Here is a 57,671-nt window from a genome sequence, read left to right on the forward strand (position 1 = left end):
GAATTTTGGCTGCTACCCATCAGTTGAATACTGAATTCATTGAGAGACTTCTTAAAACCACAGTACCTTTTTAAGGGTTGTCAGTACAAACACTGATTGATTGCCACACATGAGGTTGGATTCACAAAACAATTTTCTATCTTATATTTGAACTAGAAAAAGCATCAATCCCAAATGGGGGTTATTCTGTTTCTTTATCGAGCTGCATACCTCTTATTTCGAATCTAGCTCCACCCTTGCTTCCCTCAGTGACTTTGATATCCCAACCATGGGCCTCCACGATTTGCTGTGCAATGGAGAGGCCGAGACCGGTTCCGTTTTCCATCGTGTACCCACTTTCGAACACGGAGTCATAGTGTTCTGGCGAAATCCCTGGGCCATCGTCTTCGACGTAAACCCCATCTGAGAGGCGTCCGACCCTGACGGACACATCTTCACCTACGTGGTCCACAGCATTTCGAAATAGGTTGTCGAATACCTGACTCAATCGGTCCACGTCTGCTGAAATTTCGACATCGACATTCTCTAACATCAGGGTCGCCTTGGGTGGAGCAATACGCGACCATGCGCTTTCGATGATATCGTAGAACTCTGTTCGCTCTGTATCATTAATTGCCTCCGGTCTTCTTGCAAGATCGAGCATCTCGTTTATCATCTGTTCCATACGCTCGAGTGCCTCGTGGACTTCTTCGAAGGCGTCTTCTGACCCCTCCGACTCTGCAACCCGAAGGTATCCCTGTGCTATTCCTAGTGGATTCCGAAGCTCGTGTGCGAGCATACTAGCAAATTCGTCTAACCGTTCGTTCTGATGCTGGAGTTCTTGCTTTCTGTGTTTGTGCTCGGTTACGTCGCGGAAAATTCCGATAATCTCTGGACGTTCAGTGTCAAACTGCATTCTGGCGGTATTGATTTCTGCATATCGCGTCTCACCATCCGGCGCTGTATATGTTATAGAGTAAGGCGGGAGTTTGTCGTCTTCGTGTTGATAAATGTCTTCAGTGAGCTGCTCCAGCGACTCGTTCGGGAACGCAGGAATGCTCTCAATTGGCTCCCCCAAAATACTTGCTCGATCGAGTCCAGATACTTCACAAAATGCGCTATTCACTGATTGGATTTGCCCGTCTATATCGAGAACGAACACAGGATCAGGCGCTGTTTGAAAGAGAGTTTTGAATCGCTTTTCACTTTGTTTTTTATCTTGCTCAATTTCAACAGAGAGCCTTCGGCGTTCCAGTAATCCATTTATACGTGCTTGCAATACTGCTTTCTCAATCGGGGTTGTGATAACTTCATCAACCTCTTCCCACATCTCCGGCGTTTGTGCAGGCGAGGTCGTTGAAGTAATGAATAAATATGGTAGAAAACTTGGTGACGTAGTTTCTTTTTGTGTTATTAAATCGTCACGATATTGAGAAAATGATGATTCATCCACAATACAGAGATCGAACGAACTTTCGATACTGGATTCTGGTGTGATAACATCATATTCTGGCTTGAGCCAATCAGCGAGTAGCCGACGATTTTTGCGGTGGTTAATGAGCAATAGGATTCTTCCTTTTGAAACAGGCGATTGCTTATGTTTTGGATTATATTTGCTCATTTTCTCACCTCATCGCTTTATGTGGATTAGCAATTGCATGCCCGGATTTTCAAAGTGCCGTTACCACTTCTGGAAATTCACAGAACAGTGCAAGTTTCATACAAACTGAAATACTATTTTTCGCTATGCAACGAAAGATCAATTTCACACATGGTATCTAGCTTGGATATATTCGATATACGGGCTCGTTCCATGGTTGGTATTACTCATACAAATGTCAACAAATTATTATTCACGACGGTAGGGAAATCATTTTACTCTGAGCTATCGAACTGCCCCGATGACTGCCTTAATTTTGAACTAGAGGTATTCTGATCGTGAAACTCTGCACGGAGGTCGTTATCATCTAAATTAGCTACTGTGCTGGATAGATCACCTTGGAGCGATTCTAATTCAGACGTAAGGTTGGAATATTCTTCATTTTCTGAAAGCTCTCCTGAACCTTTCCGTCCTTCCAGGGCCGCCTTTTTTGATGCTAAGGCTAACATTTCTTGTAATTGCGAATCATATGTGGACCGCGTTTCGAGCGATGAAACAACCTCACGAAGCTGCTCTGGATCTGAAACTGGTTTGCAAATATAGGCATCAAAACCAAGCTCAAGAATATCGAAATCGGGTTCGATCGCTGTTACCATCGCCACACGGCAGTCAAACTCTTTGCTACGTATTTCATCAAGTACCTCTTGACCAGAACAATCAGGCATGCGTCGGTCGAGAAGGACTACGTCTACGGAGTCATCAATCTGGTCTAGCGCCTCTGTTCCATTATACGCTTTCTTGATATCGTAGGATTCCTCAAGCCATCGGGCATGTAGATCTGTAATCGCACGCTCATCGTCAACAATGAGGACCGAAGTATTGCTAGACATCTGCTATGGGTGCATTGATCGTTTTTATCTTCTTATGTGTGCCAAACTTATCTAAATCCAAATGAATTTTGCGAATGTCCGTCATTGCCAAAGTGACCTCGATTTCAACTAATCTAAGCGTCGTTTGGCTCTTTATATAGGCCTTTTGGTACTCTACCACCAATATTAGTGGGCGCAACCAAGCCAAGTCATAACAAGTCACAACAAATATAACATGTGTATTGACCAAAAAGACCATGAATAATTACTACAAACGATCTTGGTGACAAAAGCTCCCTTGCATTTGCAAGGGAATGGTTTTTTATATGTGAGTGATTAGTGGGGATTGACAAAGGTTGGACATTGCGTGCATGAGCATTAGTAGATGTACACGTATGCGTAAGTTCCTAACCACACTTGGGGTAGACATGAATAATCAAAACGGAACAGACATCAGGATTAGAGATTTGAGTCTGAACTTCATGGATTTTAAAGGAGCCTTAAACATGGCTTATCTCCAATGTTGAATAAACAACAATACATTAATGCAATGATTTCTGGTCATAAAATGACAAAATATAAATGTATATAAGACCTGAAGTGGGAAAACAACAGATTAATGTTCAGTGACACCTCACAGAAAACAATCGCATGTCCAGGAATACAGCCATATTGTGACAAACATAATATATGAATATTCGAAACTTAATAAATGACTTCCAGGGTGTGTCCAGCATTCTTGTACTCGCTCCTTTGACGCCAAAGGGGAATCAAGATCACATCGAACTGGTAGCTTCTGCGTTACCAGAAATTGAGAACCTTGCGGCAGTCACGTATACTCAACCACCAGAACAATGGTTTGCAGATTGGAAACAAACTGTCGGACCCATACCTCCAAAATCTAGATTTATTCATGCAAGTGGCATGGCTCAGTCTCAATCTTTCGGTGAACACACGCCGGCAAATGTAGATACAACAGTTGTCGATCCAGCAGATCCAATGGAGATTATCGTACCTCTAAGCAACCATTTAAAGGACCGGACTGAATCTAAGAGTAGAGCTGTTATATCGATACAAACACTTACAGTTCTGCTTGAATATGTTGATTTTGATACTGCATTTCGGTATCTACACATACTCACACATCGAATACAAGCCGCAGGGGCAGTCGGCTTTTTCCAAATGGACCCCGATATCCATGACCCTGAAACGATAAATACACTAAAAACACTATTTGATGTTGTTATTGAGGTTACGGAAGAGGGAGCTGAGTCAAGGTCGTCAGAAGCGTATACATCCACCAATCAGGTAGCCGAAGATAATCAATCAGTTGAAACAGATTCCGAAAAACAGCCTGAAAAGACTAACCCATTTTTGGGATTATGGAAATCACTTTCGAAGCTTTTCACTTGGAACAATAACGATGATGTAGTAGTTCATCAAGAAATTGATTCGGAAGTAGATGCCTCGGATGACCCGGTAGAAAACACGCCACAATCGACAGTTGATAATCTTGTGGACGAAGACATGCTCACTGACGAAGAACGAATACGTTCTTTACTTATTCATTATGGTGGGAGAATGAAACAAGCAGATATTACTGCAGAAACTTCGTGGTCAAAGTCAACAGTAAGTCGAAAGCTCTCAAAAATGGAAGAGAATGAGGAAATAACACGAGTTCAAATGGGTCGTGGTAATCTTGTCTTCCTCAATGGGTCTGAGCCGGAAGCATCTAAATCACCCTTTGAGGCATGATCTACATTTGTTTTCTTACTCAAAACGCGAGGGAAGTCAGTGTCATGAGCGCTAGTTACCCTCGCGGCCGGATATTTGGAACGCCTCCGCACTAGGCAACAGTCTATAGTTGGTTGTACGTAATAAGTATAGGGCTGTTAAACCTCTAATAGGACGAAAGACATAATTACTGAATTCGTTAATGAATATACAATCTTTCTTAGATTCTGTTGTAGAACGTTTAATGTTTAGTTCAAGTGGTGAACAACCGGGACCTGACTCAAACCATTACTGATTAGTTGGATATTGTACTATTTGGGGGAGACACCAAGCAAATAACGACATTGTACATTGCTTACGCATGGTGTTCTATTCAATGAACTTTATTTTTACGAAATCTGCCATCTGTGCCCTTAATAGTCTATTAAGAAACTCAAAAGCATATCAAAAACAGTCTGCAACAGAATGGGAAAGATTTATTGGTTTATTATTCATTGTATCACTAATTAAAACGTCATGAGTGCAGCAGAAGCCCAAATTGATACCAGTGAAAGCCACGATGCTGATGGAAAGAAAGCTAATCCTGAGCTCTCAAAGGATAAAATATTCCATCTCCTTCAAACACCACGACGACGGTATGTTCTTCGCTATCTTCAAGAGTATGATGGAACTGTTCAAATGCGGGATATCGCAGAGCAAGTAGCAGCGTGGGAAAATAATACGACGCTGCAGGAGCTAACCTCTGACCAACGGCAAAGAGTGTATATCCCATTGTATCAATCGCACTTACCGAAATTGGATGAAGAGGGGATTATTCAATATGACCAGAGCCGTGGCACAGTGAAGCGGACTGAGGTGGCAGATCAATTTGACCAATTCTTGCTCATCGATGAATCGGCCAAAATAGAAACACAAGTAGAAAATCAAATTCGGTGGGAGACATACTATCTTGGTGTGTCAGTAGTTAGTACCATTCTTCTCGTTGCCTCAGCCTTTGGCCCATCTATTGTTGAAACCATACCTTCTGGAATCGTTGGGGGAATCATTGTTGCCATGTTTGCGATTATAACGCTTGCGCAATTTGTCACTGAATATGATGAAAATTGAATTTTCAATTACTGCATCGTTCACCCGATAGCCTAATTTTAGCGTCTATTTGTCAGTGAACCTGTGGTATCTGTTCCGTTTCTTGTGCAGTCATTTCTCTGGTTAGGCCATTAGCGAGTTTGAATACTGCCTTTTTGTGATCCGATTTTGAGTGATGGATTGACGTTGGGTGTACACCAGCTGAATCATAATCTTGAAAATCCAATGTTTCTTCGTTTCGCACTTTGTAGTTATTCCGAATTTCAACGAGCAGCCCGTGAAGGTGGATTAGTTCTTGCTTCTTCATATCAACGGTAGGTTTATGGTTCGAACCTAATATCCTCTTGGGCCGCTAGCCGTAGTTGGTTGGGAAAATCCTGCTAATGGGCCGACCATATGATGTCATAATTTAGTATTTATCATAGGATGGCTATAGTTCAAATCCGTTTATGATCTAATTAGTGGGACTTATTATGCTCTTAACTAATACCTTGTAGTCATTATGTAGAAAATGGATATGTACGATCTGACCGGCTTCCAAAGGGATCTGTTGTACGTAATTAACGGTCTGGACGAGCCACATGGTCTTGCAATTAAAGAGGAATTGGAAGATTATTATGAAAAAGATATTCACCACGGTCGACTCTATCCAAACCTAGATACTCTTGTCGATAAAGGACTAGTCGAAAAGGGTCAAGTTGATCGTCGCACGAACTACTACACTCTAACCCGTCGTGGACAGCGTGAAATTGATGCGCGTAGCGAATGGGAAGCACAGTATATTGATGAGAAAGAATCGATAGAAGCAGCTAATTAATTAAAAAGCACCGCTTAAGGTGCATTTTCCTAATTAAACTCCGTAGTTAAAAATCCAACTTTATCTATTATTGTGGTTGATGCCATGAAGTGATTGAAGTGCAAAGCAGTCACGCAAGCTCATCTACAGCTTGATATTTTTCCGAGGTTTGAAATTGTCTCTTCATTATTACTCCCTATACCATGTTGGAATTTTCAGTCTAGTATGGTATTGGACCGCAAGATCTAATCCGGGGGTTTAAATGTTTGCTGTGAGTATAGAACAATGATGAAACGGTCCACTCGCCAACGGGAGCGCCGCGCGGAGCAAACCGAAACCGAGGAGGAGGGAGTCAAGGGCTGTCCTGAGTGCGGGTCGAAGGAGCTCGTCAACAGCGCTGACCAGTCCGAGATTGTTTGTGACGACTGTGGATTGGTTGTTGAAGAAGATCACGTCGACCGTGGGCCGGAGTGGCGCGCGTTTAATCACAGCGAGCGACAAAGCAAGTCTCGCGTAGGCGCGCCAACCACACAAACGATGCACGATAAGGGGTTGACCACTACCATTGACTGGAAAAACCAAGATGCGTATGGTCGGTCACTTTCATCAGAAAAACGGAGTCAAATGCATCGTTTGAGGAAATGGCAAGAACGTATCCGGACTAAAGACGCTGGCGAGCGCAACCTTCAATTCGCACTTTCTGAAATTGACCGTATGGCGTCTGCACTAGGCGTCCCACGATCGGTACGTGAAGTCGCCTCCGTCATTTATCGTCGAGCACTCGCAGAAGACTTGATACGAGGACGTTCGATTGAAGGCGTTGCAACGAGCACTCTATATGCAGCTTGCCGACAAGAGGGGATTCCACGGAGCCTTGAGGAAGTTGCAGAAGTATCTCGCGTTGATCAAAAGGAAATTGGTCGGACATATCGCTACATTTCGCAAGAGCTCGGATTGGAAATGAAGCCAGTGGATCCTAAGCAATACGTACCACGATTTTGCTCGGATCTTGGTGTTAGTGAAGAAGTGCAGTCGAAGGCGAATGAAATCATCGATACAACTGCAGAACAAGGCCTACTTTCAGGAAAATCTCCCACAGGTTATGCAGCTGCTGCGATTTACGCTGCTTCGCTTCTATGTAACGAAAAGAAAACTCAGCGTGAAGTGGCAGATGTTGCTCAAGTGACTGAGGTTACTATTCGCAACCGATATCAAGAGCAAATCGAAGCACTCGGAATTCACTAACTTTCTCTACTTCAACGCGGTTTGAAAATAACCAACATGTCTCACCTCTTCTAGATAATTCTTTTGCAATTGTATTTGGCCAGTAGTTAAATAGAATACCGATAATGATATGGATAGATTCAAGCTACGAAACTGTGACTATCTCAAGTAGATGGTGCTATTGTAGTATTTTTTGCGAGCAGGTATTATGTGTTAGATAATTTTTGTAACCTCGGTCATAAATATTGCTCAGAGCAGTAAGGTTTATATCCTTTGTCAATCAAGACAACACCATCGGACCATGTCAGAGGCAAAAACTATTACCGATCCGAAGACCACCGCGCGTGATCTTACTGCATTCCAACAGAACGTCCTCATAGTCCTTTCTGAGGAGTCTCGATACGGTCTCGCTATCAAGCGAGAACTGGAAAGCTTCTACGACGAGGAGGTAAACCATGGCCGCTTGTACCCCAATCTGGATACCCTCATCGAGCGTGGATTGGTCGAAAAAAGTGAACTCGACAAGCGGACGAATGAGTACGGCATCACCGAGGATGGTATAGCTGTACTGCTTGACTCGTTTGAATGGCGGTTCGGCAAGTTCATCACGGACAATGATCGTGCAGAACAGCTCCGTGACTTAATCGAAGCAGATCAACAGTAATTCTTTAGCGCATCTTGAGCGCTATTTATTGATAATGCTTTCCTACTAGGCAATGCCATTGTGAGATTAAGTTCACGTTGTTATACCGATCTGTGCTGAAAGTCATCTTTCTCGGCAGGAATACAACGCAAGGATCAATCTTTCCTTGCACATTAAAATTGATATGATAAATTTAATTGAATAGAGTGGTGTATTTCATATTCTATCTATATTTGATTCTTATTTCTCGTTTCATAAAAACATTAAAATAGATAAATGGTCAATATACTAAATATATAGTCGAACGACATTAGTTGCTATAATAATTATTATTGGTGTTCATAAAATCATATCTCATTTTCTTTTCTATGATATAGCTTTCTTTGGAAAGCCAGTACCTGTGTTAATACTACTCAAGGAAGTACTATACGGCTACAGTCGTTAGTTGACTTCGCGATGAAAAAACAAGAGCTCATTCACCTGCATGGCCTTCTTTCAGAAGTACGAACTCGATTTGAAACAAAGACTGATTCCGAATCCGATTTTTCAAGCTATGACGAACAAAAAACACGACCAACTTCTATTCACCACTCGAAAAACGATCACCGAAATGCAGTGCTTACAATAGCTGATGATCTCACAGCTAATATGATGAAGACGGAGTCAAAGACTGTCGCGCCTCACGCTGATTGAATTCCAGACCAAGCATAGTCTCTAATTCAAATGATAGTACATAGTATTGGATGAGACCAATCTTTATTCATAGTCTCAATTAATTTCTCCAGCTTTAAATTCACCACAAAATTTCGTATAAACAGGTGTAATATTTTATTCTTATAGGGTAAAAATGTTATTGATGCTACGATTTAGAAAAATAAAGCGATCCACCAGTTGTGATTCCAATCACGCCAATCCACATTAGGCCAAGTGCCACTCCTACTCTTGACTGAGTAACAATCCCACTTTGATTGACGAGTGATGAACTCAGTACCCCCACCATCACACCAAATAAAACTACACTGAAAAGCGAACCACTGACAAGGAACATTGAAAAAGAGAAACTAGAGGTTCTTTGAAACGAACTTGACCGGTTCATTACTAATTACTTTTCCACCGCTCATTATGTGCGTTACTATTCCTTTGTCTTGGTGGTACAGTTCCATTTCACTTGTCCGGCCAAGATTAGGTGGATAACGACCTCAACAAATTTAGATGGGCGGCGTCAAAACTGCTGAACGTCGGCTACTGAAGGTAAAGATCGTTGGGATATGACTGGCGAGGTATCCGATTACAGAGAGCTCACATTCGATCACGATAGCTATGAGCGCTATACGGACCTTCATTTTCAACCCAGTCAATACTCCCAAAGAGATCGCTGTAGCGTTTACCGGCGAATCAGTAAGCGTTGGAACAACAACGGTTGCAGATCGCCCGGATTCCGTAAACAGAGTGTTTTACGGCTATATTCTACGTTGTGTTCTTATTGGCTGGCTTCAAGCTCGATAACCAATAATAGCCGTTCGGTTCTCAAGGGTTCGTAACAGCAAGGAACATTAATATGGATTTATCCTGGATGAGTATTCTTGTTCTCCAAAATAGGTTATTAACCACAAACTGTGGTATTACAATTTACGGAATTCGGTTGATTTAGCGTGAGAAGATTATCAACGGAGTACTATCCGACAATAATCTCCAATAGAGATAGATTGGAAACCTGTACTATCTGTGTCTGATTCAGACTCATCCCCTGACTGTTTGTCGTCTTCTTTATCTTCCTTACTGGATGAAGTGGTACTGTCAGACGTTGTCTCCTTCGATGGAGAGATATTTTCTGATTGATCCTCGTTACTCTTTTGACTGCCACTCACACTAGTGGATTCGCTTGTATCGCTGCTAGACGAATCATTATCAGTGGTGTTGGATTCGTCAGAGGTTGAACGATCTGGTGATTCTGATGGTTTGTTCTCTTCGTTGCTAGAGCTATCCGTTGAGGTACTTTCGTTTGTGCCTTGCTCACTAGATGGTTCTGAATCATCACCACTTGTACTCTCAGTGTCTGTTGGTTCAGATGCACTCGAGATTCGTTTCCCAATCCAGCTTAGCAGATCGTCGGTATCATGATGAGGTGCGTAAGTTTCGCCATTGAGAACCATTGTTGGCGTGAAACTCACATCATAATCACCAGCCGAATAGCGGCTTTGCTCAACACTTTCGGTGTAATTGTCTGACGAAGCGCGATCTACAATCTCATTTCGGTCCGACACATCTGCAGATTGCATCCGATTTTCCATTTCACTGAATGACACATTCCCTGAGATAAGATCTGAGAACATGAAATCGAAGAAATTCCAATAATCATCAGGTGAAACGTCCCAAACACCCATAGCAGCTTCCGAAATAAGTGGATCACTGTCGGAGATATAGTAGGTCGAACTCCCATGAGAGGTGGTACCTGGCGGCTGATACGCAAGCGCCCGAAATTGTACGTTTAGGTCACCAGTGGTCACATATTCGTTTATTACTGCTTCGAGGTTGCCATCTTGAACAAATTTTTGTGTGTATGGACATTTGAAGTTCCCATAAACGACAGCGGTTGGGTTGTCTTTGGCTGTTCCCATTGTCGCATACGTTAGGTCATCAGTTGTATCTGGAATAGGAGCATCAGTAACATTTGCTGCACTAGCTGGGATTGTACTGCTTAGACCTGCTGCCGTTACGATACCCACTGTTTTCAAAAACTCTCTCCGCGACGAATTTCGCTCTGACATCTCTTTTATCCTAATCTCGTACTGTTATAGAACCAATCAATCGTTTGGAGGATTTCGCGAAATTGAACCTTTGCACAACAGTTCTGGACTCTTTCAACTAAATAGAAAGAAGATTGTTATGGATCTAGTGGAATAGATACTAGAGAACTTCTTGGAATATATTGTTTAATATACTTTGACAAGTGTACGTGGAGTTTGATAATATTGTTTTACTCAACAACTTTGTTAACGACATTTTGTATCTACTCTTGATCCATACTCTGGAAAAACGCCAGAATAGGTCTAAGCAATAGTTCTAAGTAGCAGGGGTATAATTCTAAAAAAGTTACGCATAATGAACCGACGATCTTTCCTCACAAAAACCGTTCCCGTCGGGCTATTGCTCGCTGGCTGTACATCAAATGAATCAAACAATAACCCAACGACATCACCTACTTCAGTATCGAGAACCGTAACAAAAACCAGCAGTACCACTGTGGGTAAGACACAATATTCGAATGCGCCAACTACACACTCTCAGACTACATCTCCCCAAGCGACAACCTCTACCAGTGAGAAAACAAGCGAGTCAGAAACCCAGAAACCTACAAAAGAATCTACGACGTCTAATTCTAACCCTAATCATTCATCTGCAAGGGGTGTTTTTGATGAGCCAACACGTGGTCCTGTCCCATTTAGCAACAAAGGAACTTTGATTGTATTCGAGGACCCATCTTGTCCAAATTGCTTGCATTTTGAAAAAGAAACATACCCCAAATTAAAGCGCAATTATATTGATAAAGGGGATTTGTCATTGGTTTATAGATCGTTTCCAGTAGTGGAAAAATGGGGCGTAGATGCGACTCATGCTCTTGAGGCTGTATATCTCAAAAATGAACAGTCATTTTGGAATCTTAAAAAATATTACTTTGATAACCAAGATCAGTTCGACACTGATAATATATTTGATAAAACGAAACGATATTTGGAGAAAAACACTAGTTTGAATGGTGAAGAGATTATTCGGAATGCAGAATCTAAGGCAGTAAAGGCAAATATTAATGAAGATTTAACTGTGGGAAAGCGGGCGGGTATTCGTGGTACGCCAACATTCTTTGCTTTCCGTTCGGAACGGTATATTACCGAAATTATTGGGAGGCAGAGCTATAGTATATTTAAGAATGTACTTGGTTTATAACCTTACTGACCATCCTTTGTATATTCTAAATTAAACGTAGGCTATTTCACCGACTTACTTTCATCCCATTTTGCTCAAGCAGGTTTGCTACGATTGCTGTTTCCCATTCAACCCGCGTCTCTAATTTTGTTCTATATCGAGTGGCTTCAACCAAAAAGCCAGGAATCTCGAGATCTGCACCAACTTTATGAGTTAACAGAGGACGAGTTCCGTACAGCGTGTTTCCAACTTTGAAATCATATATTGACCGGAATGATTCTAGTTGTTGGTTCATATATTCCACGGTACGTGACGCATTTGATCGTGCACTGTCAATATATGTTGGATAGATAGCTTGTCCAACTCCTGATGGGCCTTCAAATTCATGGAGAATCCCTCGTGATGTATGAAGGCTGAAAAACACATCCGGGTTAGCTTGTTCGATAACTTCCCATAGTACCTGTGCAAGCTCTGTCGTGGGTTCTTGTCCAGGGGGGAATTGGTCGTTTAAATCTCCATTGTCGTTAATATATGTGCCTCGTTCGATAGCAACCGGATTTATCTCTGGGAGCACAACTAATTTCCCAGAATTGATCGACCAGTCTTTTACTTGGTGGGCCGCATTCCAGGTTGCTGGTTCATTACCCTGAACACCACCAACAACGACTGCAGTTGGCCCTGGAATACGTGATTCTGTGGTATATATTTTGACCTCTTCTTCGGTCCCTTCTAATAAAGTGTCTTCCGAGTGTGATTGCCTAATTGGGCAAAATTCGTCATCTTCTCCAACAACAGACCCTGCTTGATTGATCCCAAATGTTGAGGCAGCAATCACTCCTGCAGACTTAGTTATGAATGACCGACGCGATTGATTCGATACTTCACTTTTTTTATCATCATTTCTCGAACAATTCTTCTCTTCCAACTTTGTATTGTTAGATTCCATGTATTAATTCTTAATACGAATATTTCTACTTCGTATCACTTTGTCCAATATCGACCGTATTAATTAACTTTTCGTTTTTACTTAATCATATAAGAAAAAGTGAATAAAATTGGATGTATTGAACTCAAACCTACTACAGAGATTATTATTTTAAAACCCTATTGGACAGTCTCGGCTATTACTTCTATCTATTGCGTCTGCGAGCCGATACATTGAAAGTGTAAAGATAATAAGCGCAATTATTGAAAATGAAAGTCCGTCAAACGGCAAGAGTGTAAGTATACTAGTTGCCCCAAGAAACGATAGAAGTCCAGTCAGCATGACAGAGCCACAAGCAGCACATCCTGCCCCAAGCGTTCCAAATAGCATTCCTATTGCACTACCTGTACCACTTTGCAAGTTCAACTTGTTATTTCTGAAATGATATATAATCATTGAAAAATTCATGCCAAAGAATGCTGAACTGACAAGTAGAAACCACGCTTTAATCGGTGTAAACGCTGACCCAATAATGGGAAACAAGTGTGCTAAGACAGACAATTTCTGCGGGGCTGTCATATATTTTCCAAAAATAACTGTTTGAACAAGTTCAATATTCTGTGATATAACGAATACAGACAAGCCAAATAGAAATGACGCTATAAATAGTGCGGCATATCGAGGAATAGAGAGAATGTGGCGAATTGTACGTCCAGTCATCCATATATCGTCTTTTTGGATCGGAATATTATTCAGTATGTGTGAATATATCATAATAAATAACTTATTAAAAATTTATATTACTCTTCTGGGTTATGGCCATTCTCTTATTGGGAAATGCGATGGCTTTTATAAAAATATTTTGGTTAAAAGTCGTCTTAACTAATGAAACTATTATAAAAGCAGGTTTTACCCTAACTACATCTTTATTCTGTCATATTTGGCGAGAGAAAATACATAAAATATAATTAAGTACCCAATTACTGGTGTTTATTTTGACTAATGGTTATCAAAGCACTGACTGTAAAGATCATCTCATCTGTAATGATTGTATATTTAATATCGAAAAGCAAAATTGTTATTAATGCATTGATAATATCTTTGAATAATACAGTTATAGTGCAAGTTTACGTTGGGTAAATTGAGGTGATTAATACACCTTCGATAGTTTCAGCTGTTGCAAAAATGCTGGGTGTTCTGTTTTCCCCTACGTTAGGCCCTATATCGATTGCAACCATAAAATATTGACATTTCTGTTGGCTTGGTAGCGAGGATAACGATGTCTAATTTACTCCTTAACACAGATCAATGAATCCAATATATAATAAAAATGGGGGTTGCTGACGCTTTATCTATGTTTGTTTCCGAAACAAAAGATATATCTCTTTGTAAAAACTCGTAATTTAATGCCGGGTTATCTGATTTGGTCATCGATACTCGGCCCTGTGAGGATCCAGTAATTTGAACACTGATCCTCACGTACCTTTCAGACTAAGTCTGCATGGTCTATTACTTTATGAAATCTTCATTTCAGGCGGGTTCAAAAATCACGCATTCAAGCAAATTGTGACATAAAAACCGATAGACATTGTTTAATTACAATTGAACGGAGCTTCATTGGCTCCAAAGGTAATTATTCTGCCTTTTACAATCTTTCCTAGGTTGTGTTTTATATACAAATTTGGACCATGTGTTATGCATTGAATTGCAAATGATGGTGGAGATTATTGTTTTGATTTGAATTGACTGGATATTCCTTTATCTTTCCGGATGAAACCTTCCATTTGACTACTAATTGAATAATAATCTTATGATCATTAACTCATTGCTACTAAATATCATCTGTGATAATACATTTTCAATCGGTAACCAGTCAATAACTATGTATTAATTGACTGTATGTTAAACTGCATGCAACGTGCAAGTGAAAACGGAGAGAGTAGAATTAAACGACGAAACTATTTGAAGTCAGTCGCTGCAGCTGGTGTTGGACTTGGTGGAATCGGAACTGGAACAGTCTCAGGCCAAGTTGCTGGTATCGACCTCGTCATTGGTGAGGTCGGAACAGAAAATCAAAGCCAACCGGATCGTGGAACCTGGCACTCTGTAGAGTTTGACAATCTATTAATTAACGCTATCGGCATTTTAGGGGATCTTCTGGGCTTAGAGGTTAAGCCAATTATTACAATGAAGCCGGTCTCATATAACGGGGTACAACCATGTCACATTAGGCTTCGAAACGTTACTTCTCAAGGATTTGAATATCGACTTGAAGAATGGGATTATCAGGATGGTGGACACGCACGCGAACTCGTGTACTGGACTGCCATTCTACCCGGTGTGTATGAAATTCCGGGGGTATCTGGTACTCTCACTGGTATTCAAGCTGGACGGGTGTCTACTACGACTGATCCTGAGACTGTTGAACTCACGGCACCATTTTTCACTGGCAAGCCAGCCGTGTTTGCACAGTCTCAGACGTTTAACGGTAAGGCAGATTCAATTGTTACCCGTGTTGATGTGGCTTCTGAGGATCGGTTTACTGTTAGGCTACAGGAACAAGAATCGCTTAATGATTACCACCGGTCGGAAGAAGTTGGGTATGTCGCAGTCGATGTGCCTGCAATCGGTACATTCCCGACTAATTTCCTCGATGGGGTTGTTGATACCGAATTCGAGGCCCGCCGTCCTACGCGACCTGCACGCGATAGTGCAGCGACTGCTTCCCGGTATCCATTCCAATCGAATGGTGGCAACGGATTTACTCGAAATCCCCGAGTGGTTGCAGATATCCAAACCAGACGCGGGCCACAACCGTGTCAACTCAGATATACGGAACTTGAACGAGATCATTTCAACGCTTTTGTCGAGGAAGAACAGAGTGCAGATGAAGAGACGACCCATGCTCCTGAAGATATCGGATATATGGCATTCGGGTCCAATGGCCTAATTCCAGGTATTACGGTTGATCTCGATCTAATTCCTCCACTTCTATAGAAGTCTTTAGGCATTAGACGCTCCATTTTTAATTCCGCACATAGTGATATCCTGTGAATGGATAGTATCTAATCAATTCTAAGTATCATTTAAATCAATATGTTAGTTAATTCTAATCATTTGAACAAATGTGCGACAGCCAGTTAATACTACAGACGTATTCATGGCGAATCCTTTAGTGGGTAGTTAGTGTACATGTGACGATGCTCGCATCCTTTTACCAATACCAACATGAAGAGGTTGCGGACGGGAACCGAACGGCAGGAGAGTCACAAACTGAGGATTCGGTGAACAAGGACTCCGAAGAATATTTCGGCACGAACATCGCCGAACTTGATGTGGAAACGTGGGAGACGGTCGAACACAACGGCGACCCGATTCAGCGGCGAATCGTCACGCTTGACGAGGTGGTTGCGATTTCCGTTCCGAAGGAACCCGCCGACGACGATGACCCGGATTTGCCCGGTCAAACGATCCAGATTCGTACCGGCGGAAGTGAGGAATTTCTCTCACAGGCCGAGATAGTTGAAGTACAAGATGCGAACCCTGACGAGCCCTGAGAGAAACGTCCGCTCGCAGAGCGTCTTTTCCCATCGACGGCGACGATACCGGAACGATTGACCGGACTCGGTATTCTTAGTTCGCTGAGTCACACACGTTGTTTCAATGGAAGCAGAGTCGCAGTCGTTACGAACCGCGAAAAGCTGGCGTTCGGTAGCGACGGTCGCGGGGTGGCAGACGGCTGCGAGTCTCTGCTACTACACGGTCTTCGCCGCAACTGGGTTTCTTCGCGATGCGTTTTCCCTCTCCGAATCGCTCGTCGGCGTTTTCCTCACGGCAACATTACTGGGATACACGGTCATGTTGTTTCCGAGCGGAGCGGCTGTCGATGGTTTTGGCGAAAAGCGCATGATGAGTGTCGGACTCGTCGCACTCGCTGTTGCGGCTATCGGCGTGTCGATTGCACCTTCCTACGGTCTCTTGCTGGGTGCGGGGGGAATCTTGGGTGTCGCCTACTCGACGGCGATGCCAGCTTCAAACCGCGCAATCGTTGCCAGTTCACCCGACGGACGTGAGGGTCTCGCGATGGGACTGAAACAGGTGGGCGTCACCGCTGGAAGCGGTGCTGCCTCGCTCGTTATCACGGGTATCGCAGCCATTGCCGCTTGGCAAATCGGATTCTGGGTTGTCGCGGCTCTCGCGGGCGGCTATGCGCTCGGTTTTATCGCTCTGTACGACGGATCCCGCGGGAGTGGCGAGTTCTCATTGCCGAATGTCTCCCATTTCGGGACGAATAGAGCCTACATTCTACTCGTCGCGTCCGGTCTCTTCGTTGGGGCATCCATCTTTTCGATGCTTGGATATACCGTTCTCTACGTGCAGGACGCCGTGAACGCGAGCGCCGCCGCGGGCGGTCTCGTCCTCGCAGTAACGCAAGTAACGGGTAGTGTCGGGCGTATCGGCGCTGGAAACCTTGCGGACCGCCTAGGCGGTGCGAAGGGTGCAGCCACCGTCGCTCTCGGCCAGTTATTGCTCTCGGTCATCCTCTTTATTGGTCTCGCCGTCGGCGACTGGTCGCTTCCGGTCGTCGTCTTGCTCTTTACCGGTCTCGGTCTCTCGATTCACGGCTCGACTGGTGTCTTCTATTCCTGTCTCTCCGAACTCGTCGATGCCGACGATATTGGGGGGGCCACGGCAGGTGGACAGACGGCAATAAACACTGGTGGATTGGTTGCACCGCCGCTATTCGGCCTGCTCGTCGAAACGAGCGGTTACAGGCTGGGTTGGGGACTACTCGTTGGTACGACCCTTTTTGCGGCCGTATTGCTCGTAGGTGTTCGGCGACAGACGTGACTGCTACGTATTAGACATTGTCGTCGGAGAAATACTGCTGTACTTCGGATGGCTCATTGACTCGGAGAAGGGCCAAGAGCAGTTTGAGACGTGCTTTGTGAGCAGGAAGGTCGTCACCGCCTATCGCTCCGTGCTCCGCAAGGGTTCGACCGCCACCATCCGTCCCGTACACCGGTACTGTCGTCCCGGCGTAACAGCGTGACGTGACGACGACGGGAACATCGGCCGAAACGGTTTGTTCGACGGCGTCACCCAGTTCAGCCGTCACGTTTCCGATGCCCGTTCCTTCAAGGACGATTCCATCGACACCCGCGTCGAGCGCTTCCTCGATTTGGGCGTCACCGACGCCCACACCGGAGTTGACCACCCGAACGTCGATATCCGAGGGGTCGCCATCGACATCGATATCGTCCGAGTAGCTTCCAGGCGTTCGGACGTACCGAATCTCATCGCGGGTTACCGTGGCTACCGGCCCTTTTCCGGGCGAGTCGAAGGCGTCGAGTTTGTGCGTGTGTCGTTTCGTCACGTCGCGGGCAGGGTGCAGTTCCTCGTCGAATACAACGTAGACACCCCCCGATTTTCGAACTCGTTCGTCTACAAGTACCCGAACTGCGGTGAGGAGGTTCGACGGTCCATCCGGGCTAACTTCATCGGGGCGTCGTTGTGCGCCGGTAAAGACGACCGGCGCGTCGATATCGAGCGTCAAATCGAGATAGTACGCCGATTCTTCCATCGTGTCCGTTCCGTGAGTGACGACGATGCCATCGGCACCATTCCCGATGATTTCCCGGATCGTTCCTCGAAGTGATTCGATCGTCTGGAAGTCCATACTAAAACTGGGCTTTTGAGCGACTTCACGCACGTCGATTTCCGCGTCGTCGGCGAGTTGTGGGACGGCTTCGACCAGGGATTCACTACTCATGGTCGGCTTCGCTCCATCTGCATCGTCGGTGCTGGCGATGGTACCGCCGGTTCCGAGTATCGTGATGGTAGGGCGCATACTGTGGTCGTTGGCCTGCTTTTACAATAGTCTACTCACCGGTTTCAGCGCCCGTTTCTGTTCCGGTCGTCGGCGATATATCTCATGAGGGCGACCGGTCAAATCACCCATCACCGACGAGAGGAGTGTGAGCAAAACTCGTGGGTTCGAAAACTTCTAAGACAATCGACGCCGTGCTATTAGTTTCCAACAATGAGTGATATCGACGTCGCGATCGGCATCGACGCCGACTGCGTGGCAGGATGGCTCGGCTCGTATGGTGGTGAAGACTCCCCCGCCGACCTCTCTCGGGGTGTGTCAGCGGGAAAGGAGGGTATCCCGCGCCTCGTTCAACTGTTCGAAGACGAAAACATCGATACGTCGTGGTACATCCCCGGTCACACGATCGAGACGTTCCGCGACGAAGTCGAAGCCGTTGCGGCGGGTGGGCACGAAATCGGAGTCCACGGCTATTCACATGAGAACCCGACCGACCTCGCCCGTGAACAGGAGGACGAAATCCTCGAAGCCTCTATCGACCTCATCGAGGACGTGACAGGGGAGAAACCCGCCGGACACCGTGCGAGCTGGTGGGAATACAGCGAGAATACGCCCGAACTTGTCGAGAAACACGATTTTCTCTACGACAGCAGTCTGATGGAAACGCAGTTCGAACCGACGTGGATGCGGAAGGGCGACTCCTGGAAAAAGATACAGTACGACCAGTCCCCTAAGACGTGGATGGAGCCGTACCAGTACGGCGAGGAAACGGACGTCGTCGAAATCCCGATTAGCTGGTACCGCGACGACATTCCGCCGATGCTGTTCGTCAAACAGCCGAACTACCACGCCGGCTACAAGGATCCGGCGATGATGTACGAACAGTACTACAAACGGCAGTTCGACTTCCTGTACAACCGACGCAAAGCGGGGGTGTACACCCTGACCATTCATCCCGACCTCCACGGGCTCCCGCACATGATACCGCATCTCGAGGAGTTCATTCAGTACGTAAAGGGACACGAGAACGTCGAAATAACAACGCTTGAGGAAATCGCAAAGAAATTCAAAAACGATCCCTCGGTGTACGAGAGTAAGGGGAAGTACGTATAGCTGTCTGGGTGTCCCGTCGAATCCATCACCGCCGAACCGCTACGGCTGACTGGTAACTCTCAACGTTCGAGTTTCGACCTGTGGCCTATTCGCCAACTATCGGGTCTTTGAGGGCGGCGACTTCGCTCATAACTACGTCGACGTTGTCGTTGTCTACACCGTTTTCCCGGAGTGCCGCTTCGAGATACTGACCAACGATGTCGAAGTCAGCCTCGTCGATATCGAGATGCGCGTGCGCTTCACGCATGTTCTCGCCCGTATAGTCGGTTGGCCCTCCCGCGACCGCACTAACGAACTGGACTTGGTGGGCGTGTAACTCATTCATCTCCAATCCGTCGAAGTACGGCCTGAGTCGTTCGTCCGCCAACACTCGGTCGTAGAAGTCGCTAACGACTGCTTCGACCGCGTCTCGGCCGCCGATTTCACGATAAATCGATTGTGCCATTGGGTTCAGTCGTTCGTTGTCGTAGCATCGGAATATGGACGGGTGCTAGTATATCCGGTCTTTTTTAAGCAATCGCTGGATGATAGCATCCATCTCGATGGGGTCGATACAGGCCGAAAATGGAGTTTCGTTCCGATCGAAGGGACAACTATCTCCAGATTAGTCAGTCAATAGCTGATCCAGCAGTTTCGTTTGGGCGATCGATAGATGCTCTACGAACGTCGTGACCGAAATTCCCAACGCCTCGGCGACCGCTTTCGAGTTCGCTCCTTTCGGCGATTCGAAATATCCCATCCTGTGGGCAGTCCGAAGAACGTCGTATTGGCGATCAGTGAATGCGTTCCGGTCCACGAACAGCAGTGACCGAGTCCCGTCGATGGATTGTGATTGCGTGAGGCGGCGGACCGTAACGCCGGAACAGCTGGCTCGCAAATCGGACACGACGTTCCGAAGCGTCTCTAGATCCGGTGCAATAAACGAGAGAACGAGACGTCCGGTATCGACGCGAAGATTTCGGATCGGGCATCCGTGTTTTGGAACATGCGAACAAGGACACTCCCCGTCCGTGTGGCTGTATCGGTACACCGATTTCGAATCATCGGAAAACACTTCGTCAGCGTGTTGCTCCTTCCTTTTAGCGTCTTCACCGTGGTCTACCGTGACCTCACCGACGATTTTTGATCGCTCGGGGGTGCTATGCTGGTTCACCGTCACGGATTCGACCTCACACTCCTCGCTCATCGAAGCCGCAGGACAGCCGTTCACATCGCGAACTTCGATCTGTGCGTGGACACCTGAACCCATACGCGGAAGGACCGACGGGTGTGTGATAAATGAATCCGTCCACTCGCGAGGATGTAGACCATCGTGTCGTATCGTCCCGGCACGCCTATCTCCGATTTCGAATTCCCTTTATCGGTCGATCATTTTGCGGGTGACGAAATCCGACTGTCCTCGGTGTCGTCGGTAAACGTCCGGAGGTAGCGACTGAACGGCGTTCCACCCGTGCCTTCGCTCTCGTCGAGTGGTCCTTCGATGTACTTCGCGACCACGTCGATGTGGTCGTCGCGGAAGACGACCATGCTATCGATACAGTCGTTGTAAGCCGCTTTGAGTTCTTCATCGGCGTTCGAAACGTACTCACGAATGTCCGGCCCTGATCGAACGGTCTCGATGAATTCCCGATGGGCGGTGGGCATATCCCTTCGAAGTGTGCGGAGGTGCCCGACGAGTGGATTGTTTCCGTGGTCGATTCCCAACGCGGCGTCCAACGCCGGGAGAATGCTCGACTGTGCACCCGACGCACCGCGGAACGACTGGCGGCCGTCGAGAGCCGCAACACCCTCGTACTCGACGCCAGTGAGCGGCTTGAGATATGGTCGGAACCCGTTCCCATACATCTCGGGCTCGTTGCGCTCGGGCATTCGATTTAGGATGTCTGTAATCTCACGCAGCGACTGTTTCATCGTTCGAAGGGCATCAGCGACCCGGACCGGATCGTCTTCGAGGACTCCTTGTTGTGCGTCGCCAATCGCCGCGATTGCTGGTCCCGCTCCGTTTTCGATAGCGACGTGAATCGCGATGAACCAGCGCTCGTCCCCCGGCGCGAAGAAGTTCGTGATGGACCGAACGTTCTGCGGGAGCAGATCGTGTTCCGAGTCCTCACGGATCCAGTTGTAGAGAACGTAGCCATCGTAGGAGAGTACTGGCGTCGCACCAAGTCGAGCAGTCGATTCGTACAGCGGAACGGCCACTCCCGCTGGAATGGTCTTGGCGGTATTGGCGTCGATTTTGTGAACGTACGCGTTCGCGAGAAATCCAGTGACGGTATAAATGCGGGCGAGTTCGCGGTCAGTCAAGCCGTCGAAGAATTCGCTCGATGGTGCTTCGAGACCACGAACTCGTGGTCTGAGTTGGTCAGTTTCGAGCAGCTTGGGAAGACTCGTACCCAACTCGTCGAGTTCGTTTAAAAACGGCTGGGCGTCCGCCCCGAACGACGCGAGGGGTTCGGTATTTGGCAGGAACCCACGGTTCGGGTCGATGTTAAACCGCTCGTAGTCGAGCGCCGCAACGCGTTCGGCCATGTCTGGTTTCGATACGATGCTCCGATCCTTAAAGCATGAAGTTCTAGATCGCTGTCAACTCTGGTGGACAGGGACCGATTCAGTACACTACGACACACAACTACGCAGTACGGGTCGTAACTGGGCCCCCGAAATTACAAACGAGTACGCCCAACTCACAACACCCGAAACACACGAACCGTATCACGATTCCCAGGTTCGCACACCAACTGTGCGAGGCCGAGGTCGGTAAACACCTGCTTCCAGTTCCGGTGATAGAGCGGGAAGTCGTCGTGGACGTAACTCACTTCGGCACCTGACCGACCGCGCTGGGGGCTGTTACCCTCGTTCTCGGCGGTGATGAGGATATCACTCGTAACGCGAATCAGTTCCTCGAACACCCACGTGTTTTCGGGATGAATGTGCTGGAGGGTTTCGACCGAGTAGACGACGTCGAAGGCGTCGTCGGGGAACTCTGGGAGTACGTCCTCGATTGCGCCGGTGTGGAACGTCCCCGTCGCGGCAAGGCGCGGATACTGCTCTGCCATTACGTCGAACGACTCGTCGTTGATGTCGATACCCGTGAGGTTCTCATAGCCGTCATCGAGGAGATGGGCGAGGTGACGGCCGGAACTACAGCCAATCTCGAGGATTTCAGCGTCCTCGTCCGCGTAGTACTCGAATACGCTGGCGAGGGTGTCGCTTACCTCGTTCGACCCGATTTGGGCGTAGTACTCGGGTGAAAACTCCCCCGAGCGTTCGGCCCAACTGCGATGATTGTCCTCCGGTTCCATACTGACCCTCTCGTAGCCAGAGGGTTAAGTGAGTCCGGAAATTTCGTCGGCGATGAAACGACGTTCTTCGCGGAGGTTTTCCACGCTCTCCGAAAAATACACCCCATTGGGGGTGCCACTCGAAGCATGGACGACGAGTTCGAACTCGGGCGTGACCACGCCCAACGACGCGACGACTCGACTGACGTGATGGTTCGCGACCGGTTCTACCTCCCCGACGACCTCTATCTTGACGGCAACTCCCTCGGGCCGCTTTCCACCGATGCCGAAGAGAGCCTCGAACACGTCCTCGACGAATGGCGCGAACTCGGTATTCGCGGGTGGACGGACGGTGACCCGTCATGGTTTCACTACGGCGAACGCCTTGGCGAGCGCCTCGCGCCGATGGTTGGAGCCCGCGAGGATGAAGTCGTGGTGGCGAACTCCACGACGATCAACATTCACACCCTCGTCGGCACGTTTCTCGACCGCTGTGCCCGCGAAGAGCGTGGACAGAAAGTCGTCGTGAACGACTTGGACTTCCCGACCGACCATTACGCCATTCGTTCGCAGTTACAGACTCGGGGTCTCGATCCCGACGAGCACCTCATCGTCGTCGAGTCGCACGATGGACGAACCATCGACGAGAGCAATATCGAAGCGGCGCTCGACGCACACGACGACGTGGGAATCGTCTTTATGCCGTCCGTGCTCTATCGCTCGGGCCAACTCTTCGACATCGAATCGATCACCGACGTGGCACACGAGCACGACGCGTACGCGGGATTCGACCTCGCTCACTCTGCCGGTGTGATTCCTCACTCGCTGGCCGACGACGGCGTCGATTTCGCGGTCTGGTGTCACTACAAATATCTAAACGCGGGGCCGGGTGCCATCGCTGGACTGTACGTCCACAGCGACTATCACGGCGAAACTCCCGCACTCGCAGGCTGGTGGGGACACGATAAGGAGACGCAGTTCGAGATGCGAACGACCTATACACCCGCACAGTCCGCTGGTGCGTGGCAGACTGGAACGATTCCGGTCCTCAGTGCCGCGCCACTTCTCGGTGTATTCGACATCGTGGACGACGTGGGAATCGAACGACTCCGCGAGCAGTCACTCGCATTAACGGACTACTTCATGTATCTAGTGGACGAGCGCCTGCCGGAATGTTCGGTCGGAACGCCACGTGATCGATCCCGCCGTGGTGGCCACGTCGCCATCGAACACGAGGAAGCCTACCGAATCACCGAGGCGCTCAAGGAGCGGGGGGTCGTCGGTGATTTCCGCCCGCCGAATGTCGTTCGTCTGTGTCCCTCCCCGCTTTACGTTGGGTTCGAGGACGTGTGGAACGCCGTAGAGCACTTGCGGGAAATCATCGACGGCCGCGAGTACGAGCAGTTCGCCGACCGAGACGGCGGCGTGACCTAAACACTCGATAGCCGACCATCCCCTCGGTATGTTCCGCGGTCGATATTGCTTTACCCCGCGCACTCGGTCGAACGTATATGCAACTTTCCTCGTACACACACTCGCCGGGTGCTCATTGCGGGTCGGCGTCGCTTCACAACCTCGCTACTTTCTACGATTGGGGATTTTCTGAGTCGCTCTGTTTCGGACTCGGCTCCGGCCTCGGATTCGGCTATTACGAGCGTGGCCCCGCCAGTCGCGTTATCATGGGCCGAAACAGTGGGTTAGAAACCAACTTCTTCGAGACGCTCGGCATCGACTATCGCGAACAGAGCGGCCAACAACGGGAGTCGGCGTGGAACGACGTGCGGGAGCAGCTCGAAGACGGCGTTCCGGTAATGCTGTTCGTGGACCTTTACTATCTCGATTACTTCAATACGGACACGCATTTCGGCCCGCACATCCTCCTCTGCGTCGGCATCGAAGGTAACGAGGTGCGTCTCTCGGACAGCGAGTTTGATTCGATCCAGCGACTACCGATTTCGCATCTCAGGGATGCGTGGGACTCCGACTACGGGTTCGGCCCGCTCGATAATCGATGGCTCGTCGTCCAGGATCCAACAGTCGAAACGTCCCTTCCGACGGCGGCCGACACAGCTATCGAACGCACGGCGACAATGCTACTCTCATCGAATGACGGCAACTGGAAGGCGCAGGGTATCGACGCGATTCGTCGGTTCGCGAACGACCTTCCGAACTGGACCGCGCTGGAAGATACGAGCTGGTGCGCCCGCTTCGCCTATCAGAACATCGAACGACGCGGAACCGGGGGCGGTGCGTTCCGTCGGCTGTACGCCGAGTTCCTCGATGAAGTCGCGCCGGAACTCGGACTGCGGGAGGACGTTCCGACCCGGCTCTACGACATCGCGGACGATTGGACCCACTTGAGCACGACCCTCAAAAACGCAAGCGAGGCGGAGGGTGAGGAACAGGCGCAACTTCTCGAAAACGCTAGTGACCAAGCAAACGGGATCGCCGACCGTGAGGAGGAATTGTTCACTCGACTTCGCGAGTTGTAGCAGGGACTGCGTCGTGTATTCCGCCTACTGGAGAATATTATATGTGATTATTGACTCCAATTGGGGGTTTCGTCTCGCCCGAGCCGGGAACAGCACAGTCATACTCCTGGCGCGTATCGAACCGACTTAAAACCGATCTACGTTCGCGTTTCTGCCGAACGGCACCGGGCTATCCGACACTAATACCGCACCACAATTCGATCGGTTGACAATTCTTGGTACCGAAGGCGGAATCGATTGGCAGTCACGGAGGGACCGTCGATTTCGGGATGAATGTCGTGGCGTGACCGACCGAATCCCCACATTCACTTGCGAACGCAGGCATTTTGTTTACGCCACAGCGGTCGATAGAATTGGTTGTCGAAGGTTGGAGACCAACCTACCATCCTTTCCTTCGACACACCTATTCCTAACCAATCACGAAACGTAGTTCTCTGGTTTCCCTTTCTCGATTCTCCGATGGAAATGTAGTCTCTCACGTCATCGAAACTTTCCCACAACATCTGACATCTGCTTACGGAACGGTTTGAGAGACGTGCTGAGTCCTCATCTCAGTGAATTCTGATAAAAGATTCGTCGAACATCCGTCCCCGAAAGTGGCTCCTTCGCGAACGCTTTCACCTTGTTCTCCCCACGTTCCGATAAAACAGTTCGTCGCTTCTTACTGTTCTTGCGGGACCGACGAGACATCGTACTCTTCGGTCTGCTCTTTCAATTCGTTCAGTGCATCTTCCTCTTCTCGGAGGTTCTCCTCTAAGAGATCCGCCGACTCCTGATGACCGAGTTGGTCGGCGATGAAAGTGAGATTACCGTAAGCAGCGATTTCGAGATGCTCGCTCTTCTGCGCGGCGGCCAAATCGAACAGTTCGTGCACGTTTTGATCAGTGACACTGTTCGCGAATTCGTCATGGTCTTCGATAAGGCCGTCAACGGCGTGGCATTCTGCCTGCTCCGGAGACGTTTCGATCTGCTCGAATACTTCTTCTAGCCGTTCGATGTGAGTCTCCGTTTCGTCACGATGTTCTTCGAAGCTCGATCGTAGCTCTTCGTCTTCCACATCGTCCGCTAGTTCTTCGAGCGCATCGACGAGCTGATGTTCGACATAATAGATCTCTTTCAATCCTTCTTCGAACAAGTCGGTGAGGGATTCGTTACTCATTGTATGCTTCGGTTCAACGAAGGTCGAAGACGGTATTCGGTCTTGGTGCTGCATATGCGTGTCTTTAACTAACCCATCCGTCGACGAACGATGTATTATGGAACGAGACTGCGTCGATCTTCGGTTTGCACTCACTGGAAGAGAGTGATGGAACCCGTTCGTATCGACTTATGAAGGCGTCCGCTCTCCACCTCCGTGTTCGCACTGTGTTCAATTTCCATTGCGTTCGGCACGATGAGGACTGTTCTCCACTTAATACCGCTGAGAATGCAATCAACTTTGAAAAGAGGAGTCCATGAATACACATCTACCAATGGACAAGCCCTCCACGTATCCACCACCACTGCATCCGGGTTCGAGGGTCGCAGTGATCGCTACCTCACACGCCCCTCCTCGGGAAGCACTTTCCCGCGGAATCGACCGTCTCGAATCGTTTGGCCTCGACGTAGAACTATTCGAAACGGCGACTCGAGACACCGACTGGCTGCGTTCCCATCCGAAGGAACGCGCCAGGGACGTCAATCGAGCGTTTGCCGACGAGGCCATCGACGGGGTAGTTGCAGCGATGGGCGGCAATCGCGAGATTCAGATCGTCGATACTATCGACGAATCGATCCTGCGCGACAATCCCAAGCGGTTCTACGGGTCGAGCGATAATACGCACCTCCACCTGTTGTTGAATCGCCTCGGTTGGGTCTCGTTTTACGGGGGCCAACTCTTCCCCGATATTTCGGTGGATCCGGAAATGCACCCCTATACCCATCGGAACATCGAGCGTGCGATGACCCGAACTCCGTTCGGGGAGTGTACCGCTGCCAGTGAATGGACCGACGAGTACTACGATTTCGAAACCCAGGCGTCACGTGAATGGTTCCCTTCGAGCGGATGGTACTGGCATAATACAACCGGGAAAACGGTACATGGGACACTTCTGGGTGGTTGCTTCGAAATGCTTGAATCACAGCTCATGATGTCTGAGGATGTCTTCCCACATGTGCTCGACTCGGGGGATATACTCGCAATCGAGACATCCGGTGAAACACCAACGCATGCGGAAGTCGAACGCTTCTTTACAGTTCTCGGCGAGCGCGGCACGATTGGTGATCTCGGCGGCCTACTGGTCGGTCGTCCGGAAACGCCGAAAGGGTCCTTGACCAAACGGAATACATATCGACGGGAGCAGCGCCGATCGATCAAGCACGTCTGTGATGAGTATGCCGAGGACCTTCCCATCGTCTTCGATCTCGATTTCGGACACACCGCACCCATCCTTCCCCTGCCGCTTGGGTCGAACGTGACGGTCGATACCGGCGAACGGACGATACTGTTCGAGTGAGTGCCCCCTACACGACATGGTGAATTGCACATCACGCGAACCGCTCGCGCATCGAGTAGTCGGGATATGGATCGGTATCTCTCAACGTATCACCCAGTAGAACCCGAAAAACTACGATCTTAAGGATTACTCAATAATCATCCGAATAGTTCGCCCCTTTCCCGAGGACGATGGCGTTTTCGACGAGACGCCCATGCGCACGCCGAAGCCGTTCGGACACCGCCTGATGGGAGATCCCTAACTCCTTACCGAGGTCGCCCGCGGTCGATCCGCGAGGAACCTCATAGTACCCCCGCTTGTAGGCTAACTCGAGCGTGTCTTGATGATCGTTGAGGAGTCCGAACCGTCCCTTCCGCCCTTCCTCCACCTGGTAGATGTTTGAAATTCGAAACACCAAATCGTTTTCTTCACAGTATTCATACGTTCTAGATAGGGCTTCTCGCTCGGGAAACAGGATACGGAGATGCCACACTCGCTGATTGCCGGTCGCAGCAAGGATCGTCCCCTCCTCTTCGACGAGGATCTGAACGAGCGTCTCGATATCGTCTATCCAATCCATCTGATACAACCATTCATCGCTGAGGTTTGCCAACAGTTCGACTTGCTCGATGCTGGAATCGTCTGCCAGCGTCGTGCTAACGTCACCCTCCGTGTATCCGTCTCCACTAACCCACACATATGGCATCACCCGGTCGGATCCTGACGCAACGAACCGTTCGACTTCACAACGTAACTCCTCGAGCATAGAAAGTGATCGATACAGCGTGAACTCCTCCGCAGGAAGCTCGACCTCGGCTATTGTCGCCACCATGTGTTCCGAAAAGGACGGTAGTTCAATATCTGTGTTGGCCCCTCGTCCATGGATATTATCTTTCCCTTTCGTGTCGAACGTACGGCATTCTCAGCGTGATATCGCCATGCCTGATGCAGTGTGGCGGTGGCTAGTTCACTTCGTTGTGCATGGCTTCAATGACTTCGTCGAGATCAGGAGTACCGCCTCCAGGCTGTCGATCGTAGGAAAATTCCCCCTTTCCATCGATTGACTCACCTTTGGTCCAGCGCCGTTCGGGATTCGGCTGTTCGTCCTTGAACGTGGACATGAACTCGTAGTTGTGATCCTGATTCTCCTCCTCCTGTGGGAAGCTGTTCGGAACTGGAAGGTGATCTTCCATCGTCTCAAGGGCGGCGTGCCACTGATTTTGATGCATCGTATCCCGTCCGATGAGATACGAAAGCATGTCTTTCATGCCTGGATCATCGGTGAACTCCCAGAGACGTGCGGCGAGTGTACGGCCGGTCGATTCCGCCATGACGTTCGCGTACATGTCGGCTGCGAGGTTGCCACTGGCGACGATACAGCCCCCATCGAACGGTACGCCGTTGGCATCAACGGGCATCGCGTGAAGCCCCGCTGAGAGTGCTTGGCGGGGTTGACCGCTGTCCATCATCTCGGCGATGACCGCGTCCTCGCGTGCTTGTTCGCGTTGTTCTTCGGAAGCTCCTTCGAGATTTTTCGCGACGGCGGTGGCGAGCATTTCGATGTGGCCGAGCTCTTCGGTCGCCGTCTCCATCAGTAGTCGGCGGTATTCGCTTTTCTCGGCCGGCACTGCGAACGCCTGAAACATGTACTGAAGTGCAACCCGCATCTCACCCTCTGCCCCGCCGATCGCTTGCTGGAGCATTTTCGCGAAGCGCGGGTCAGGATCGTGGACTTCCACTTCGTACTGAAGTTCGTTATCGTGGTAGAACATTGGTTTCTCCGTCGTCACCGACATTCGCTATTCGATTAGCCGTACTGCCTGCTAATGCACGGCAGTTAGGTTATCCTGCGATGGCGGTCTTGGCAATCCGGGTTTGCTGACCACTGAGGCGATAGATATCGGTACGTTCACGATTCGGTCATACTTACAAAACCCTCGGCGGTTGGAGACTCCGACCACATAGTGAAGTTCCGTGGTTTCGTCGCTATCTTCACTCCCTTCTAACCCTCAGTTTTCGTCCTGACCTCAGTCCTTACTGAGGTATTCGTTCGCGATTTTGTCCACGTCTTTGTCGCCTCGTCCGCTGAGATTGACAATGATAACGTCGTCCTCGTGTCGCCCGGCGGCGAGCTTCTTCGCGAGTGCAACACCGTGGCTCGACTCCAGTGCCGGAACGATGCCTTCGAGTCGGCAGAGGTCTTGGAACGCTTCGAGCGCCTCCTCATCCACGATTCCTCGATACTCACAGCGCCCGACTTCGCGGAACATCGCGTGTTCCGGGCCAACGCCGGGGTAGTCGAGACCGGCGGCGATGGAGTGAACTTCCACATCGTCGTCGATGATTCGCGTGCGCATCCCGTGGATGACGTCCTCCTTTCCGGAAGCGAGCGGAGCCGCGTGGCGTTTCGAATCCTCGCCTTCACCACCTCCTTCAGCACCGTAAAACTCGACGTCGTCGTCACGGAACGGATGGAACAGCCCCATCGCGTTGGAACCGCCGCCGACGCACGCGACAGCGGCATCAGGCAATTTCCCTTCCTTTTCCTGGATCTGTTCCCGTGCTTCCGTCCCAATGACGGACTGGAAGTCACGAACCATCCGTGGGAACGGGTCCGGCCCGACGACCGACCCGACCAGATAGTGCGTATCGTTAATGTTCTCGATGAGATCTTCGAGTGCGGCGTCAACTGCGTCCGCGAGACCTTGCCCGCCTTGCGTCACTTCGTTCACTTTCGCGCCCATCAACTCCATGCGGAAGGCGTTCATCTCCTGTCGATCGAGATCCTTTTTTCCCTGATAGATCTCCGTCTCTAGTCCCAGCAGCGCGCCGACGATGGATGTCGCCGTTCCGTGCTGACCCGCTCCGGTTTCCGCGATGAGACGTTCTTTTCCAGCGTGTTTGGCCATGAGTCCCTGTCCGAGGCAGTTGTTGAGTTTGTGAGCACCGCCGTGGAGGAGGTCTTCACGCTTGAGATAAATTTTTGCGCCGTACGCTTCCGACAGTCGTTCGGCGTGATACAACGGCGTTGGTCGCCCGGCGAAATCTCGACGGAGACGCTCTAATTCGGCTCGAAAATCGTCATCGTCTTTCACCGTATCGTACGCATCGGCCAACTGCTGGAGTACGTCGCCTAGTTCGTCGGGTACGTATCGTCCACCGTATGATCCGAACTCGTGTTGTTGCCCTTCGTCAGACATGTCCTGACATACCATAGGATGCAGTAAAAATATATGGTACGATTATTTGCACTGTTTTCCGATTGATCTTTCGCTTCCGATGGTGTCCCTACCTATGACCAGTCCGGGTCACGCCGTTCGAGTTGCGCATCGACGCCTTCCCGGTAGTCAGGGTCGGTTCGGGCTGCCTCTAGCGAAATCGCCTCTACGTGTGATTTCGCGGCCGTTGGAGACATCTCCGCACTCGCGTAGACGCTCCGTTTTAATTTCTTGAGCACGCGTGGGCTTTTGGCCGTGAGTGCATCGAGTGCCGACTCGACCGTCGCGTCCAGCGCATCCGCCGGAACACTTCTGGCGACGAGTCCGATTTCGTCGGCGCGCTCGCCGGAGATCGCTTCCCCTGTCATGAGTAGGTCCATCGTCGTCGGCAGGCCGACTCGATGGACCAACTCCGGCGGTGAGAAATGATTGACGACGCCGAGCGTGGACTCCGGCTGCCCGATCTGGGCATCATCTGCGGCGATCGGAATGTCAGTGTGCAAGAGGAGGTCGAATCCGCCGCCGTACGTGTGGCCATCGATTTTCGCGACCGTGGGTTGGGGCATCGTCCGCATTTCGGTGAACAGGTCCTCCCACGTTTCCGTGAACGGCTCGAGCGCGTACTCGCGCTCTTTCACCTCCTGCAGGTCGCCACCCGCACAGAAGGCGTCGTTGCCCGCGCTCTCGAAGAGTACCACCTGAACATCGTCTCGGTCCCGGTACTCACCGAGTCGATCGGTGATCGCACGCTTTGTTTCCATATCGACCGCATTCAGTTTCGCTTCCCGTCGTATCTCGATTCGAGCGACATCGTCTTCCACGCCGAATGCGGCGTTGATCTCGGTCATGCTCGTCCAGTTCTACTCCCACTCGAAAAAAACCATACCTCGGTTTTGACGAAATCGTGGCCCGTTTCCGACCGTCATTCCACGGTCCAGCCACCATCGACGACCAGACACTCCCCGGTGACGTAGCTCGCCATCTCGCTGGCGAGGAACAATACGGGCGCGGCTACCTCGTCGGGGTCGGCGAACCGCTCTATCGGGGTTCGGTCGAGTAAGCGCCGATAGAGGTCGTCGTTCTCGCGGATTCCTTCGGTCAGATCGGTCGTCACGTAGCCGGGAGCGACGGCGTTGACGCGAACGTTCGGTGCCCAATCGAGGGCGAGACTTTTGGTCAGACCGACGAGACCGTGTTTCGATGCGACGTACGGATGCTGTCGTGGAATACCGGCGATACCACCGACGCTCGCGACGTTGACGAGCGACCCATCGGACTCCTGGAGTAACTCACCTGCTTCCTTCGCACAGGCGAATGCGCCGCGGAGGTTCACGTCGAGTGTGCGGTCGAACTCGTCAAGTTCGACCGTCTCGGGACGACCGAGACCACCGCGAGGATTGATTCCGGCGTTGTTGACGACGACATCGATGTGACCGAACTCGTCCTCAACCTTCGAGAACAGGTCAGCAACCGCATTTCGGTCCCCCACGTCCGTCGGTACGACCATTGATTCCCCACCGTGTTTTCGGACGGTCTCCACGGCGTCGGCGACGTCTGCCTCGGTTCGGGAAGTCGGGACCACGTCGGCACCCGTCTTCGCGAACGCCTCCGTTATTGCACGCCCGATTCCGCGACTGCCGCCGGTCACCACGACCACGTTTCCGTCGAACGCCGGTGTCAAATCGACCATCTCCCGGAACTGTGATGGCACTGATAATCAAACTGGCGTCGATGCGAAACTGCCGTGGTTCAACTCCGTCGTTCGCCCTCGTTATTCGCGTTCGACCAGCACGCGTTTCGTCAACAGCAAAACGACGTCTCCTTCGTCGGTATGCATCCGAAGCTCGAACACGACGACGCCATGGTCTTCGTCCCACTCTTCGAGGCCAACGATTTCAGCGTCGGCGGAGAGAACATCGCCCGGTCTAACTGGTCGTCGCCATTGGAGCATTTCGACTTCGACGCCAGCGACGACGGCGAGCCCTGCTTGTTCGATGATGCCGTCCACAAACCGTCGCATGCTGATAGCGGCCGTGTGCCACCCACTGGCTACGAGTTCACCGAACATCGAATCCGCGGCCGCCGCCGAATCGGTATGAATCGGTTGAGGGTCGAATTGCTCACCGAACGAGGCGATCTCGTCCGCCGTGACCGTTTCAGCACCGAGGTCGAACGTTTCACCGACGACGAGGTCTTCGTAATACCGGGGCGTCGAATCGTCTGTCATCGGGATTACAACGGAATCGCATCGGAAATGAATTGCCCTCAGTCGGTGATGGTTCCTTAGTCGTACATGCGTTTGCTTACGACCAACCGATTGATCTCGTTCGTGCCGTCGTAGATCTGTGTTCCCTTTGCCTCGCGCATGTATCGCTCGACGGGATAGTCGTGCGAGTACCCTCGTGACCCGAGTACCTGAACCGCCTCTGTCGAAATATCCATCGCAGCATCCGTGGCGAAGGTTTTCGCCATTGCGGCGTCCTGCGTGACGCGTTCACCTTGGTCGCGACGAGCAGCGGCATACATCGTAAGCAGTCGCGCTGCCTGTGTTCGCGTGGCCATATCCGCGAGTTTGAAACCGATTCCCTGGAACTCGCGGATGGGTTGGCCGAACTGCTCGCGTTCGTCAGCGAACGCTTTCGCCGCGGAAAGCGACCCCTGTGCGAGGCCGACACCCTGGGCGGCGGTTCCGATTCGTCCGATGTCGAGCCCTTCCATTACATATCGGAAGCCACGTCCCGGTTCGCCGACGACGTTCTCGGCAGGTACCCGGACGCCGTCGAATCGAATCTCGCTCTCGATGGCTGCTTCACCCTCCATACAAGGGATGTTTCGGACGAACTCGATGCCGTCCCGTTCTGCGGGGTCGGGAATACCGACGAGGCTTACTCCGTCGTGGCCCTCTCCGCCGGTTCGTGCGACGACGAGCAGAAAGTCGGCAGCCTCGCCGTTCGTCGTCCAGACCTTGTGCCCGTCGAGTATCCATTCGTCGCCCTCACGACGTGCGGTCGTCTCCATCCCGGCGGCGTCGCTTCCCGCGTCGGGTTCGGTCATCGACAGCGCGGGGATGGCTTCCCCACGACAGACGGGCGCCAACCACTCCTCGCGTTGCCAATCGTCGCCGAATTCGGCGATGGGGTAGCCCACCAGTCCGCAGGCGATGTTAACCGCTCCGGCGACGAGTTTCCACGCCCGCGAAAGCTCTTCTACCGTCACCACGAACGACCGATAGTCGAGTCCTGCGCCGTCCACCTCGGTCGAAAACGGAACGCCAGTCAGTCCGGCCTCGCCGACACGACGGACGATTTCTGCTGGGAACTCGCCGCGTGCTTCGTACTCGTCCACGGACGGGACGATTTCCGCCTCACAGAATTCCCGAACCGTCTCGCGGTGTTTCTCGTGTGCTTCCGTCACCTCGAATTCACCGAGCATCGGCCGCCTCCTCGTCGATGACGGCGAATCCTTCCAACTCAACCAACGCATCATCCTTGAAGAACCCGCTCACTTCGAAGAGCGCGAGCGCGGGATACGCCTCGAAGTACCGACCGAACACCTCTCCCAGCGGTTCGAGGTTCGCTCGATACGAGTCCCGGTCGGCCACGAAAATGTTGAGCTTCACGATATCTTCGCTCACGCCACCAGCCTCTTCGACTACCGTCGAGAGGTTTTCGAGCACCTGTTCAAACTGTCCGACGAGGTCATCGGGGGCGACGATGTCGCCGTTCGACCCGGTCGCATCCTGCCCGGCAAGATAGAGCGTTTTCCCGCCGTCTACCAGAACACCGTGGTTGAACCCGCGCGGCTCGGCCAACTCGGGTGGCGCGACGATTTCCCGTTCCATGTGTGGAAATGACTGGCGCAGCTATCTTAATTGCTGTCCCCTATTATCCGGTTTCAGGAGGCATCGGACGACGTACCCGCTCTGGCTAATACCGTGGGTGGCTAGGTGTAAATTGAGGGAAAAGTATGCTAGAAAATGGTACTAAATACGGTCAGAAGCAGTCATCGACGCTGTATTCGGCGGTCGAACGTAGGAGTGTACCGACCGGTGTCGAAACCACTGACGAACTCGTAGTGGTGGGTTGAATGACGGCAAACGTTCTCTCCCGTACGCGGCGAACCATCGGTGCATCAAAGCGGAACGGGGAGGTCCTGGGCTATACACTGTGGTTTGTACAGGGAGTGCTCGCACTCCTCTTCCTGTACACCGGTGGGACAAAGCTGATACTACCGCTTTCGTTGTTAACAGCGCAGACACCCGTCCCACTTCCCGGTCTATTCATACGGTTCCTTGGGATTGTCGAAGTACTTGGGGCAATCGGATTGATTCTGCCCGGACTCCTCCATATCCGGGTAGGTTTGACACCGCTGGCAGCCGCTGGGTTGGTACTCATTATGGCCGGTGCGACGGTGCTCACCTTGGTCAGTGGAGGGGGCGCGATGGCGTTGTTTCCATTTGTGGTGGGATCACTTGCGACATTCGTCGCCTACGGCCGCTGGCGGCTTCGACCGCTGAGCAACTGAATCCGGGGTGGAACCCCACACGACTCGGTACTCTCTTTCCGATGCCGAAATTCGAATCGAAGGCTCAGAGCATTACGTTAGGCGCATCAGGAAAATATTAGACGGAAAACGACACGAGCGCCGCGAGGTATACTACGAAGGCGACGATCGATGCCATCGTTCGGACGTGATTCCACCGCGCCCAGCGTGCTCGAACCGCCGTCCAATCGTCTGGCGGCGATGATGGTGACCAAGTTTCAATATACTCGTTCATCGGAATGTGAATCGCCATCGTCACCGCGATAGTTCCGACCAGGTAGATGACCGTCCCGACGAGGACCAATTGACCGTACTGCGCCATCCATTCCCCTCGCAAAAGTATAGTCGCAGCGCTGACGGACGACATCACGATGGAACCGGCGAATACCACGCCAAAAGCGGCGTTGAGGATGACCTCGTTGATCGTTTGTATCGCCGTCGTGTACTCCGATGCAGAGAGATACTCAAACGCCAACACAACGCTCACCGAGTAGGAAAAGAAGAGTCCGGCGATAATACCAACGAAGAACGTCGATGCGGTAAGGACGAACACGACGAGTTCCTCGGAAATGATATTTTGTGACATGGCGTGGAAATCGATTCGTTACGGGGCTGACTCTTCTGTTTCCACCTTCACCGGAGGTGTTTAATACGGTTCTCCAAACGGTACGGCTCGGTACTCCAGTATTGACCGAACGTTCGCCAGCCATCGTCTTAACCAGAACGGTCCGATCAACACTATTACGCAGCGCCTTTGAGCCATCAACCCCCTCCAAATCCATCTCAAAACGATTTTTTTTAGAAAGTAATCGATTTGTATTGGTATGCTGGCATTACGGACAATATCCTCCACGAGACACCGATTTCTCACCGGTACCATTACTGGTTTCATCGCCGTGTCAGCACTCTCTATCACCGATACAAAATCATTCTATGCACAGAGAACGGGCACGGAGACAAAGTGGGGATCCTTTGGTATCCTTTTCCTATCGCGTTCGCTGTCCTACACAGATTACCACCTACCGGAGGTTTATGTCGAAACATTCGTTGATATCCGCTATGCAATACGACTGTTCGTTTCTCGAAAATCTGGAGTTGGACGGGACGGTCTCGTACGGCCAATCCGACCGCGGAAACCACGCCGGTGACTTCGGAACCCGCGACGAGGACAAATCCGACCCCGATGTCGTCGTTTTCGCCGAGTCAACCGCGGATGTCGCCACGACCGTGGGTGCGGCAAACGACCACGGTGTCCCGGTTACTCCCTATGCTGCGGGGACGGGTTTGGAAGGAAATGCCACGCCGGTTGCGGGGGGTATTAGCCTCGATACGACGCGGATGGACGCCGTCCGTGAAATCCGACCCGACGACCTCCAAATCGACGTGGAGGCGGGTATCATCGGTGACGAGGTGAACGAGGCGCTTGAACGGTACGGGCTGTTTTTCCCGCCGTTGCCCTCCTCCGGAGCGATTTCCACTATCGGAGGCATGATCGCCACCGACGCGTCCGGCCAGCGTACCGTCAAGTACGGCGAGGTCGCCGATTGGGTGCTCGAACTGGAAGTGGTGTTGCCGGACGGGTCGGTCATCGAGGCCGGGAGTAAAGCGGCGAAGACGTCGAGCGGCTACAATTTGAAGGAACTCCTTATCGGTAGCGAGGGGACGCTTGGCATCATCACGCGGGCGACCCTCGAACTCGCCGGTCGTCCCGAACAAGTCAAAGGCGGCCGTGCCGTCTTCCCGACGTTGAACAACGCCACCGAGGCGATTTCTGATGCAGTCACGTCGGGGGTGGACGTGGCAAAAATCGAACTCATCGACGATCAGACCGCCATGCTGGCAAACGACTACTCCGATACCGACCTGCCGGAACGACCGATGGTGTTCGTGGAGTTCCACGCCAACCACGGTATCGAAGAGGAGATCGACTTTTGCCGAAGCATCTTCGAAGCGCACGACCTCGAACGGATGGAAATCGCGAGCGGCAAAGAGATGGAGCGACTCTGGCAGGCCCGGAAGGATATCACGTATGCCGCCGAGGAGTACGATCCGGATCTCGATATCGGGCCGCCCGGCGACGTGACCGTTCCGATCAGCCGCTACCCCGAGATGATCGCCGAGGTCGTTGCGACCGCAGAAGCGTACGATTTGTTCATTCCCTGCTTCGGGCACGCCGGGGATGGCAACCTCCATTATTTTGCGCTAGCCGACTACGATGACCCCGAGGAGGTCGCTCGCGCTCACGAGGCATACGCAAAACTCGTCGAACGTGCTATCGAACTCAACGGCACGGCAACGGGTGAACATGGGGTTGGTATTGGCAAGCGCAAGTTCATGGAGTTAGAGCACGGCACGGCCGCTGTGAATGCAATGCGGGCCATCAAGCAAGCGCTCGACCCAAAGGGGACGCTGAATCCCGGAAAAATCGTTCCGTCCGAACACGACTGAGGACGATCTGCAGTCGAATCGAAATCGTCGAACCAGCTATTCGACCGCTGCCGAATCGCTGCTCGGACGTGCTTCGTGAGCCTCGTCGGTCTTTCGAGCGAAGTATGTCGCCAGGGTGGGTCCGACGATGAGCATCCAGACGCTAAACAATGCGGGGAGAAGTGCCGTCAATGGAGTAAAGAACGTGACCGCGAGCGCGGCTGCCAGCCCGGAATTCTGCAGACCCACCTCGAACGTACAGGCGCGAATACGGTCTTCCGGCATGTTTGCCGCGTGCCCGATCGCGTACCCAGAGCCAAACCCAACCGTGTTGTGGATGATCATTGCGGCGACTGCAACGGCACTCACGGTGAGGATGTTCTCGGCATTGAGACCGACCACGGCCGAGACGATAACGACGATCGCAATCACGCTGATCGACGGGAAAACGACCAGACTCGTTTCCGCGGCGGTCGGTGCCTTTCGTTCCATCAGCTGACGAATGACGAGGCCAGCGACGACGGGGATGAACACGACGAACATGATCTCGCGAAACATCTCAACGAACGTGACCTGAACCTCGGCACCAGCGAGGAAGAGGACCCACGCTGGCATCACGATCGGAGCGACGATGGTGGTCAACGACGTGATCGCGATCGACAGTGCGACGTCCCCTTTTCCGAGATAGGTCATGACGTTCGAGGACGTTCCCCCAGGGGCGGCACCGAGCAGGATGATACCAATCCCGAGTTCGGTGGGAAGGTTGAACACCTGCACCAAGAGGTATGCCGTCACCGGCATGATCGTCCACTGTGCGAGGGAACCGATGACGACGTCCCTGGGTCGTTCGACGATTCGTTTGAGATCGACCGGCGTCAGCGTCAGCCCCATTCCGAGCATGACCACCCCCAACAGGGGGGAAATATACTCGCCGATCCACGTGAACGCGGATGGTTGGATGAGTGCCAATACCGATGCAGCGATCACCCAAACGACGAAGTAGTTATTGATGAATTCCGATACTCGTTCGATTTTCGATAAGTATGTCATGATGTTCTACTTTGGTCTCTCGACCGACTCAAACGACTACAGTTGCCACCAGTTCTCGACCGTCAGCACCTCATCGACTACTTGTTTCTCGAGAATCCTTGTCGAGTTTCGGTATCGGTGCGATTCCAACTGTATATCCACTGGTAACGAACCTGTACAGGTGATTCGCCGGTTTGTTTTTATAATTAACTACTTAGGCAGTTTGTTCGATAGAATTTTTCCGAAATTTGAATTTGTGATCGATAGTCACTCAGCTACCGACCGGGTGCGGGATTCTCGGGCGTGAACAATACCAAATCTGCGCGGCCGCTCCCGACCATCGTGTTCACCTCGTCGTATGTCGTCCGGTAGTTCGTCGACAGCGTCGGTATTTCCACCTCGTTTCGGAACCGTTCGCTGAACCGGCCCAGCGTTTCGGTGTCGAACGCCGGTCGTTCACGGACGGACGCCTGCCCCGCAACAATCGCGAGAAGGTCGCACCCACGTTCCTTGAGCACTCGTGCGACTTCGTACGACTCTCGTGTTTTGAACCCGTTGAGGTTCCAGTCGGTCGCCTGGAGTGTCACACCGATGGGCTTCTTATCGGGCCAAACGTCCCGAATCGCATCGAACACTTCGAGGGGATAGCGCATCCGGTTTTCGAGCGATCCGCCGTACTCGTCGTCGCGATCGTTCGCGAGCGGTGAGAGGAAACTCGACAGCAGATACCCGTGTCCGGCGTTCAGTTGGACGTGGTCGAATCCGGCCGCGTCCGCCCGCTCCGCCGCGCCGACGAACGCTGTCCGAACTCGGTCCAAATCGTCGGCATCCATGGCGGTTGGCGTAGGACTCGCTGGGCCGAACGGTTTCGCCGACGGCGCGAACAAGTCCCACCGTTCGTCCTCCGGAAGGGGACGGTCGAGGCCGTGTTCTCTTGACTTCGTCGCACCACGCCGACCGGCGTGGAACAGGGACGCACCGACGACGGTTTCGGTCGGTGACGATTCGCGGATGCGACCGATCGCACTATTGAATGCGTCATTGTGTTCGTCGGCATACAGTCCCGGCGTCCCGGCCGTTATTCGCCCGTCAGGAGTGACAGCCAGCGGGTCAGTGAGGAGTAGTCCCGGTCCACGTTCACCCTGCCCAACTAGTCGGTCGAGATACGAATCGGCCGGGCGGCCGTCGGTCGCCACCTCGGTTGGCGGAAGCGTCATTACAGTCCGGTTCGGCACCGTTACCTCCCGTAGCGGGAAACGTTTGAACAGCGGTGGCGTCGCCACTGCGGTCGAACAATTGCCTTCGGCCGCTGCGAACCATTGGTCGAACTGATCGACGAACGACGGGTCGCGGACCCGGAGATTGTCGTATGTGATCCGTCCGCTCCGGGTGAGCAAATTGAACGCGAACCGCCGTGGCTCGAGATTTTGGTAGCGTTCGACGTTTTCGAAGTAGTTCTCGCTTCGTTCCGCCGCTTCCTGCAGTCCCGTGACGCGTGGTCGTCGTTCTTTTTCGTACCAGTTGAACGCCGCTCGGGTGTCACTGCCGTGCTCCTCGAACGCCTCTTGAAGGGCGACTGCGTCTTCCATCGCCATCTTCGTCCCCGACCCGATGGAGAAATGTGCGGTATGGGCGGCGTCGCCGATGAGGACCACGTTTTCGTGCGACCAAGTGGCATTTTTCACGGTCGGGAAGTTTCGCCACGCGTACAGCTTCGACTGGAGTTCGTACCCGTCGAGATGGTCCGAAAACAGATCCTCAAAGTACTCGAGCGCTTCGCCCTCGCTTACCTCGTCCATCCCCGCAGCCCGCCACGTGTCCTCCGTGCATTCGACGATGAACGTACTCTTGCGCCCCGGATAGGCGTGAATACGCCAGAGACCGTGTTCGTTTTCCCTGAAGACGAACGTGAACACGTCGAAGGGCTTGTCCGTTCCGAACCACGCGAATTTCGCGTTTCCGGCGCTTTCGTTCGGACGGAACGCCTCCTCGTAGCGTTCCCGAACGGTGCTGTTCAGTCCGTCGGCGCCGATGAGAACGTCCGTGTCTTCTCGGAGTCGTTCCGGATCGTCGATGGCGTCACCGTGGCGGAGTTCGACACCGAGTTCCGCCGCTCGCTCCTGCAGAATCGACAAAAGGTCGGCGCGCATGATTCCCGCGAAGGAGTGGCCACCGCATCGGAAATACTCCCCATCGTAGTGGATGTCGATGGGGTCCCAGCGGACGAATGCATCCGTGATTCGTTCGTGGCTTAGCCGGTCCGCCTCACGGAGCGAGGAAAGGGTAGCGTCGGAGAAAACGACACCCCAGCCGTAGGTGTTGTCAGCGGGGTCACGCTCGTGGACGACGACCTCCCACTCCGGAAAGGACTTCTTCAGGAGGAGGGATGCGTAAAGGCCGCCCGGCCCACCTCCGAGTACGTCCACCCTCACGCCCGGTCACTCCCGTCCCACTTGTCACCGAGGGTGTCGGCCAGCAAGTCGAACTGTTCGGAGTCGGCGACGGTCGGAAACAGGACCAGTTCGTCACACCCCTCGTCCTCGTATCCTCGGACGAACTGCGTGACCTCCTGCGGAGTCGTGAGCAGTCCGTCCGCGATTCGCTCGGCGAACGGCCCGGTGAACTCGTAGTAGTCGAGGAGATACTCCCGTCCTTTTTCGGCGACGTCCTCGTCGCCGAGTGCGTAGTAACCGTGACCCCAGACGGCCGGAGTTTCTGGCCTCTCGCATTCGGTCCACGCCGCGTTCGCGCGCTCGGCTTGTCGAGCGAACGCTCGTGGCGGCCCGCCCCCGTGGATGTAGCCGTCGGCGAACCGCCCGACTCGGCGATAGGTGTTGTCGCTATCCCCGCCGACAAGAATCGTCGGACCGCCTTCCTGAACCGGGTCGGGTCCAACGTCGTCGCCCTCCCAGTAGTCCCGCAGTTCGGCCAACTGCTGGTCGAACAGTCGACCTCGTTTCCCGAACTCGACACCGGCCGCGTCGTAGTCGTCCTTTCGAGCACCGAGTGCCATTCCGAGCGTGAGACGACCGTTCGAGAGAACGTCGAGCGTCGCCGCCTTCTTCGCCAGCGCGGCATTGTTCCGGAGCGGGCCCGCGATAATCGTCGTCGCCAATTCGATTTCCTCGGTGACCGACGCACAGGCCGCGAGGGTGGCTACCGGGTCGAGTCCGTGGTAGCATAATCGGTCGAACACGCCGAGGCTGGTAAAGGGTCCCTCATCCGCCCACCTTGCCCACGAAAGTATCAGTTCCCGGTCGGCTCCATCCAACGTATTCGGCAGTCCAATCCCGACTTGCATGATTATTTGTACTCCGATTGCAACCTACATCATCCTATATCTACCGATGGGTGTTATCAATTACCAAATACCGTTTTCTACACTACGACACGGGAAAGATTCACTTTTCGCGAGTATCGTCGTTGGAAACCAACCCGAGACAGAACGCCAAAACGGAATCCTCGCGCTTTCGATCACCCTTGTTCGCGTTTTCTAAGTTCGTTTCTTCGAATCTTCCCCGTCTCCGTTTTCGGGAGTTCGGCGACGTATTCGATGCGACGGGGGTATTTGTACGGTGCAATTCGACTTTTCACGTGTTCCTGGAGCCTTGTCGTGAGTCCGCTGCTCGGCTCGTACCCGTCAGTGAGGACGATGAATGCTTTGACAACCTTGCCACGTTCCTCGTCGGAACTGCCAACGACCGCCGTTTCGTATATTTCCTCGCGCTCTTGAAGAGTCGCTTCGACTTCCGGGCCAGGGACGTTGTACCCGCTTGAGATGATGAGATCGTCGCGCCGGGATTTGTACTCGAATCGGTTGTCTTCCGTCCGGACGAACACGTCGCCGGGGAGGCTCCAGCCGTCTCGAACCGCCAGCTCCTGCTTTTCGGGGCGACCCCAGTACGTAACGCCTGTCGGTCCTCGCACGGCGAGCAATCCGGCTTCGCCGTGGTCGAGATCTTCGCCGGTGTCTGGGTCGATGACCTTACATTCGTAGCCGGGAACGGGGAGCCCCGTAACGGACGGGTCGATGTCGTCTCCCAATCGGTGACTGACGAAAATGTGTAGCATTTCGGTCGAGCCGAGTCCGTCCAGCAGTTCGATACCGAGCGATGATTTCACGCGCTCGAACGTCGATGGCGAGAGTGGTTCGCCCGCGCTGATGCCGACGCGAAGCGACGAAAGGTCGGCAGCCGCAATGCGGTCGGAGTGTTCGTTGAGTAGTTGATTGTAGGCGGTTGGAATCGACCCGAGGATCGTTACGCCGTACGTATCCACAGCATCCACGAGGTCTATCGGTTCTGCGTTTTCGATGATAACGGTGCTCGCGCCGAATCGGAGCGGAAACGCGACGAGCACGCCATAGCCGAACGTAAACGCGATGGGTGGATTACCGGAGAACACGTCGTCTTCCGTCGGAGCAAGACAGTATCGTGCGTAGCCATCCACGATAGCGAGCATCTGTCGATGCGTGTGTACCGTCCCTTTCGGTCGCCCCGTCGTCCCGCTCGTGTACGCGATCATGGAGAGGTCGTCCCGGTGTGTCGCCGCGGCATCGAGTTCCGACGACGCCGACGCCAGGAGTTCGTCGTAATCGAGGAAGTCGTGCGCGACACCCTCGCGCGACGCGACGACGATCGTCTGAAGCGAATCACACGTCTCCATCGCGGCCTCGACCGGTTCCAGCAGTCCGTCGTGGACGAGAGCGGTCGTCGCGCCCGAGTCTTCCACGACATAGGTGCACTCTTTCGCCTGCAGGAGTTTCATCGACGGCACCGGAATGGCTCCGATCTTCTGAAGTGCGAGACAAGAGATGGCATACTCCGGCCGGTTCGGGAATCGAACGAAGACGCGGTCGCCGGGTTCGACCCCGAGATCTAAGAGTGCGTTTCCGAGACTGTTGACCCGCTCCAAGAGCTCATCGTAGGTGATTTTTTTGTCTTCGAAGTAGATGGCAACCTCGTCGCCTCGCCCCGCTTCGACGTTTTTATCGACGAGTTCGACGGCCGCATTGAGTGATTTCGGATAATGAAGTTCGGGAAGCGCGTGAACGATGTCTGCCCGCATGTCCACGGGTGGGAATTTTTCTACAGGGACGTTCCCTGATTGGATGCTGCTATCACGAAGCATACGATACCTTCAGTGTCATTCGTGATATAACCTGAGATGGATCTCGAACTGAAATGGTTCCCGTATATCGCTGCCGTCGATAGTGTGATTTTGGACGGCGAAAACAAAGCGTCGTTCTCTCCTTGGGGGAGTAGCTTTATGCAGAACCTGGTCGTCAAGTGATACTATGACAGACGTTGCTGTCGTCGGTGGGGGTCCCGCTGGGCTGAGTGCCGCACTGTTCGCTGCAAAGAACGGACTCGATACCATGGTGTTCGATACGGACAACACATGGATGCACAAAGCACACCTGTTCAACTACCTCGGTTTCGAGAGCATCGATGGAAGCGAATTCATGGAAAAAGCCCGTGAACAAGCGGACGATTACGGTGTGGACCGACACATGGGGACGTCGGTCACCGATATCGAACGGGATAAAGATCAGTTCCGGATTTCGACCGACGACGGCGACCACGAAGCAACCTATCTGGTTTTGGCGACCGGCGCGGACCGTGACCTCGCGGAGCATCTGGGCTGTGATTTCGACGACAACGACACCGTCTCGGTCGATTTGAGCATGGAAACCAGTATCGAGAACGCCTACGCGACAGGTGCGATGGTCCGCGACCAGGAGTGGCAGGCGGTCATCTCCGCCGGCGATGGCGGGGCAGCAGCGCTCGATATTCTGAGCAAGGAGAAGGGCGAACACTTCCACGATTTCAACACCCCCGAAGATGCGGACTGACACCACCGAGTAACAATCACTCGTCCGAAACGAGTGTCGTCTCGATGAGTCGCGCCGTTCCGCGTCTGATTCGCCCGCCGACCGCGGTCGCAGAGATATCCAACTGTTCGGCGAGTAGTTTGTGTGATGTCTGCCTCGGCTCCTCGAAATACCCCGCTTCGAATGCTCGAAGCAGGGTCCGTCGCTGTGCATCCGTTAGCGCTTTTCCATCGGCCGTGAGGCTCTCCTGTTGATACAGTCTGTCCAGCTCGAAAGAAATGTCTTCCTCACGGCAGTAATCCCACAGCCGTGAGAGGGACTCCCGGTCGGGAAGTTGGAGACGAAGGAGCCACCCCTGTCTCACGGTTTCCGCTTCGAGCATTAGCCCACCGACTTCGGTCGTTTTCGGGGTGAGAAGTTTCGTCTCCGGCGTATAACAGATTCGGTAAATGCGAGTGTCACCGTGGTCGGCCACCTTCTCCGACTCCTCGACCGTCCCGTCCTCATCGAGCGCGTCCTCAAACGATTCGAACTCCCCGGTTTCGCTCTCGACGAGGAAGAAAAACATGCCTGTTTCGGGGTCCGTCCCCGACGTCGGTACGACCTTGATGGTAACAGTAGGTACTGCCTCTATCGTCGGTGTGAGCGCAAGTTTCGGATGGTGAACTGTAACGTGCGAGATGAACGTCATGGTGAGCGTCGTTCGGCCTATCCCTGTCCGTCGAGAACGGACATGGGAGTGATTTCAATCCGGTATCCGAACACCCAACGGCAACCGTGTTAAATATTCTGTACCAAACCGTTCGTATTCAGGTCGAGACCGTACGAGGAAAGAACACACCCGAAGACGAATCACATCGTCGTTTTTTTTCAGTCGTGCGACGACCGGTATCCCACTTTCTCGATCAGAACGCACTGACGTGGTCGTCTTTCGGTTCCCAGACGTGCCCCGTCATCCGTAGTTCGCGGAGTTCGGCCATAGTCTCGCCAATTGAGTATCCTTGTTCCCCCATCGCTGCGGTGACGAGTGCGAGCGGAACGCCGTTATCGAACGTTTCATCCAGCTCGAGAACGATGGCTTTGAGCCCCTCGTTTGCGGCACTCGTCGGGATCGACTCGTGATCGACGAACTCCCACTCGATATCGTGCCCCGTGAGGTTTCGATGCCGTCTGTAGAAGCCAAGTATTTCGTTGGGGGTCTCCGTTCCCTTTCGTTCGTTACAGTCCGGACAGATGGCGGTGAATGATGCTCGCTCTCGGTCGGTCATACGTATTGGTCGTTCTCCGATGGTCGTACTCTCCCGTCCGACATACGGACGCGACGTTTCGGCGTGACTGATTCGTGTTCGTCCTTATGCGTTGTAGGCCTCTTGGGCCAACCGATGGAACTTGTGAAGTGTGTGTTCGTTCGGTCCGAGTTGTGCCTGTGCGAGTGCCCCCGATTTTAGCCCTTCGTACTGGCGCTCGACCAGTTCGAAATCCTCTTCCTGCAGTTGGCGACTCGTGCGCACGAACTCCAACTCCTCGCGAGTCATCTCCGACGTTTCGAAGAAGTAGTCGGCGATGAGCTGGAAGCGACTCTCGTCGATAGGGTCGATGATGTACGTGCCGTACCCGTCGGCGGTGCCGTACATGTTGACCGTGAAGTTCGGCCACAGATAGTAGAACTTCGCCTCGTGTTCGTCGTGGATTCGAAGTTCGTCATCGACATCCTCCTCGTGCGTGTAGTGGAGCACCCAGTGATAGTCGTTGACCTCCAACTCAGACTCATCGAGTTGAATCCCTTCGATCCAATCCTGATGGTTTGCCTGACAGTGGTCACACTCGGAGTAGTTCCCGCCGAACGTCTTCCAGTTGCACTCGACCTCCGAGACGAATCGTGCCGCGTGTTGGTAGTCGCCGAGCGGGAGAGATTCGAGCTCCGTGGCCATCTTCCCGGCCTGTTCCTCGAACGGCATCGGGTCGGTGTCGAAGTTGACGAACACCAGCGGGCCGATTCGGTCCGTCGAAACTTCTAGGAGGCTGTTCCCATCGTCATCGAGTTTCGCCACCTCCTCGTCAGCCAAGTCGGGATTGAGGCTTGCCTCTTCGAAACTCTTCGGAGTGGTCGAGAGGTCGCCGTCGAGGTCGTATGTCCAGAGATGATACGGGCACTGAATTCGACTCATCGACCCCGGTTCGGTCATCGGCGTGTCTTCAACTATCTTCGACCCGCGGTGTGCACAGACGTTGTAAAACGCTCGAACGTCGTTCTCGTTGTCTCGAAGCACGATGATCTGTTTGTCACCGACCGTTCGTGTAAAGAAGTCTCCGGTCTCCGGAATACAGTTGGCGTGACCTGCATACACCCAATATCGGGAAAATATCTTCTCCTTCTCCATCTCGTACGCGTTCGGATCGGTGAAATACTCCGCCGGAAGGGCGTTCGTTTCGTCGGTGATGTCCGGGCTGACTGCCTCGACCCGGTCGGTGCCGTCGTTCCACCGTGTCATATGACAACTTATCACGTCTATCGAGTATAAATATGGACCACAGATAACACTCCCATTCAAGTCAATGGTGTCTACGGAGTTTGAATCACCGCGGTAACAGTTTCGCTTCCGTCGCTTTCACACGGGGAAAAACGTGATGATGATCTATTTCATACAGGAATACGTGCATGACTGTGAATGACAATCGAAGGGATGTTATCGTCATCGGTGTCGGAGGGATGGGGAGTGCGGCAACCTATCATCTCGCGCGACGTGGATTCGACGTTCTCGGACTGGAACGGTTCGACGTTCCACACACACGGGGTTCCTCGCACGGCATCACGCGAATCATCCGACGAGCATACTACGAACACCCGTCGTACATCCCGCTCATCGAACGTGCGTACGAATTGTGGGACGAGATAGCCGACCGGACGGGGAGGCCCATCATCCACCGAACTGGGTCGGTAGATGCCGCTCCTGCGGGGAACGTCGTCTTCGAGGGGTCGCTGCGCTCCTGTGAGGAACACGACATTCCACACGAAGTTCTCACCGGAGCCGAGTTGACGGACCGCTTTCCCGGCTACCGACTACCTGACGATTACAAGGCACTATATCAACCGGATGGCGGTTTCGTCGTTCCCGAGGAAGCTATTATCGGCCACGTCGAAGCTGCACTGGCGGCTGGTGCGGACATTCGTGCCCGCGAGCGCGTTCTCGACTGGGAAGAGACTCCGGACGGCGGTGTAAGGGTCAAAACGTCGTCTACAACCTACGAAGCGGACAGCCTCGTCCTTGCCGCCGGTGCGTGGAATTCCAAACTCTCGGATGCGTTGGAGGGACTTGCCGTGCCGGAACGACAGGTTCTCGCGTGGTTTCAACCGGAGACGCCATCGTTGTTTGAACCGGACTCGCTTCCAGTGTGGAACATCAGCGTTCCGGAGGGTCGGTTCTACGGACTCCCGATTTACGGCGTCCCGGGGTTCAAACTCGGCAAATACCACCATCTCGACGAACAGGTAGACCCCGACGAATGGAAGACGGAGCCGGGACCTGCGGACGAACGCCTCCTGCGTGATTTCACGGAGAAGTACTTCCCGAACGCGGCGGGCCCAACGATGCGGCTGGCGACCTGTCTGTTTACCAACTCGCCGGACGAACATTTCATCCTCGATACCCTCCCGGACCATCCGCAAGTGGCCGTCGCTGCGGGGTTTTCCGGTCATGGATTCAAGTTCGCGAGCGTCATCGGCGAAATCCTCGCCGACCTCGCCGTCGATGGAAAAACCAACCATCCGATAGAAATGTTCGGAATCGGCCGATTCGATTGACGTAACGGTGCTCGTCGCGTGACGAGTGTGGCCGTCCATTTTGAATACCTGTCTTATCTCACAGTGACTCTTTTCACCCGCTCCCTTCGATGTATGCATGTTCAATGAGTGCAAGTGACATACCTCCCGACGAAGCCGGGACTGTCGTCGTGGGTGCCGGATGTGTCGGCTGTAGTGCAGCATATCACTTGAGCGAACTCGGCCGGGAGGACATCGTCGTCGTCGATCGAGGCCCGCTGTTCGAAACCGGAGGCTCCACGTCACACGCACCGGGATTGGTGTTTCAGACAGCCGGAAACAAGCTGATGTGTGAAATGGCCCAGTATACCCGTCACCTGTACGATGACCTCGATAGCTTCCGAACGTGTGGGGGTATCGAAGTCGCCTACACGGACCAACGATGGGAGTATCTGAAACGTAAACGTGAGTGGGGCCGTTCGTACGGCATCGAGGACGGGAAACTGCTTTCGCCGGAGGCGGTCGAAGAACACGTTCCCCAGATAGATCCTGATAGTATCCACGGCGGGTTGTACGTCCCCTCGGACGGCAAGGCTCACGCCGTCGATGCCTCGGAGACGATGGCCGATCTGGCTCGCGAATATGGAGCCGAATTCTACGGCAATACAGAGGTGACGGACCTCGAAGTCGAAGACGGGAAAATCATCGGGGTGGTCACCGAACACGGGCGCATCGAAGCCGATGAAGTGCTCCTCGCAACGAACATTTGGGGGCCGCTTTTCGGCGAAATGGTCGGGGTCGATATCCCCCTCAAGCCGTGCGCACACCAGTACCTCGTCTCGGAACCGATAGCCGAACTGGCCGAGGCCGACCGGGAAATCGAACAGCCGATACTCCGACATCAAGACCGGTCGCTGTACTTCAGACAGCACGGCGACTCCTACGGCGTCGGGTCGTACAATCACGAACCACTGCTCGTCGAACCGGAGGACATCCACGGGCCGGACCGACTGGACGACCTCGGGTTAGAATATCCGTCGCTTCGAGAGTTCACGGCCCACCATTACGTCGAGAATACGCATCCGGACCACGAGCAATCGGCGGCCGACGCGGCGGGCGAACTGATCCCAGCGTTCGAGGACTGTAACTGGCAAAGTCGGATGAACGGAATGTTCTGTTTCACTCCCGACGGGATGCCCATTTTAGGAGAAACGGCGGATATCGATGGACTCTGGTGGGCGCTCGCCGTCTGGGTAACGCAGTCGGGTGGCGTCGGGAACGTTATCGCCGAGTGGATGGAGAACGGAACGCCACGGTTGGACGGCGACCGAATCGACGTGACCGGTGCGTCCATCGATCGCTTCCAGCACCACCACGGTGCCGACCGATTCGTTCACGACCGGTCGGCACAGCAGTACCGCGAAGTCTACCAACTCACGCATCCCCGCGACCAACCGACGAAGGAACGCGGACTGCGCCGAAGTCCGTACTATCCGCGCCAGCGGAAACTCGACGCGGAGTTTTACGCCAACGATGGATGGGAATCGCCGCAGTGGTATGGAACGAACGAGTCGCTTCTCGATGAGTACGACGTCCCAGACCGTTCCGAGTGGTTGGGACGAAATTGGTCGAAGGCGCAGGGGGCAGAACACCAAGCAGTTCGTGACCGCGTCGGCATGTACGACCTCACCTCGTTCACCGCCATCGAGGTTCGGGGCGTCGGTGCTGAGCAATTCCTCCAGGGGTTGCTGTCGAACGATATCGCGGTCTCACCCGGACGCGTCCGCTACACCACGATGCTCAACGAGGACGGTGGTATTCTCGCCGACCTCACTGTCTCCCGTCTCGATGGGAATCGGTTCCTGATCCTGACAGGCGGAGGTAGTTCGGGGACGACGCAGGGTCGCTGGATACGTGACCATGCGCCGGACGACGGTTCCGTCAAGGTGGTCGACCGAACGTCCGCACGGTGTGGCCTCGGCGTCTGGGGTCCCGCGGCGCGCAAGACCTTAGAAGGGGTGGTCGAAACGGACATTTCACACGATGCATTTCCCTTCTTCTCCTGTCAGGAAACGCACGTCGGAAGCGTCCCGGTAACGATGCTTCGCGTCTCGTTCGTCGGCGAACTCGGATGGGAACTGTACGCGCCGTCCGAGTACGGTGCCCAACTATGGGAAATCGTCTGGAACGCTGGGGAGGAACACGGTATCCTCCCGATGGGCGATGCGACCCTTAACTCGATGAGTATGGAAAAGGGCTTCCGATTGTGGGGGACTGACATTTCCCCGGAATACAATCCTTACGAAGCGAACCTTTCGTTTGCCGTCGATATGGGGACCGATTTCGTCGGAAAGGACGCACTGGTCGAGGCGAAAGAATCCGGAGTCGACCGGCGACTCGTCCCCCTCACCCTCGATGAACCGAACGCCGTTGTCTGCACGGGGCATCCCATCGTCGATGGCGATGCGGTCCTCGGATACACCACTCGCGCGGACTACGGATACACTATCGACGCCGGTATCGCGTACGCCTATCTGCCGACGGAATACACGGAGTCCGGCCAGTCGGTCGAAGTGGAGTACCAGGGGCAGCGATTCGACGCGACGGTGCGTGACGAACCGCTGTTCGACCCGGAGCGAACGAAAATCCTCCGTTGAGGTGGAGCGCCGATGATGGAACTGAATCGGTCGGTACACACGGATATCGAACCATATTCGTCATTGCTTCTCGAAGTACTCCGTATACACGGATGACTAACGATACGTCGAACCGAGTCTCCTTTTCCGATATCGAAGCGGCTATCGACCGATTGGACGACCCGACGGTAGTGAAGCAAACGCCTATTGAACGAAGCACCTCCCTCGACGAACGAACCGGCGGTGAGGTTCACCTGAAGATGGAGCATCTCCAATGGACGGGGTCGTTCAAGACACGTGGTGCGTACAACAAAATCAAACAGGACGTAGTAGGGACGGACACCGACCGTGTCGTAGCGGCGAGCGCAGGTAACCACGCACAGGGAGTAGCACTGGCGGCCACTAAACTCGGAATCGATTCGACTATCGTGATGCCGAAAACCGCACCACAGACGAAAATCGATGCGACAAGGGGGTACGGGAGTGAGGTCGAACTCGTCGGGCAGGATTTCCGCGAGGCGATGACCCACGCGGAAGGTCTCGTCGCGGACGCTTCCGCGGAACTCATCCACGCATACGACGATCCTGCCATTATCGCCGGACAGGGGACGCTCGGCGTCGAAATGTACGAGGACCTTCCGGAAGTGGACACCGTCGTCGTCCCCATCGGCGGTGGCGGTCTCATCTCCGGTATCGCGACCGCCTTCGCGGAACTGTCCCCAGAAACCCGCATCGTGGGCGTTCAGGCCACCGGTGCCGCGACCGTTACCGACAGTCTGGACAAGGGAATCCCACAGACGCTCGATTCCGTCGATACTATCGCTGACGGGATTGCAACCGGAGGTATTTCCGAGTTGACGCTCTCACTCATCGACAGCTACGTGGACGAAATCGTCACGGTGACCGACAGCGAAATCGCCCGTGCAGTCCTCTTCCTCCTCGAACGGGCGAAACAGGTGGTCGAGGGGGCGGGTGCGGCCTCAGTCGCTGCCGTCATGGGTGAATCCCTCGACGTCGAAGGCGAGACGGTGATGCCGCTGCTCTGTGGTGGAAATCTCGATATGACGATGCTCCAGACGGTGCTGGTGCATGCGCTGACGAACCGTGAGCAGCTCCTCCGCCTTCGGGTTCGAATCCACGACCAACCCGGAAAGATGCAGGAGGTTTCCGGCCTCATCGCGAGTCACGGCGCCAACATCCGGAACGTCCGGCACGACCGATCGGCCCCCGAACTGGACGTCGGTGAGGCCTATCTCGTCTTCCAAGTGGAGACCAGTGGTGCCAGCCAAGCACGAAACATCATTCGGTCGATACGCAGCCACTCCTACGAAGTGATTCACGTCAACGCGTGATGGCATCTAGCGGCGACCATCGTCTATTTCCGTCCAGCAGGTTTCGATTTAAATGATTGTTTGGTTGTCACCATCTCCGATTCTTCTCGTTTAGTGCATTCACAATTCGGGATACACGTCGCGGTGACGACCGTTCTATTAAAAACATCACAGTATAGAAACACGAGAAATTATACTTGAATCTCGTGAGACGTTCTTGTGGTATTGTGACATGGTATCTCGGTGCACCCCTTCGGAAACGGATTCGTCTATCCGCCGTCTGACCAGTGTATCGCGAAACCGATCTCCAACGAAGCGAGAACGTACACCGGCGCGCATTTCAAACGGAATCTCGAAGATCGCGTTTTCAGTTGCTCGAAACCACGAAGCGACACCGTTCGCAGTGTCGCTTCGTGGGCAGTTACGAAACAATCACGTGAGCGAAACATGAGCCAAGAACAAGGGGCAGTCAACGAGTTTTTAGAGGAAATCGATCCACTAGTGTTCGGATTCGGAATCCTGACAGCGGTCGTATTCTTGCTGTACGTCGTCCTCGTTGGGCCAGACCAGGCTGGAAAGACCATGGGTGGAGTGAATACGTGGTTGTGGACGAACCTCTCGTGGTTTTACCTCTGGGCGATGTTGGTGTTCGTCGGGTTTACCACGTTTCTCATCGTCGGCCCGTGGGGGAAGATCAAACTCGGTCCGCAAGATGCAGACCCGAAACACAGCTTCGTCTCCTACTTCGCGATGTTCTTCTCGGCGGGGATCGCCGCTGGAATCGTGTTTTGGGGTCCGGCAGAGGCCATCTTCCACTACGGTAGCGGAACGCCGTTGGCGGGAACCGACGCCGCCGCGAAGGAACGCATGTTGGGTTCGCTCCAGTACACGTTCTTCCACTGGGGCATCTCGGCGTGGGCGGCCTATCTCATTGTCGGGGTACCGATCGGCTACTTCGCGCACAAGAAAGGTGCGCCGTTTAAGTTTTCCACGATAATCGCGCCGCTCGTCGGCGTAGAGAACATCGGCGACAGCTACTTCGCCCGGATCGTGGATCTCGTCGCGGTATTCGGAACGATGGGCGGAATCGCGACATCGCTCGGATTCATCGGTCAACAGTTGCTGATGGGAATGGATTATCAGTTCGGCTCGGTTCGCTCACCGTCGGCAGAGGCGTCCGCGCTCCCCCTCGACGTTTTCGGCTTTCAACTCGGTGATATCGGCGTCATCCTCGTCATCCTCGGTGTGACCACCGTTTTCACGCTTTCCGTGGTAAGCGGCGTCGAGAAGGGTATCAAACGGCTGTCTCAGCTGAACGTCGTTGTTTTCGTCCTGTTGGGCGTGCTGGTCTTTTTGATCAGCGTTTACAACGGGATGGCCCCGTTCGTGCTCAATCTAGGCACACAAGCGATCGGCGAATATTTCGGGGAGTTCATCCAGATGAGCCTGTTTACCGGTGCGACGAGCGATACGTCGTTCATCGGAAGTTGGACCGTTTTCTACTGGGCGTGGTGGTTCTCGTGGGCACCCTTCTCCGGAATCTTCCTCGCAAAGATATCGTACGGACGAACGATCCGCGAGGTGACGTTCGTCGGGGTAATCGCGACGACGCTCGCGACCGTGCCGTGGTTCCTCATCATCGGCGGAACGTCGATGCGGATGCAACAACTCGGCCAAGCGGACATCCTCGGTGTCCTCGCAAACTACGGCGGGAACGAAGCTGTGTCCGGCTATCCGCTGTTCGGCGCGCTGCCAGCCGGTGCCCTCCTGTCGGGCCTGTTTTTCCTTCTGGTCATCACGTTCTTCGTGACCTCGGCCGATTCCTCGACGCTCGGTATCGCGATGCTCACCACCGGTGGAAAGGAAAATCCCTCGGAACTCAACCGCCTCATCTGGGGCGTCATTCAGGGACTCGTCGCCGCCGTTCTCATCGTCATCGGTGGAACGAACGCCCTTCAGCAGGCGGCCATTATCACCGGCGGACCGGTCGCAGTTATCGGCCTCGTCGGCGTGTACGGCATGATTAAGGAGTTCAGTCGCTTCGAGGGACGCGTTCTCGTACAGGAGGGTGCGTCAATCCGCGACGACACCTCGATACTCGAACGAAGTGGTAATCCTGGTGGAAGTCGTTCCGCACGCCCCGCGGACGGTGACGAGGACGACTGATAGCGAGTATCCGGGCGACGGTGCCGAGTAAAACCGGGAGCGATCGACGACATAGTGGACGAGAACGGCGTGTCTGGAACGACCCACCCTCTCGACTCGTGCCAAACGATATCACGACGCAAGTCGATTGCGAACTATGGGGGATGAGCGAATACCGATTACGGTGGTGACGGGATGCTTGGGTGCGGGAAAAACGACGCTGGTCAACCACGTCCTCGAGGACCCCGGTGACCGAAGCGTCGCGGTCGTCGTCAACGATGTCGGCGAGGTGAACGTCGATACCGAACTGATTCGCGGTGCGGACGACGACATTGTGGATCTCTCGAACGGTTGTCTCTGCTGTCAGCTGCAGGACGACCTCCGTTCGACGCTGGTCCAACTGAACGACAGTCGTGAGTTCGACTGCCTCCTTATCGAAGCATCGGGCGTGAGCGAACCGATCCCGCTTGCTCGAACGCTCCTCGGCATGGACGAGGGAAGTCCCGACCCGACTGACGACTATCGATTGGATACGGTCGTCTCGGTAGTTGATAGCGTCGGCTTTGCGAACGCGTTCGACACAGAAACCGGGCAACTGCGCCGAAATCAAGCCGACGGACAGCGGCCACTAACGGATGTCCTGGTCGAAACCGTCGAATTTTGCGATCTCCTTTTGCTGAACAAATGCGACGCCATTCCGGCCGACTCGTTGGAATCAGTCGAGGCCCTCGTGCGGGAACTACAGCCGAATGCCGAACTGATTCGAACGGAATATGCGGCCGTCGATTCGGACACGATCCTCGAAACCGGTCGGTTCGATTTCGAGGACGCACGGCGTTCTTCCGGTTGGAAACGGGCCCTGGCTCGCGAAGAAAAGGACAGTGACGGGCATGGCCATCACGTTCACGATGGACATGACCACGACTCGGAAACGGCATCGGTTGCCGATCAGATCGAAACAGTCGTCTACGACCGCGAGCGGCCGTTCCATCCGGATCGATTGAACGAGTGGTTAAACGACTGGGATGGGAGCATCGCCCGAACCAAAGGCGTCTGCTGGATCGCCGGATGGGACGACGATGCGATGGGAGTGAATCAGGCTGGACCGTCCGTTCGGTGCGGACCGCTCGGCGAGTGGAATCCGGACGAGCGACGGACGCGACTCGTCCTTATCGGTACCGAAATTGACAAGGAACGCGTGTCGGCTTCTCTCGACCGATGTCTCGTCGAGGCGAACGAGGAAGAACTCTCGTGGGATCGGGAGCGTGGCCCGTTCCCGCGACGCTGACTACGCGAGTTGGTCGCGCAAGTCGTCCCACGATTCGTGAAACCCGTACTCATCGTCACCCTGAGACCCGACGGCACGTTGGTACACGTCGTCGTACACGAGGAGCTGTGTCCAGCCTTCTTCCCGAGCAGTACAGTATTGACACACGATACTACGAGACGGGCTACGAGAAAATAATCTTTTGCGGGAGTAGCAGCCGTGTGTCGAGATTTGGTTTGTGTTCCGGACTGTCGATGGACGCCGTAGCTACCGTCACGTATCCGAATTCGGGAGATTTCGCAGGTCCTACGCACCCGTTGGATTCCAACCGGATCCGATACGAAACCGGTCTGATGGTTCCGGTGATATGACCACGAGTAATCGATGTACAACTGTATCGACACCATGTTCAATAACTTCGCGAAACGAATATTATACATGGTTGAAAAGTACCGATTCGACCTGTTGCCGAACACCAAAACCTGTTATCGATATCTGCAAGTTGGGCTTGGCATCATCCTCTTTACGTTCGTCGTTCTCCTCGGGACGGTGTTGATTCCCTCCATCGACGAGACCGCATCCGCCGTCGGTGTGCTCACGATGCCGTCCTTGTTCGTTGGACTCGGTTTGATACTCTTTGGGATCGGAACCCACCTTCACATCATGCATCTCAACATTCTGCGACAGATGAGCGATGATGAGATTCGCGAGGGGAAAGAAGACTGACGTCGATCCTTGCACGTGGTTCGAGGTACTAACACCGCTTCCAACGATGTTTTCGTCCGTTACGCGTCGTTACGCGTGAAGCCAAGCCTTCGGATGGTTTTTACGCAGATGGTCGTGATACCATTTTATCGCTTTTGGATACGTCGAACTGATCATTTTCGAGTCACAATGTCGGCAATGGGCCGCAGGCATGCGATAGCCTGGAAGGGGGGTGTAATAGTTGTTTCTATCTTGATGGAGCGTATCAGACAGCACGAACGACGCGGAACGATGTCGTTTGTCGAGCTTTTCGGCCGATAAAAATCCACATCACATACGCCCGTTCGATCCGTGCCCCCGGTGGTCAAGTGCTTTTTCAACCGTCTGCCGAACCGCCCGCTCATCGACCGAGGTAGTTCTGACAAACGACCGATCTGTGGCTACTCGTAATACGGTTTTCGCTCGACTACCTCCGCAAAGGCTACGGTTTCAGTAACGTCGGTGATTTCGATGGTGACGCGGTCACGTTTCTCCGTATCGGGGACGATAATTACGTAGCCTTGGTCCACTCGAGCGATCCCATCGCCTTGGTCACCGATCCCTTCTATTTCGACCGTTCGACGGTCTCCCTCTTCGACTGGCGCTTTGGAACTCGTCTCCGATCGAGTAGTAACCGACTTCCTTTTCTTTGGGGTTGAATCCTGCCGAGTGGTGGCCGATTTACCGTTTTTTGGAGTTCCCGGATTCGAATCGAGTATGGCGACGCGATACGTTTCTCCGCGTTCGGCGTCACCTTTTGTGATTTCGC

Annotated in this window: 53 protein-coding genes (1 of these 53 running past the window's edge); 23 read left to right on the forward strand and 30 right to left on the reverse strand. The window is 53.1% G+C overall.

Annotation, left to right across the window (positions count from 1 at the left end; genetic code table 11):
• Positions 1-181: 181 nt before the first annotated feature.
• Positions 182-1,600 carry a sensor histidine kinase gene (locus tag OOF89_RS18530; protein ID WP_266081762.1) on the reverse strand — a complete coding sequence of 473 codons (1,419 nt, stop codon included), beginning with the start codon at positions 1,598-1,600 and terminating at the stop codon, positions 182-184.
• Between the two features lie 254 nt (positions 1,601-1,854).
• Positions 1,855-2,469, reverse strand: coding sequence for a HalX domain-containing protein (locus tag OOF89_RS18535; RefSeq protein ID WP_266081765.1), 615 nt, complete (start codon positions 2,467-2,469; stop codon positions 1,855-1,857).
• A 669-nt stretch (positions 2,470-3,138) separates the two neighbouring features.
• Between OOF89_RS18535 and OOF89_RS18540 the strand changes: the two genes are divergently transcribed.
• Entirely contained in the window at positions 3,139-4,203 is a 1,065-nt protein-coding gene (locus OOF89_RS18540; protein WP_266081767.1) for a DUF7504 family protein, read from the forward strand.
• A 495-nt stretch (positions 4,204-4,698) separates the two neighbouring features.
• Positions 4,699-5,289, forward strand: a complete 591-nt coding sequence (locus OOF89_RS18545) for a DUF7344 domain-containing protein (protein WP_266081769.1) — start codon at positions 4,699-4,701, stop codon at positions 5,287-5,289.
• A 52-nt stretch (positions 5,290-5,341) separates the two neighbouring features.
• On the opposite strand, the gene OOF89_RS18550 is transcribed toward OOF89_RS18545, so the two are convergent.
• Positions 5,342-5,575: a UPF0058 family protein gene (locus tag OOF89_RS18550; protein ID WP_266081771.1), complete on the reverse strand. Its 234-nt coding sequence runs from the start codon at positions 5,573-5,575 to the stop codon at positions 5,342-5,344.
• Between the two features lie 210 nt (positions 5,576-5,785).
• Here OOF89_RS18550 and OOF89_RS18555 point away from each other — a divergent pair, with 210 nt between their 5' ends.
• From OOF89_RS18555 to OOF89_RS18570, 4 genes are all read left to right on the forward strand, one after another.
• Positions 5,786-6,085: a PadR family transcriptional regulator gene (locus OOF89_RS18555; protein WP_266081815.1), complete on the forward strand. Its 300-nt coding sequence runs from the start codon at positions 5,786-5,788 to the stop codon at positions 6,083-6,085.
• A 267-nt stretch (positions 6,086-6,352) separates the two neighbouring features.
• Positions 6,353-7,309, forward strand: coding sequence for a transcription initiation factor IIB (locus OOF89_RS18560; RefSeq protein WP_266081773.1), 957 nt, complete (start codon positions 6,353-6,355; stop codon positions 7,307-7,309).
• Between the two features lie 280 nt (positions 7,310-7,589).
• A complete protein-coding gene (locus OOF89_RS18565; protein ID WP_266081775.1) occupies positions 7,590-7,952 on the forward strand; it encodes a PadR family transcriptional regulator in 363 nt (120 codons plus the stop codon).
• A gap of 435 nt (positions 7,953-8,387) precedes the next feature.
• Entirely contained in the window at positions 8,388-8,624 is a 237-nt protein-coding gene (locus OOF89_RS18570; RefSeq protein WP_266081777.1) for a UPF0058 family protein, read from the forward strand.
• Between the two features lie 971 nt (positions 8,625-9,595).
• Here OOF89_RS18570 and OOF89_RS18575 read toward each other — a convergent pair.
• A complete protein-coding gene (locus tag OOF89_RS18575) occupies positions 9,596-10,699 on the reverse strand; it encodes a DsbA family protein (RefSeq protein ID WP_266081779.1) in 1,104 nt (367 codons plus the stop codon).
• A gap of 475 nt (positions 10,700-11,174) precedes the next feature.
• On the opposite strand from OOF89_RS18575, the gene OOF89_RS18580 reads away from it, so the two are divergent.
• Positions 11,175-11,876 (forward strand): DsbA family protein, encoded by a 702-nt coding sequence (locus OOF89_RS18580; RefSeq protein WP_266081780.1) that lies wholly within the window; start codon positions 11,175-11,177, stop codon positions 11,874-11,876.
• 46 nt (positions 11,877-11,922) lie between these two features.
• On the opposite strand, the gene OOF89_RS18585 is transcribed toward OOF89_RS18580, so the two are convergent.
• Both OOF89_RS18585 and OOF89_RS18590 read right to left on the reverse strand, forming a co-directional pair.
• Positions 11,923-12,801 (reverse strand): M14 family metallopeptidase, encoded by an 879-nt coding sequence (locus OOF89_RS18585; RefSeq protein WP_266081782.1) that lies wholly within the window; start codon positions 12,799-12,801, stop codon positions 11,923-11,925.
• Between the two features lie 150 nt (positions 12,802-12,951).
• On the reverse strand, positions 12,952-13,500 hold the full coding sequence (locus OOF89_RS18590) for a hypothetical protein (RefSeq protein WP_266081783.1): 549 nt from the start codon (positions 13,498-13,500) through the stop codon (positions 12,952-12,954).
• A gap of 1,191 nt (positions 13,501-14,691) precedes the next feature.
• Here OOF89_RS18590 and OOF89_RS18595 point away from each other — a divergent pair.
• The 3 genes from OOF89_RS18595 (at position 14,692) to OOF89_RS18605 (ending at position 17,631) form a co-directional block, all read left to right on the forward strand.
• Positions 14,692-15,777 (forward strand): hypothetical protein, encoded by a 1,086-nt coding sequence (locus tag OOF89_RS18595; protein ID WP_266081784.1) that lies wholly within the window; start codon positions 14,692-14,694, stop codon positions 15,775-15,777.
• A 203-nt stretch (positions 15,778-15,980) separates the two neighbouring features.
• Positions 15,981-16,337: a hypothetical protein gene (locus OOF89_RS18600; protein WP_266080877.1), complete on the forward strand. Its 357-nt coding sequence runs from the start codon at positions 15,981-15,983 to the stop codon at positions 16,335-16,337.
• A 106-nt stretch (positions 16,338-16,443) separates the two neighbouring features.
• A complete protein-coding gene (locus tag OOF89_RS18605; protein ID WP_266080878.1) occupies positions 16,444-17,631 on the forward strand; it encodes an MFS transporter in 1,188 nt (395 codons plus the stop codon).
• Positions 17,632-17,641: 10 nt separating this feature from the next.
• Here OOF89_RS18605 and OOF89_RS18610 read toward each other — a convergent pair whose 3' ends face one another.
• Positions 17,642-18,631, reverse strand: a complete 990-nt coding sequence (locus OOF89_RS18610; protein WP_266080879.1) for an asparaginase — start codon at positions 18,629-18,631, stop codon at positions 17,642-17,644.
• Between the two features lie 192 nt (positions 18,632-18,823).
• On the opposite strand from OOF89_RS18610, the gene OOF89_RS18615 reads away from it, so the two are divergent.
• Positions 18,824-19,723, forward strand: coding sequence for a polysaccharide deacetylase family protein (locus OOF89_RS18615; RefSeq protein ID WP_266080881.1), 900 nt, complete (start codon positions 18,824-18,826; stop codon positions 19,721-19,723).
• A gap of 85 nt (positions 19,724-19,808) precedes the next feature.
• Here OOF89_RS18615 and OOF89_RS18620 read toward each other — a convergent pair whose 3' ends face one another.
• The 4 genes from OOF89_RS18620 to OOF89_RS18635 form a co-directional block, all read right to left on the reverse strand.
• On the reverse strand, positions 19,809-20,168 hold the full coding sequence (locus OOF89_RS18620; RefSeq protein ID WP_266080883.1) for a group I truncated hemoglobin: 360 nt from the start codon (positions 20,166-20,168) through the stop codon (positions 19,809-19,811).
• Between the two features lie 159 nt (positions 20,169-20,327).
• Complete coding sequence (locus OOF89_RS18625; RefSeq protein ID WP_266080885.1) at positions 20,328-20,972, reverse strand: helix-turn-helix domain-containing protein; 645 nt, start codon at positions 20,970-20,972, stop codon at positions 20,328-20,330.
• A gap of 119 nt (positions 20,973-21,091) precedes the next feature.
• Complete coding sequence (locus OOF89_RS18630; protein WP_266080887.1) at positions 21,092-22,252, reverse strand: PrnB family protein; 1,161 nt, start codon at positions 22,250-22,252, stop codon at positions 21,092-21,094.
• A 155-nt stretch (positions 22,253-22,407) separates the two neighbouring features.
• Complete coding sequence (locus tag OOF89_RS18635; protein WP_266080889.1) at positions 22,408-23,025, reverse strand: class I SAM-dependent methyltransferase; 618 nt, start codon at positions 23,023-23,025, stop codon at positions 22,408-22,410.
• Positions 23,026-23,151: 126 nt separating this feature from the next.
• On the opposite strand from OOF89_RS18635, the gene kynU reads away from it, so the two are divergent.
• Together kynU and OOF89_RS18645 are read left to right on the forward strand one after the other, a co-directional pair.
• A complete protein-coding gene (gene kynU, locus OOF89_RS18640; RefSeq protein ID WP_266080891.1) occupies positions 23,152-24,438 on the forward strand; it encodes a kynureninase in 1,287 nt (428 codons plus the stop codon).
• A 77-nt stretch (positions 24,439-24,515) separates the two neighbouring features.
• Positions 24,516-25,496 carry a BtrH N-terminal domain-containing protein gene (locus OOF89_RS18645; protein ID WP_266080893.1) on the forward strand — a complete coding sequence of 327 codons (981 nt, stop codon included), beginning with the start codon at positions 24,516-24,518 and terminating at the stop codon, positions 25,494-25,496.
• 661 nt (positions 25,497-26,157) lie between these two features.
• Here OOF89_RS18645 and OOF89_RS18650 read toward each other — a convergent pair.
• Positions 26,158-26,655, reverse strand: a complete 498-nt coding sequence (locus tag OOF89_RS18650) for a YciE/YciF ferroxidase family protein (protein WP_266080894.1) — start codon at positions 26,653-26,655, stop codon at positions 26,158-26,160.
• A 313-nt stretch (positions 26,656-26,968) separates the two neighbouring features.
• On the opposite strand from OOF89_RS18650, the gene OOF89_RS18655 reads away from it, so the two are divergent.
• Entirely contained in the window at positions 26,969-27,991 is a 1,023-nt protein-coding gene (locus tag OOF89_RS18655) for a S66 peptidase family protein (protein WP_266080895.1), read from the forward strand.
• 130 nt (positions 27,992-28,121) lie between these two features.
• Here OOF89_RS18655 and OOF89_RS18660 read toward each other — a convergent pair whose 3' ends face one another.
• The 8 genes from OOF89_RS18660 to OOF89_RS18695 all read right to left on the reverse strand — a co-directional run bounded on the left by OOF89_RS18660 (position 28,122) and on the right by OOF89_RS18695 (position 35,029).
• A complete protein-coding gene (locus tag OOF89_RS18660; protein WP_266080896.1) occupies positions 28,122-28,802 on the reverse strand; it encodes a helix-turn-helix domain-containing protein in 681 nt (226 codons plus the stop codon).
• Positions 28,803-28,932: 130 nt separating this feature from the next.
• Complete coding sequence (locus OOF89_RS18665; protein WP_266080897.1) at positions 28,933-29,742, reverse strand: manganese catalase family protein; 810 nt, start codon at positions 29,740-29,742, stop codon at positions 28,933-28,935.
• Between the two features lie 255 nt (positions 29,743-29,997).
• Positions 29,998-31,170, reverse strand: coding sequence for a tryptophan synthase subunit beta (gene trpB, locus OOF89_RS18670; RefSeq protein ID WP_266080898.1), 1,173 nt, complete (start codon positions 31,168-31,170; stop codon positions 29,998-30,000).
• Between the two features lie 92 nt (positions 31,171-31,262).
• Positions 31,263-32,036 carry an enoyl-CoA hydratase/isomerase family protein gene (locus tag OOF89_RS18675; protein ID WP_266080899.1) on the reverse strand — a complete coding sequence of 258 codons (774 nt, stop codon included), beginning with the start codon at positions 32,034-32,036 and terminating at the stop codon, positions 31,263-31,265.
• A 74-nt stretch (positions 32,037-32,110) separates the two neighbouring features.
• A complete protein-coding gene (locus tag OOF89_RS18680) occupies positions 32,111-32,878 on the reverse strand; it encodes an SDR family NAD(P)-dependent oxidoreductase (protein ID WP_266081817.1) in 768 nt (255 codons plus the stop codon).
• A gap of 81 nt (positions 32,879-32,959) precedes the next feature.
• Entirely contained in the window at positions 32,960-33,415 is a 456-nt protein-coding gene (locus OOF89_RS18685; protein ID WP_266080900.1) for a MaoC/PaaZ C-terminal domain-containing protein, read from the reverse strand.
• Positions 33,416-33,471: 56 nt separating this feature from the next.
• Positions 33,472-34,620, reverse strand: a complete 1,149-nt coding sequence (locus OOF89_RS18690) for an acyl-CoA dehydrogenase family protein (RefSeq protein ID WP_266080901.1) — start codon at positions 34,618-34,620, stop codon at positions 33,472-33,474.
• Positions 34,610-35,029: a RidA family protein gene (locus OOF89_RS18695; RefSeq protein WP_266080902.1), complete on the reverse strand. Its 420-nt coding sequence runs from the start codon at positions 35,027-35,029 to the stop codon at positions 34,610-34,612. The genes OOF89_RS18690 and OOF89_RS18695 overlap by 11 nt, the downstream gene beginning before the upstream one ends.
• Before the next feature lie 245 nt (positions 35,030-35,274).
• Here OOF89_RS18695 and OOF89_RS18700 point away from each other — a divergent pair, with 245 nt between their 5' ends.
• Positions 35,275-35,712, forward strand: coding sequence for a DoxX family protein (locus tag OOF89_RS18700; protein ID WP_266080903.1), 438 nt, complete (start codon positions 35,275-35,277; stop codon positions 35,710-35,712).
• Between the two features lie 97 nt (positions 35,713-35,809).
• On the opposite strand, the gene OOF89_RS18705 is transcribed toward OOF89_RS18700, so the two are convergent.
• Positions 35,810-36,316 carry an anthrone oxygenase family protein gene (locus tag OOF89_RS18705; RefSeq protein ID WP_266080904.1) on the reverse strand — a complete coding sequence of 169 codons (507 nt, stop codon included), beginning with the start codon at positions 36,314-36,316 and terminating at the stop codon, positions 35,810-35,812.
• Between the two features lie 473 nt (positions 36,317-36,789).
• Here OOF89_RS18705 and OOF89_RS18710 point away from each other — a divergent pair, with 473 nt between their 5' ends.
• Complete coding sequence (locus OOF89_RS18710; RefSeq protein ID WP_266080905.1) at positions 36,790-38,178, forward strand: FAD-binding oxidoreductase; 1,389 nt, start codon at positions 36,790-36,792, stop codon at positions 38,176-38,178.
• A gap of 36 nt (positions 38,179-38,214) precedes the next feature.
• Here the strand turns inward: OOF89_RS18710 and OOF89_RS18715 are convergent, their stop codons facing one another.
• The 4 genes from OOF89_RS18715 to OOF89_RS18730 all read right to left on the reverse strand — a co-directional run bounded on the left by OOF89_RS18715 (position 38,215) and on the right by OOF89_RS18730 (position 44,316).
• Positions 38,215-39,207, reverse strand: a complete 993-nt coding sequence (locus OOF89_RS18715; protein ID WP_266080906.1) for a bile acid:sodium symporter family protein — start codon at positions 39,205-39,207, stop codon at positions 38,215-38,217.
• A gap of 254 nt (positions 39,208-39,461) precedes the next feature.
• On the reverse strand, positions 39,462-41,618 hold the full coding sequence (locus tag OOF89_RS18720; protein ID WP_266080907.1) for an oxidoreductase: 2,157 nt from the start codon (positions 41,616-41,618) through the stop codon (positions 39,462-39,464).
• Complete coding sequence (locus OOF89_RS18725) at positions 41,615-42,487, reverse strand: LLM class flavin-dependent oxidoreductase (protein ID WP_266080908.1); 873 nt, start codon at positions 42,485-42,487, stop codon at positions 41,615-41,617. The genes OOF89_RS18720 and OOF89_RS18725 overlap by 4 nt, the downstream gene beginning before the upstream one ends.
• Before the next feature lie 173 nt (positions 42,488-42,660).
• On the reverse strand, positions 42,661-44,316 hold the full coding sequence (locus OOF89_RS18730) for an acyl-CoA synthetase (RefSeq protein ID WP_407661641.1): 1,656 nt from the start codon (positions 44,314-44,316) through the stop codon (positions 42,661-42,663).
• A 166-nt stretch (positions 44,317-44,482) separates the two neighbouring features.
• Between OOF89_RS18730 and OOF89_RS18735 the strand changes: the two genes are divergently transcribed.
• On the forward strand, positions 44,483-45,040 hold the full coding sequence (locus tag OOF89_RS18735) for an NAD(P)/FAD-dependent oxidoreductase (protein WP_266080910.1): 558 nt from the start codon (positions 44,483-44,485) through the stop codon (positions 45,038-45,040).
• Between the two features lie 16 nt (positions 45,041-45,056).
• Here the strand turns inward: OOF89_RS18735 and OOF89_RS18740 are convergent, their stop codons facing one another.
• The 3 genes from OOF89_RS18740 to OOF89_RS18750 form a co-directional block, all read right to left on the reverse strand.
• Positions 45,057-45,710 carry a helix-turn-helix domain-containing protein gene (locus tag OOF89_RS18740; RefSeq protein WP_266080912.1) on the reverse strand — a complete coding sequence of 218 codons (654 nt, stop codon included), beginning with the start codon at positions 45,708-45,710 and terminating at the stop codon, positions 45,057-45,059.
• Between the two features lie 214 nt (positions 45,711-45,924).
• Positions 45,925-46,287, reverse strand: a complete 363-nt coding sequence (locus OOF89_RS18745; RefSeq protein WP_266080914.1) for a hypothetical protein — start codon at positions 46,285-46,287, stop codon at positions 45,925-45,927.
• Between the two features lie 84 nt (positions 46,288-46,371).
• On the reverse strand, positions 46,372-47,511 hold the full coding sequence (locus OOF89_RS18750; protein WP_266080915.1) for an aromatic ring-hydroxylating oxygenase subunit alpha: 1,140 nt from the start codon (positions 47,509-47,511) through the stop codon (positions 46,372-46,374).
• Positions 47,512-47,678: 167 nt separating this feature from the next.
• Between OOF89_RS18750 and solA the strand changes: the two genes are divergently transcribed.
• The 5 genes from solA to OOF89_RS18775 all read left to right on the forward strand — a co-directional run bounded on the left by solA (position 47,679) and on the right by OOF89_RS18775 (position 56,179).
• On the forward strand, positions 47,679-48,821 hold the full coding sequence (gene solA, locus OOF89_RS18755; RefSeq protein WP_266080917.1) for an N-methyl-L-tryptophan oxidase: 1,143 nt from the start codon (positions 47,679-47,681) through the stop codon (positions 48,819-48,821).
• Between the two features lie 104 nt (positions 48,822-48,925).
• Positions 48,926-51,436, forward strand: a complete 2,511-nt coding sequence (locus OOF89_RS18760) for a GcvT family protein (RefSeq protein ID WP_266080920.1) — start codon at positions 48,926-48,928, stop codon at positions 51,434-51,436.
• Between the two features lie 92 nt (positions 51,437-51,528).
• The gene (gene ilvA, locus OOF89_RS18765) at positions 51,529-52,767 is read left to right on the forward strand and encodes a threonine ammonia-lyase (RefSeq protein ID WP_266080922.1); all 1,239 of its coding nucleotides are present in this window, start codon (positions 51,529-51,531) and stop codon (positions 52,765-52,767) included.
• Between the two features lie 426 nt (positions 52,768-53,193).
• The gene (locus tag OOF89_RS18770; RefSeq protein ID WP_266080924.1) at positions 53,194-54,912 is read left to right on the forward strand and encodes a BCCT family transporter; all 1,719 of its coding nucleotides are present in this window, start codon (positions 53,194-53,196) and stop codon (positions 54,910-54,912) included.
• 136 nt (positions 54,913-55,048) lie between these two features.
• Positions 55,049-56,179: a CobW family GTP-binding protein gene (locus tag OOF89_RS18775; protein WP_266080926.1), complete on the forward strand. Its 1,131-nt coding sequence runs from the start codon at positions 55,049-55,051 to the stop codon at positions 56,177-56,179.
• Here the strand turns inward: OOF89_RS18775 and OOF89_RS18780 are convergent, their stop codons facing one another.
• Entirely contained in the window at positions 56,180-56,326 is a 147-nt protein-coding gene (locus OOF89_RS18780; protein ID WP_266080928.1) for a hypothetical protein, read from the reverse strand. It lies immediately after the preceding gene.
• Positions 56,327-56,596: 270 nt separating this feature from the next.
• On the opposite strand from OOF89_RS18780, the gene OOF89_RS18785 reads away from it, so the two are divergent.
• Complete coding sequence (locus OOF89_RS18785) at positions 56,597-56,884, forward strand: hypothetical protein (protein WP_266080930.1); 288 nt, start codon at positions 56,597-56,599, stop codon at positions 56,882-56,884.
• 419 nt (positions 56,885-57,303) lie between these two features.
• Here the strand turns inward: OOF89_RS18785 and OOF89_RS18790 are convergent, their stop codons facing one another.
• A protein-coding gene (locus OOF89_RS18790; RefSeq protein WP_266080932.1) for a TRAM domain-containing protein crosses the window boundary here: on the reverse strand, positions 57,304-57,671 show its 3' portion. Its footprint extends 85 nt past the window's final position; 368 of the gene's 453 nt are visible here — the last part of the coding sequence; its start codon lies beyond the right edge, outside the window; it ends in the stop codon at positions 57,304-57,306.

Source organism: Haladaptatus caseinilyticus (genome assembly GCF_026248685.1).
Classification (GTDB): Archaea; Halobacteriota; Halobacteria; order Halobacteriales; family Haladaptataceae; genus Haladaptatus; species Haladaptatus caseinilyticus.

Bases quoted from the DNA above. Each gene is read 5' to 3' on its own strand.
- OOF89_RS18530 (WP_266081762.1), bottom strand. From the start codon at position 1,600: ATGAGCAAATATAATCCAAAACATAAGCAATCGCCTGTTTCAAAAGGA.
- OOF89_RS18535 (WP_266081765.1), bottom strand. From the start codon at position 2,469: ATGTCTAGCAATACTTCGGTCCTCATTGTTGACGATGAGCGTGCGATT.
- OOF89_RS18540 (WP_266081767.1), top strand. From the start codon at position 3,139: ATGAATATTCGAAACTTAATAAATGACTTCCAGGGTGTGTCCAGCATT.
- OOF89_RS18545 (WP_266081769.1), top strand. From the start codon at position 4,699: ATGAGTGCAGCAGAAGCCCAAATTGATACCAGTGAAAGCCACGATGCT.
- OOF89_RS18550 (WP_266081771.1), bottom strand. From the start codon at position 5,575: ATGAAGAAGCAAGAACTAATCCACCTTCACGGGCTGCTCGTTGAAATT.
- OOF89_RS18555 (WP_266081815.1), top strand. From the start codon at position 5,786: ATGTACGATCTGACCGGCTTCCAAAGGGATCTGTTGTACGTAATTAAC.
- OOF89_RS18560 (WP_266081773.1), top strand. From the start codon at position 6,353: ATGAAACGGTCCACTCGCCAACGGGAGCGCCGCGCGGAGCAAACCGAA.
- OOF89_RS18565 (WP_266081775.1), top strand. From the start codon at position 7,590: ATGTCAGAGGCAAAAACTATTACCGATCCGAAGACCACCGCGCGTGAT.
- OOF89_RS18570 (WP_266081777.1), top strand. From the start codon at position 8,388: ATGAAAAAACAAGAGCTCATTCACCTGCATGGCCTTCTTTCAGAAGTA.
- OOF89_RS18575 (WP_266081779.1), bottom strand. From the start codon at position 10,699: ATGTCAGAGCGAAATTCGTCGCGGAGAGAGTTTTTGAAAACAGTGGGT.
- OOF89_RS18585 (WP_266081782.1), bottom strand. From the start codon at position 12,801: ATGGAATCTAACAATACAAAGTTGGAAGAGAAGAATTGTTCGAGAAAT.
- OOF89_RS18590 (WP_266081783.1), bottom strand. From the start codon at position 13,500: ATGACTGGACGTACAATTCGCCACATTCTCTCTATTCCTCGATATGCC.
- OOF89_RS18595 (WP_266081784.1), top strand. From the start codon at position 14,692: ATGCAACGTGCAAGTGAAAACGGAGAGAGTAGAATTAAACGACGAAAC.
- OOF89_RS18600 (WP_266080877.1), top strand. From the start codon at position 15,981: ATGCTCGCATCCTTTTACCAATACCAACATGAAGAGGTTGCGGACGGG.
- OOF89_RS18605 (WP_266080878.1), top strand. From the start codon at position 16,444: ATGGAAGCAGAGTCGCAGTCGTTACGAACCGCGAAAAGCTGGCGTTCG.
- OOF89_RS18610 (WP_266080879.1), bottom strand. From the start codon at position 18,631: ATGCGCCCTACCATCACGATACTCGGAACCGGCGGTACCATCGCCAGC.
- OOF89_RS18615 (WP_266080881.1), top strand. From the start codon at position 18,824: ATGAGTGATATCGACGTCGCGATCGGCATCGACGCCGACTGCGTGGCA.
- OOF89_RS18620 (WP_266080883.1), bottom strand. From the start codon at position 20,168: ATGGCACAATCGATTTATCGTGAAATCGGCGGCCGAGACGCGGTCGAA.
- OOF89_RS18625 (WP_266080885.1), bottom strand. From the start codon at position 20,972: ATGGGTTCAGGTGTCCACGCACAGATCGAAGTTCGCGATGTGAACGGC.
- OOF89_RS18630 (WP_266080887.1), bottom strand. From the start codon at position 22,252: ATGGCCGAACGCGTTGCGGCGCTCGACTACGAGCGGTTTAACATCGAC.
- OOF89_RS18635 (WP_266080889.1), bottom strand. From the start codon at position 23,025: ATGGAACCGGAGGACAATCATCGCAGTTGGGCCGAACGCTCGGGGGAG.
- kynU (WP_266080891.1), top strand. From the start codon at position 23,152: ATGGACGACGAGTTCGAACTCGGGCGTGACCACGCCCAACGACGCGAC.
- OOF89_RS18645 (WP_266080893.1), top strand. From the start codon at position 24,516: ATGCAACTTTCCTCGTACACACACTCGCCGGGTGCTCATTGCGGGTCG.
- OOF89_RS18650 (WP_266080894.1), bottom strand. From the start codon at position 26,655: ATGAGTAACGAATCCCTCACCGACTTGTTCGAAGAAGGATTGAAAGAG.
- OOF89_RS18655 (WP_266080895.1), top strand. From the start codon at position 26,969: ATGGACAAGCCCTCCACGTATCCACCACCACTGCATCCGGGTTCGAGG.
- OOF89_RS18660 (WP_266080896.1), bottom strand. From the start codon at position 28,802: ATGGTGGCGACAATAGCCGAGGTCGAGCTTCCTGCGGAGGAGTTCACG.
- OOF89_RS18665 (WP_266080897.1), bottom strand. From the start codon at position 29,742: ATGTTCTACCACGATAACGAACTTCAGTACGAAGTGGAAGTCCACGAT.
- trpB (WP_266080898.1), bottom strand. From the start codon at position 31,170: ATGTCTGACGAAGGGCAACAACACGAGTTCGGATCATACGGTGGACGA.
- OOF89_RS18675 (WP_266080899.1), bottom strand. From the start codon at position 32,036: ATGACCGAGATCAACGCCGCATTCGGCGTGGAAGACGATGTCGCTCGA.
- OOF89_RS18680 (WP_266081817.1), bottom strand. From the start codon at position 32,878: ATGGTCGATTTGACACCGGCGTTCGACGGAAACGTGGTCGTGGTGACC.
- OOF89_RS18685 (WP_266080900.1), bottom strand. From the start codon at position 33,415: ATGACAGACGATTCGACGCCCCGGTATTACGAAGACCTCGTCGTCGGT.
- OOF89_RS18690 (WP_266080901.1), bottom strand. From the start codon at position 34,620: ATGCTCGGTGAATTCGAGGTGACGGAAGCACACGAGAAACACCGCGAG.
- OOF89_RS18695 (WP_266080902.1), bottom strand. From the start codon at position 35,029: ATGGAACGGGAAATCGTCGCGCCACCCGAGTTGGCCGAGCCGCGCGGG.
- OOF89_RS18700 (WP_266080903.1), top strand. From the start codon at position 35,275: ATGACGGCAAACGTTCTCTCCCGTACGCGGCGAACCATCGGTGCATCA.
- OOF89_RS18705 (WP_266080904.1), bottom strand. From the start codon at position 36,316: ATGTCACAAAATATCATTTCCGAGGAACTCGTCGTGTTCGTCCTTACC.
- OOF89_RS18710 (WP_266080905.1), top strand. From the start codon at position 36,790: ATGCAATACGACTGTTCGTTTCTCGAAAATCTGGAGTTGGACGGGACG.
- OOF89_RS18715 (WP_266080906.1), bottom strand. From the start codon at position 39,207: ATGACATACTTATCGAAAATCGAACGAGTATCGGAATTCATCAATAAC.
- OOF89_RS18725 (WP_266080908.1), bottom strand. From the start codon at position 42,487: ATGCAAGTCGGGATTGGACTGCCGAATACGTTGGATGGAGCCGACCGG.
- OOF89_RS18730 (WP_407661641.1), bottom strand. From the start codon at position 44,316: ATGCTTCGTGATAGCAGCATCCAATCAGGGAACGTCCCTGTAGAAAAA.
- OOF89_RS18735 (WP_266080910.1), top strand. From the start codon at position 44,483: ATGACAGACGTTGCTGTCGTCGGTGGGGGTCCCGCTGGGCTGAGTGCC.
- OOF89_RS18740 (WP_266080912.1), bottom strand. From the start codon at position 45,710: ATGACGTTCATCTCGCACGTTACAGTTCACCATCCGAAACTTGCGCTC.
- OOF89_RS18745 (WP_266080914.1), bottom strand. From the start codon at position 46,287: ATGACCGACCGAGAGCGAGCATCATTCACCGCCATCTGTCCGGACTGT.
- OOF89_RS18750 (WP_266080915.1), bottom strand. From the start codon at position 47,511: ATGACACGGTGGAACGACGGCACCGACCGGGTCGAGGCAGTCAGCCCG.
- solA (WP_266080917.1), top strand. From the start codon at position 47,679: ATGACTGTGAATGACAATCGAAGGGATGTTATCGTCATCGGTGTCGGA.
- OOF89_RS18760 (WP_266080920.1), top strand. From the start codon at position 48,926: ATGAGTGCAAGTGACATACCTCCCGACGAAGCCGGGACTGTCGTCGTG.
- ilvA (WP_266080922.1), top strand. From the start codon at position 51,529: ATGACTAACGATACGTCGAACCGAGTCTCCTTTTCCGATATCGAAGCG.
- OOF89_RS18770 (WP_266080924.1), top strand. From the start codon at position 53,194: ATGAGCCAAGAACAAGGGGCAGTCAACGAGTTTTTAGAGGAAATCGAT.
- OOF89_RS18775 (WP_266080926.1), top strand. From the start codon at position 55,049: ATGGGGGATGAGCGAATACCGATTACGGTGGTGACGGGATGCTTGGGT.
- OOF89_RS18785 (WP_266080930.1), top strand. From the start codon at position 56,597: ATGGTTGAAAAGTACCGATTCGACCTGTTGCCGAACACCAAAACCTGT.